The 55,541-nt window shown below is 69.7% G+C and carries 54 protein-coding genes (2 of these 54 cut by a window edge); 23 read left to right on the plus strand and 31 right to left on the minus strand.

From position 1 onward, the window contains the following. Positions 1-259, plus strand: the end of a protein-coding gene (locus ACFQS9_RS19730) for a DUF4192 domain-containing protein (protein WP_378407770.1). 821 nt of this gene lie to the left of the window's left edge; the window shows 259 of its 1,080 coding nt (coding positions 822-1,080); the start codon falls outside the window, past its left edge; it ends in the stop codon at positions 257-259. Between the two features lie 13 nt (positions 260-272). Here the strand turns inward: ACFQS9_RS19730 and ACFQS9_RS19735 are convergent, their stop codons facing one another. The 3 genes from ACFQS9_RS19735 to ACFQS9_RS19745 form a co-directional block, all read right to left on the minus strand. Then, positions 273-1,283, minus strand: a complete 1,011-nt coding sequence (locus tag ACFQS9_RS19735; protein WP_378407772.1) for a phosphatidylinositol-specific phospholipase C — start codon at positions 1,281-1,283, stop codon at positions 273-275. Positions 1,284-1,350: 67 nt separating this feature from the next. Further along, on the minus strand, positions 1,351-2,349 hold the full coding sequence (gene galE / locus ACFQS9_RS19740) for a UDP-glucose 4-epimerase GalE (RefSeq protein ID WP_378407774.1): 999 nt from the start codon (positions 2,347-2,349) through the stop codon (positions 1,351-1,353). A gap of 4 nt (positions 2,350-2,353) precedes the next feature. Further along, positions 2,354-3,040 carry a metal-dependent transcriptional regulator gene (locus tag ACFQS9_RS19745; protein WP_378407776.1) on the minus strand — a complete coding sequence of 229 codons (687 nt, stop codon included), beginning with the start codon at positions 3,038-3,040 and terminating at the stop codon, positions 2,354-2,356. 124 nt (positions 3,041-3,164) lie between these two features. On the opposite strand from ACFQS9_RS19745, the gene ACFQS9_RS19750 reads away from it, so the two are divergent. Genes ACFQS9_RS19750 through ACFQS9_RS19765 form a run of 4 tightly spaced genes read left to right on the plus strand, consistent with a single transcriptional unit; the run spans position 3,165 to position 8,586 of the window. Then, a complete protein-coding gene (locus tag ACFQS9_RS19750; RefSeq protein WP_378407778.1) occupies positions 3,165-4,451 on the plus strand; it encodes an acetoin utilization protein AcuC in 1,287 nt (428 codons plus the stop codon). Further along, entirely contained in the window at positions 4,444-7,125 is a 2,682-nt protein-coding gene (locus ACFQS9_RS19755) for a bifunctional acetate--CoA ligase family protein/GNAT family N-acetyltransferase (RefSeq protein ID WP_378407780.1), read from the plus strand. The genes ACFQS9_RS19750 and ACFQS9_RS19755 overlap by 8 nt, the downstream gene beginning before the upstream one ends. 55 nt (positions 7,126-7,180) lie before the next feature. After that, a complete protein-coding gene (locus ACFQS9_RS19760; RefSeq protein ID WP_378407782.1) occupies positions 7,181-7,585 on the plus strand; it encodes a MerR family transcriptional regulator in 405 nt (134 codons plus the stop codon). Beyond that, entirely contained in the window at positions 7,582-8,586 is a 1,005-nt protein-coding gene (locus tag ACFQS9_RS19765) for an alkylmercury lyase family protein (protein WP_378407783.1), read from the plus strand. The genes ACFQS9_RS19760 and ACFQS9_RS19765 overlap by 4 nt, the downstream gene beginning before the upstream one ends. Positions 8,587-8,714: 128 nt before the next feature. Here the strand turns inward: ACFQS9_RS19765 and ACFQS9_RS19770 are convergent, their stop codons facing one another. The 3 genes from ACFQS9_RS19770 to ACFQS9_RS19780 all read right to left on the minus strand — a co-directional run bounded on the left by ACFQS9_RS19770 (position 8,715) and on the right by ACFQS9_RS19780 (position 11,743). Continuing rightward, on the minus strand, positions 8,715-9,683 hold the full coding sequence (locus ACFQS9_RS19770; protein ID WP_378407784.1) for a sigma-70 family RNA polymerase sigma factor: 969 nt from the start codon (positions 9,681-9,683) through the stop codon (positions 8,715-8,717). Positions 9,684-9,840: 157 nt separating this feature from the next. Continuing rightward, complete coding sequence (locus ACFQS9_RS19775; protein ID WP_378407786.1) at positions 9,841-11,328, minus strand: DUF7782 domain-containing protein; 1,488 nt, start codon at positions 11,326-11,328, stop codon at positions 9,841-9,843. A gap of 52 nt (positions 11,329-11,380) precedes the next feature. Then, positions 11,381-11,743, minus strand: coding sequence for a DUF3099 domain-containing protein (locus ACFQS9_RS19780; protein ID WP_378407788.1), 363 nt, complete (start codon positions 11,741-11,743; stop codon positions 11,381-11,383). An 80-nt stretch (positions 11,744-11,823) separates the two neighbouring features. Between ACFQS9_RS19780 and ACFQS9_RS19785 the strand changes: the two genes are divergently transcribed. Further along, complete coding sequence (locus ACFQS9_RS19785; protein ID WP_378407789.1) at positions 11,824-12,060, plus strand: DUF3039 domain-containing protein; 237 nt, start codon at positions 11,824-11,826, stop codon at positions 12,058-12,060. On the opposite strand, the gene ACFQS9_RS19790 is transcribed toward ACFQS9_RS19785, so the two are convergent. Continuing rightward, a complete protein-coding gene (locus ACFQS9_RS19790; protein ID WP_378407791.1) occupies positions 12,033-13,202 on the minus strand; it encodes a YihY/virulence factor BrkB family protein in 1,170 nt (389 codons plus the stop codon). The genes ACFQS9_RS19785 and ACFQS9_RS19790 overlap by 28 nt on opposite strands. Positions 13,203-13,437: 235 nt before the next feature. On the opposite strand from ACFQS9_RS19790, the gene ACFQS9_RS19795 reads away from it, so the two are divergent. Next, a complete protein-coding gene (locus ACFQS9_RS19795; RefSeq protein WP_378407793.1) occupies positions 13,438-15,156 on the plus strand; it encodes a DEAD/DEAH box helicase in 1,719 nt (572 codons plus the stop codon). Positions 15,157-15,238: 82 nt separating this feature from the next. Here the strand turns inward: ACFQS9_RS19795 and ACFQS9_RS19800 are convergent, their stop codons facing one another. Next, a complete protein-coding gene (locus ACFQS9_RS19800; protein ID WP_378407795.1) occupies positions 15,239-15,442 on the minus strand; it encodes a DUF7455 domain-containing protein in 204 nt (67 codons plus the stop codon). A 205-nt stretch (positions 15,443-15,647) separates the two neighbouring features. Here ACFQS9_RS19800 and ACFQS9_RS19805 point away from each other — a divergent pair, with 205 nt between their 5' ends. Continuing rightward, positions 15,648-16,010 carry a DUF952 domain-containing protein gene (locus ACFQS9_RS19805; protein WP_378407797.1) on the plus strand — a complete coding sequence of 121 codons (363 nt, stop codon included), beginning with the start codon at positions 15,648-15,650 and terminating at the stop codon, positions 16,008-16,010. Here ACFQS9_RS19805 and ACFQS9_RS19810 read toward each other — a convergent pair. Continuing rightward, positions 16,005-16,646: a response regulator gene (locus tag ACFQS9_RS19810; protein ID WP_378407799.1), complete on the minus strand. Its 642-nt coding sequence runs from the start codon at positions 16,644-16,646 to the stop codon at positions 16,005-16,007. The two genes, ACFQS9_RS19805 and ACFQS9_RS19810, sit on opposite strands and share 6 nt — an antisense overlap. Then, positions 16,643-17,830, minus strand: a complete 1,188-nt coding sequence (locus ACFQS9_RS19815; protein WP_378407801.1) for a sensor histidine kinase — start codon at positions 17,828-17,830, stop codon at positions 16,643-16,645. Before ACFQS9_RS19815 ends, ACFQS9_RS19810 begins: the two co-directional genes overlap by 4 nt. A 110-nt stretch (positions 17,831-17,940) precedes the next feature. Between ACFQS9_RS19815 and ACFQS9_RS19820 the strand changes: the two genes are divergently transcribed. From ACFQS9_RS19820 to ACFQS9_RS19830, 3 genes are all read left to right on the plus strand, one after another. Further along, complete coding sequence (locus ACFQS9_RS19820) at positions 17,941-18,639, plus strand: GAP family protein (RefSeq protein WP_378407803.1); 699 nt, start codon at positions 17,941-17,943, stop codon at positions 18,637-18,639. A 59-nt stretch (positions 18,640-18,698) separates the two neighbouring features. Beyond that, positions 18,699-19,181: a cation:proton antiporter regulatory subunit gene (locus ACFQS9_RS19825; RefSeq protein WP_077041413.1), complete on the plus strand. Its 483-nt coding sequence runs from the start codon at positions 18,699-18,701 to the stop codon at positions 19,179-19,181. Between the two features lie 144 nt (positions 19,182-19,325). Further along, on the plus strand, positions 19,326-20,537 hold the full coding sequence (locus tag ACFQS9_RS19830; RefSeq protein WP_378407805.1) for a cation:proton antiporter: 1,212 nt from the start codon (positions 19,326-19,328) through the stop codon (positions 20,535-20,537). Between the two features lie 15 nt (positions 20,538-20,552). On the opposite strand, the gene ACFQS9_RS19835 is transcribed toward ACFQS9_RS19830, so the two are convergent. The 3 genes from ACFQS9_RS19835 to ppgK all read right to left on the minus strand — a co-directional run bounded on the left by ACFQS9_RS19835 (position 20,553) and on the right by ppgK (position 23,244). Next, positions 20,553-20,906: a hypothetical protein gene (locus tag ACFQS9_RS19835; RefSeq protein WP_378407807.1), complete on the minus strand. Its 354-nt coding sequence runs from the start codon at positions 20,904-20,906 to the stop codon at positions 20,553-20,555. Between the two features lie 85 nt (positions 20,907-20,991). Further along, a complete protein-coding gene (locus ACFQS9_RS19840) occupies positions 20,992-22,362 on the minus strand; it encodes an RNA polymerase sigma factor (protein WP_378407809.1) in 1,371 nt (456 codons plus the stop codon). Positions 22,363-22,482: 120 nt separating this feature from the next. Next, a complete protein-coding gene (gene ppgK / locus ACFQS9_RS19845) occupies positions 22,483-23,244 on the minus strand; it encodes a polyphosphate--glucose phosphotransferase (RefSeq protein ID WP_378407811.1) in 762 nt (253 codons plus the stop codon). Positions 23,245-23,317: 73 nt separating this feature from the next. Here ppgK and ACFQS9_RS19850 point away from each other — a divergent pair, with 73 nt between their 5' ends. After that, positions 23,318-24,226, plus strand: a complete 909-nt coding sequence (locus ACFQS9_RS19850; protein WP_378407813.1) for an inositol monophosphatase family protein — start codon at positions 23,318-23,320, stop codon at positions 24,224-24,226. Positions 24,227-24,230: 4 nt separating this feature from the next. Here the strand turns inward: ACFQS9_RS19850 and cei are convergent, their stop codons facing one another. Next, positions 24,231-24,923: an envelope integrity protein Cei gene (cei, locus tag ACFQS9_RS19855; RefSeq protein ID WP_378407815.1), complete on the minus strand. Its 693-nt coding sequence runs from the start codon at positions 24,921-24,923 to the stop codon at positions 24,231-24,233. Positions 24,924-25,342: 419 nt separating this feature from the next. Between cei and ACFQS9_RS19860 the strand changes: the two genes are divergently transcribed. After that, positions 25,343-25,645, plus strand: a complete 303-nt coding sequence (locus tag ACFQS9_RS19860) for a DUF4193 domain-containing protein (RefSeq protein WP_027499550.1) — start codon at positions 25,343-25,345, stop codon at positions 25,643-25,645. Between the two features lie 118 nt (positions 25,646-25,763). Here the strand turns inward: ACFQS9_RS19860 and ACFQS9_RS19865 are convergent, their stop codons facing one another. After that, positions 25,764-26,192, minus strand: coding sequence for a DUF3093 domain-containing protein (locus ACFQS9_RS19865; RefSeq protein ID WP_378408285.1), 429 nt, complete (start codon positions 26,190-26,192; stop codon positions 25,764-25,766). Between the two features lie 150 nt (positions 26,193-26,342). Here ACFQS9_RS19865 and dut point away from each other — a divergent pair, with 150 nt between their 5' ends. After that, positions 26,343-26,789 carry a dUTP diphosphatase gene (dut, locus tag ACFQS9_RS19870; protein ID WP_378408287.1) on the plus strand — a complete coding sequence of 149 codons (447 nt, stop codon included), beginning with the start codon at positions 26,343-26,345 and terminating at the stop codon, positions 26,787-26,789. After that, entirely contained in the window at positions 26,789-27,643 is an 855-nt protein-coding gene (locus tag ACFQS9_RS19875) for a DUF3710 domain-containing protein (protein WP_378408289.1), read from the plus strand. Before dut ends, ACFQS9_RS19875 begins: the two co-directional genes overlap by 1 nt. A 17-nt stretch (positions 27,644-27,660) precedes the next feature. Here the strand turns inward: ACFQS9_RS19875 and ACFQS9_RS19880 are convergent, their stop codons facing one another. Continuing rightward, positions 27,661-28,362 (minus strand): alpha/beta fold hydrolase, encoded by a 702-nt coding sequence (locus ACFQS9_RS19880; protein ID WP_378407818.1) that lies wholly within the window; start codon positions 28,360-28,362, stop codon positions 27,661-27,663. A gap of 196 nt (positions 28,363-28,558) precedes the next feature. Between ACFQS9_RS19880 and ACFQS9_RS19885 the strand changes: the two genes are divergently transcribed. Further along, a complete protein-coding gene (locus ACFQS9_RS19885) occupies positions 28,559-28,936 on the plus strand; it encodes an OB-fold nucleic acid binding domain-containing protein (protein ID WP_378407820.1) in 378 nt (125 codons plus the stop codon). Between the two features lie 13 nt (positions 28,937-28,949). Further along, positions 28,950-29,657, plus strand: coding sequence for a DUF3159 domain-containing protein (locus ACFQS9_RS19890; protein ID WP_378407822.1), 708 nt, complete (start codon positions 28,950-28,952; stop codon positions 29,655-29,657). 228 nt (positions 29,658-29,885) lie between these two features. Here the strand turns inward: ACFQS9_RS19890 and ACFQS9_RS19895 are convergent, their stop codons facing one another. Both ACFQS9_RS19895 and ACFQS9_RS19900 read right to left on the minus strand, forming a co-directional pair. Beyond that, the gene (locus ACFQS9_RS19895) at positions 29,886-30,548 is read right to left on the minus strand and encodes a potassium channel family protein (protein WP_378407824.1); all 663 of its coding nucleotides are present in this window, start codon (positions 30,546-30,548) and stop codon (positions 29,886-29,888) included. Between the two features lie 97 nt (positions 30,549-30,645). Then, positions 30,646-31,311 (minus strand): potassium channel family protein, encoded by a 666-nt coding sequence (locus ACFQS9_RS19900; protein WP_378407825.1) that lies wholly within the window; start codon positions 31,309-31,311, stop codon positions 30,646-30,648. A 172-nt stretch (positions 31,312-31,483) separates the two neighbouring features. Here ACFQS9_RS19900 and ACFQS9_RS19905 point away from each other — a divergent pair, with 172 nt between their 5' ends. From ACFQS9_RS19905 to ACFQS9_RS19920, 4 genes are all read left to right on the plus strand, one after another. Then, positions 31,484-33,487: an APC family permease gene (locus tag ACFQS9_RS19905; RefSeq protein WP_378407827.1), complete on the plus strand. Its 2,004-nt coding sequence runs from the start codon at positions 31,484-31,486 to the stop codon at positions 33,485-33,487. Further along, positions 33,484-34,752: a class I SAM-dependent RNA methyltransferase gene (locus ACFQS9_RS19910; protein WP_378407829.1), complete on the plus strand. Its 1,269-nt coding sequence runs from the start codon at positions 33,484-33,486 to the stop codon at positions 34,750-34,752. The genes ACFQS9_RS19905 and ACFQS9_RS19910 overlap by 4 nt, the downstream gene beginning before the upstream one ends. A 322-nt stretch (positions 34,753-35,074) precedes the next feature. Continuing rightward, positions 35,075-35,566: a MarR family winged helix-turn-helix transcriptional regulator gene (locus ACFQS9_RS19915; protein WP_378407832.1), complete on the plus strand. Its 492-nt coding sequence runs from the start codon at positions 35,075-35,077 to the stop codon at positions 35,564-35,566. Beyond that, positions 35,563-37,152, plus strand: a complete 1,590-nt coding sequence (locus ACFQS9_RS19920) for an MDR family MFS transporter (protein WP_378407834.1) — start codon at positions 35,563-35,565, stop codon at positions 37,150-37,152. Before ACFQS9_RS19915 ends, ACFQS9_RS19920 begins: the two co-directional genes overlap by 4 nt. Positions 37,153-37,231: 79 nt before the next feature. Here ACFQS9_RS19920 and ACFQS9_RS19925 read toward each other — a convergent pair whose 3' ends face one another. The 5 genes from ACFQS9_RS19925 to glsA all read right to left on the minus strand — a co-directional run bounded on the left by ACFQS9_RS19925 (position 37,232) and on the right by glsA (position 41,925). Further along, a complete protein-coding gene (locus ACFQS9_RS19925; protein ID WP_378407836.1) occupies positions 37,232-37,477 on the minus strand; it encodes a hypothetical protein in 246 nt (81 codons plus the stop codon). A 63-nt stretch (positions 37,478-37,540) separates the two neighbouring features. After that, positions 37,541-38,179 carry an SIMPL domain-containing protein gene (locus ACFQS9_RS19930; RefSeq protein WP_378407838.1) on the minus strand — a complete coding sequence of 213 codons (639 nt, stop codon included), beginning with the start codon at positions 38,177-38,179 and terminating at the stop codon, positions 37,541-37,543. After that, positions 38,176-39,015 (minus strand): ABC transporter permease, encoded by an 840-nt coding sequence (locus tag ACFQS9_RS19935; protein WP_378407840.1) that lies wholly within the window; start codon positions 39,013-39,015, stop codon positions 38,176-38,178. Before ACFQS9_RS19935 ends, ACFQS9_RS19930 begins: the two co-directional genes overlap by 4 nt. After that, entirely contained in the window at positions 39,012-40,001 is a 990-nt protein-coding gene (locus tag ACFQS9_RS19940) for an ATP-binding cassette domain-containing protein (protein ID WP_378407842.1), read from the minus strand. Before ACFQS9_RS19940 ends, ACFQS9_RS19935 begins: the two co-directional genes overlap by 4 nt. Positions 40,002-40,101: 100 nt before the next feature. After that, a complete protein-coding gene (gene glsA, locus ACFQS9_RS19945; protein ID WP_378407844.1) occupies positions 40,102-41,925 on the minus strand; it encodes a glutaminase A in 1,824 nt (607 codons plus the stop codon). A 200-nt stretch (positions 41,926-42,125) separates the two neighbouring features. On the opposite strand from glsA, the gene dxs reads away from it, so the two are divergent. Then, positions 42,126-44,057 (plus strand): 1-deoxy-D-xylulose-5-phosphate synthase, encoded by a 1,932-nt coding sequence (gene dxs / locus ACFQS9_RS19950; protein ID WP_378408290.1) that lies wholly within the window; start codon positions 42,126-42,128, stop codon positions 44,055-44,057. Between the two features lie 10 nt (positions 44,058-44,067). On the opposite strand, the gene ACFQS9_RS19955 is transcribed toward dxs, so the two are convergent. The 7 genes from ACFQS9_RS19955 to ACFQS9_RS19985 form a co-directional block, all read right to left on the minus strand. Then, a complete protein-coding gene (locus ACFQS9_RS19955) occupies positions 44,068-45,513 on the minus strand; it encodes a sugar porter family MFS transporter (protein WP_378407846.1) in 1,446 nt (481 codons plus the stop codon). 136 nt (positions 45,514-45,649) lie between these two features. After that, positions 45,650-46,654, minus strand: coding sequence for an iron-siderophore ABC transporter substrate-binding protein (locus ACFQS9_RS19960; protein WP_378407848.1), 1,005 nt, complete (start codon positions 46,652-46,654; stop codon positions 45,650-45,652). Between the two features lie 100 nt (positions 46,655-46,754). After that, a complete protein-coding gene (locus ACFQS9_RS19965; protein ID WP_378407850.1) occupies positions 46,755-47,819 on the minus strand; it encodes an alpha/beta hydrolase in 1,065 nt (354 codons plus the stop codon). 183 nt (positions 47,820-48,002) lie between these two features. Further along, positions 48,003-50,108, minus strand: a complete 2,106-nt coding sequence (locus ACFQS9_RS19970; protein ID WP_378407852.1) for a 3-hydroxyacyl-CoA dehydrogenase NAD-binding domain-containing protein — start codon at positions 50,106-50,108, stop codon at positions 48,003-48,005. Between the two features lie 2 nt (positions 50,109-50,110). Then, the gene (locus ACFQS9_RS19975; RefSeq protein ID WP_378407854.1) at positions 50,111-51,316 is read right to left on the minus strand and encodes a thiolase family protein; all 1,206 of its coding nucleotides are present in this window, start codon (positions 51,314-51,316) and stop codon (positions 50,111-50,113) included. A 71-nt stretch (positions 51,317-51,387) separates the two neighbouring features. Continuing rightward, positions 51,388-52,659 carry an HRDC domain-containing protein gene (locus tag ACFQS9_RS19980; protein WP_378407856.1) on the minus strand — a complete coding sequence of 424 codons (1,272 nt, stop codon included), beginning with the start codon at positions 52,657-52,659 and terminating at the stop codon, positions 51,388-51,390. 62 nt (positions 52,660-52,721) lie between these two features. Further along, positions 52,722-54,140 carry a WS/DGAT/MGAT family O-acyltransferase gene (locus ACFQS9_RS19985; RefSeq protein WP_378407858.1) on the minus strand — a complete coding sequence of 473 codons (1,419 nt, stop codon included), beginning with the start codon at positions 54,138-54,140 and terminating at the stop codon, positions 52,722-52,724. An 81-nt stretch (positions 54,141-54,221) separates the two neighbouring features. On the opposite strand from ACFQS9_RS19985, the gene ACFQS9_RS19990 reads away from it, so the two are divergent. Further along, the gene (locus tag ACFQS9_RS19990) at positions 54,222-55,454 is read left to right on the plus strand and encodes an alpha/beta hydrolase (protein ID WP_378407860.1); all 1,233 of its coding nucleotides are present in this window, start codon (positions 54,222-54,224) and stop codon (positions 55,452-55,454) included. Here the strand turns inward: ACFQS9_RS19990 and ACFQS9_RS19995 are convergent. Further along, on the minus strand, positions 55,423-55,541 hold the end of the coding sequence (locus ACFQS9_RS19995; protein WP_378407862.1) for a DUF3000 domain-containing protein. The gene runs 475 nt beyond the window's last position; 119 of the gene's 594 nt are visible here — the last part of the coding sequence; the start codon falls outside the window, past its right edge; the stop codon is at positions 55,423-55,425. The genes ACFQS9_RS19990 and ACFQS9_RS19995 overlap by 32 nt on opposite strands.

The following is a 55,541-nucleotide window of genomic DNA, read 5'->3' on the forward strand; positions in this document are numbered from 1 at the left end:
GGCCCTGCCCGACCCGGAGCGAGCCGAGCCCGCGACCCTGCTCGGGTACAGCGCCTACGCGCGCGGCGACGGTCCGCTGGCGGGCGTCGCGCTCGTCGCGGCGCTGGAGTCGAACCCGCGGCACCGGCTGGCCGGCATGCTCGACGCCGCGCTGCAGTCCGGCATCCGGCCCGACGCGGTCTCGGAGCTCGCGTTCACCGGGTTCGAGGAGTCCGCGAAACTCGGGGTGCGGATGCCGCCGCCGGTCGGTGGCGGTTGAGCGTCGTGCCAGGTCAGCCGAAGTTGCGTGCGATGATCTCAATCACGAGGTCCGCCGTCGGGAAGTCGGCCATCACCACGCCCAGCCGGCCGGTGCCGCCGGCCTCCAGGTACGCCTGGGCGCGGGGGAGGATCCCGACGACCCCGGGGGCGCCGCGCGCGACGGTGACCGGGACCGTGCCGGTGACGAGAGCGGCGGGGTTCCCGGTGGCGCTGAGATGGTTGACGTACAGCGTCTGCGGCCCACCGCTACGGGCCTGTTCGAACTGGGCGCGGACGAGGTCCCACTTGCGCGCGACGTCGCCGAGGCCGGACAGCTCGAAGTCGTCCTGGATGTCCATCGCCGGGCCCGCCCAGCGCGGGCCGAACGGCGTGGTGGCGCCGAAATCGGCCAGGACGACGATCTTGCCCCGGACCTCACCGAGGCTCGGAATCCGTCCGTCGTACCCGGTGGGTGGCCGCCACAGGTGCTGTCGGAGGCGGTCCCGGGTGGCGGGGTTGTCGTTGATGTACCAGTTCAGCGTGTCCTCGTAGCTGCGCGTGTTCTCGGCCGGGGTGGTCTCCTCCTTGAGCCGCATGAGGATCGTCTCGCCGGGGTTCGCCCGTAGGAAGTCGGTCAGCGCCGTGGTGACGTCCGTGAAATTGGTGTGCAGGTACTCGATCCCGTGATGAATCGGGAACGCGTCCCGGAAATGCCGGGTGCGGATGTCGACGGCGCGGACCCCGGCTCTCAGTTGGGTCGGCAGGTCGGTGTCCTGGGTGAGGGCGAACACGGAGGCACCCGAGGCCATCGTGTCGTGGGTGCCGGGCAGCGACAGCTCCGTGAGCCCGGTCCCGTCGGGCAGTCCGGCCATCCAGTCGGGGTTGACTGCGTCGGCCAGTCCACTCGATTGCAGCGACCCGGAGGTCGACCCGGCATCGGACCCGGTCGTTGCGGACGCGAGCGGGGCCGGCAGCACCACGGTCGCGATCGCGAGACCCATCAGGGCGCGCGCGAACCCGCGCCTGCGGACGGAGAACATCATCGTGGCAGCGTGCCACGCCGATACCGCCCGTGGGGCGGTATCGGCGATCGGAGGTCGACCGAGTGGGTCAGCCGCCGTGCGCGGCGTGCGACCGTTCGCCCAACTGCTGCAAGAACTCCCACGCGTCCGCGACGATCTCGTCGAGGTCGGTGTGCTGCGGCCGCCACCCGAGTTCGGCGATGGCCCGCTCACTGGACGCGATGAGGACCGCCGGGTCACCCGCGCGGCGCGGGGCATCCACCACCGTGATCGGGAGTCCGGTGACGCGCCGGCATGCCGAGATCACCTCGCGGACACTGAATCCGGCCCCGCTGCCGAGGTTGTAGATGCTGTGGGTGCCCGCGGTCGCGGCTTCCAGTGCCAGCAGGTGGGCTTCCGCCAGATCGAGTACGTGGATGTAGTCGCGCACCGCGGTGCCATCCGAGGTGGGCCAATCGGTGCCGAAGACCGAGATCTTGTCTCGCTGCCCGAGGGCGACCTGCAACACGAGTGGAATGAGATGTGTTTCCACAACCCGGTTCTCGCCCGCCCCGCGATATGCGCCTGCCACGTTGAAGTAGCGCAGACTGGTCGCCGCCAGCCCGTGCGCCACCGCGTAGGAGGTGATCGCATGGTCGATGGCGAGCTTGGTCGCGCCGTACGGATTCGTCGGCCTGGTCGGATCGGCCTCCGTGATCGGCGACCGCTCGGGCTCCCCGTAGGTCGCCGCGGTCGAGGAGAAGACCAGCCTCGGTGTCCGGGAGACCCGGATCGCCTCGAGGAGCTCGATCGTGGTGACCACGTTTCCGCGCCAGTACTTTTCGGGTGCGACGACTGATTCGCCGACAAGCGACTGCGCCGCGAAATGCAGCACGCCGTCGAAGCGGGGCTCGCCCGACCCGTCGCCGAGCACGGAGGTCGCGACCTCGGCGATGTCGCCCTCGACGAACTCGGCGCCCGCCGGCACCGCATCCGCGTTTCCGGTGGACAGATCGTCGACGACGACCACCTCGTGGCCGCGTTCGAGCAGCACGGTGGCGCACACGCTGCCGACATAGCCGGCACCGCCTGTTACCAGGAGTCGCACGCCGCTAGACCTGCTTGACCTGGACGGCGTGTGCCATCTCCTCGGACAGGTCGAAACCCTCGTGGCCGGGCACGGTGATCGTCACCGAACCGGGCTTGGTCTCGACCGTCACGCGCGCGTCGGGGACGACGCCCGCCTCGCGGAGACGGCCGATCACCTCCGGATCGGACTGCACGTGCTCGGCGAGCCGGCGCACCACCACGGCGGTGGGCTGTCCGGACGGCACATCGGTGAGGCGGATCAGGGTTTCACCGTTGTCCACCGGCCGGTTCAGGCCGAGCTCGTCCAGGCCCGGGATCGGGTTGCCATAGGGCGAGGTGGTGGGGTTGTTGAGCACCTCGACGAGACGGCGCTCGACCTCCTCGCTCATCACGTGCTCCCAGCGGCACGCCTCGGCGTGCACCTGGTCCCAGTCGAGTCCGATCACATCGACCAGCAGCCGCTCGGCGAGCCGGTGCTTGCGCATCACCGCGATCGCGAGTCCGCGGCCCTTGTCCGTGAGCTCGAGGTGACGGTCACCGGCGACGAGCAGCAGCCCGTCGCGTTCCATCCTGGCGACCGTCTGGCTCACCGTGGGACCACTCTGCTCGAGCCGCTCGGCAATCCGCGCCCGCAGCGGCACCACGCCTTCTTCTTCAAGGTCGTAGATCGTACGGAGGTACATCTCCGTCGTGTCGACAAGATCCTTCACCTGCACGCCCCTTCGTCTACGCCGATTCTACCGGCACGCATGCGGGAATCGGTGTTGCACTCTCTCCGAGGCAACGCCACCCACCGCTCGCCTCTTCCCCCGGCGCGCAAGTAGCGTGGATCGCATGGCCGCGATCTCCAGCCCCGCAGTGGGGCATGCGCACCCGAATTCGGACCGGGCCGTCGTCTGGAGCCCGGACTACCTCAGCTACCGGTGGAGTGCGGACCACCCGATGAACCCGACGCGACTCGAGCTGACGATGAACCTCGCGCGGAGCATCGGGCTGATCGAGGGGGCCGAGGTGGTCCGTCCGGAGGCGGCGACCGACGCGGATCTCCTCCGGATCCACACCCCCGGCTACATCGCGGCGGTGAAGGCGGCGGGCACCGGGCCGCTGCAGGGGCTCGCCGACGCCCGCGCGGACGGCGAGGCGGCCCCACACGGACTCGGTACCGAGGACAACCCGATCTTTCCCCGGATGCACGAGGCCAGCGCGATTCTCGCCGGCGGCACGCTCACCGCGGCGAAGGAGATCGCGGCGGGCCGGGCTCGCCGGGCCGTGAGCATCGGCGGTGGGATGCATCACGCGATGTCCGACTGGGCCTCGGGATTCTGTGTCTACAACGACGCGGCGATCGCGATCTCGTGGCTGCTCGACCACGGTTTCGACCGCATCGCGTACATCGACGTCGACGCCCATCACGGCGACGGCGTCCAGCACGCGTTCCTGGGCGACCCCAGGGTCCTGACGGTCTCCATCCATCAGCATCCGGCGACGCTGTGGCCCAACACCGGATGGTCGAGCGAGGTCGGATCGGGCGCGGCCGAGGGCGCGACGATCAATCTGCCGGTCCTGCCCGGCACCGTGGACTCGGTGTGGCTGAGGGGCTTTCATGCGGTGGTCCCCGCGGCGCTGGCGGCGTTCAAGCCGCAGATCGTCATCAGCCAGTGCGGGGTAGACAGCCACCGGGAGGACCCGCTCGCGGACCTCTCGCTCACGGTGGACGGACAGCGCGCGGCCTTCTTGGCGATGCGGCAGCTCGCGGATCGGTACGCGGAGGGGCGTTGGCTCGCGGTCGGCGGCGGCGGCTACGGACTGGTGCGGGTGGTCCCGCGGGCGTGGACGCACCTGATCGCCGCCGCTCTCGACCGGGACGTCGATCCCGCTCTGGCGGTGCCGCAGTCCTGGCGTGACCGGGCAGCGGCACTGGCGCCGAGCGTCGAACTGCCCGAGACGATGGGCGACGGCGGCGAGGTGTCCTACCTGCCGTGGGACGGCCCGGGGGGTACCCCCGAGACCGGGGTCGAATCGATGGATCGCGCGCTGATCCGGGTGGATTCGGCGATCGCAGCCACCCGCCGCGCGGCCTTCCCGCTGCTCGGCCTCGACCCGGAGGATCCCCGTGACTGATGCCGACACCGGGGGCGCCGAGGCCGACCCGCAGACGCCGTTCCCGAAGCACTGGCTGGCGGACGTGCTGCTCACCGACGGCGGTGTCGCGGCGCTGCGGCCGATCCTGCCCGACGATGCCGAACGGCTGATCGCCTTCCACGCCAAGCTGTCCGAGCGCACCCGCTACCTGCGCTACTTCGGTCCGTACCCGACGATGTCGGCGCGCGATCTGAAGCGGTTCACCACCGTCGACCACAAGGACCGGGTCGCCTTCGTGGCCGTGCTCGGCGACGAGATCATCGCGGTCGGCCGGTACGAGCGCCTGCTCGACGTGGGCGACGGCAGGTCCGCCGAGGTCGCGTTCGTGGTCGCCGACGCGCACCAGGGGCGCGGCCTCGGGCCGATCCTGCTCGAGCACCTGGCCGCGGCCGCCGCGGAGAACGGCCTGACCATGTTCGTGGCGGAGGTGCTCGCCGAGAACAGGAACATGGTCACCGTGTTCCGGGAGGCCGGGTACCAGGTCAGTCGCACCTACGACGGGGGAGTGCTGCGGCTCGAGTTCGCCATCGATCCCACCGAAACTCTTGTCGCGGTTCGTAATTCTCGCGAGCGCGCCACCGAGGCCAGGAGCGTGCGCAACCTGCTCAGCCCGCAGTCGGTCGCCCTGATCGGCGCGTCCACCGACGCCGCGAAGGTGGGCAACGCGGTGCTGCGCAATCTGCTCGGCGCCGGGTTCACCGGCCCGGTCTACCCGGTGAACGCCGAGAACCGATCGGTGCGCGGGGTCCGGGCCTACCCGACCGTGCACGACATCCCCGACGACGTGGACCTCGCGGTGGTGGCGGTCCCGGCCGAGGCCATCGACTCGGTCCTCGACGACTGCCTCGCGAAGGGCGTCAAGGCGCTGGTCGTGGTGTCCGGCGGGTTCAGTGACGCGGGTCCCGACGGGCGTCAGTCCGAGCGGAGGCTGGTGCACGCCGCGCGGGCGCACGGGATGCGACTGGTCGGTCCCAACGCGCTCGGCGTCGCGAACACCAGCGCGGCGGTTCGGCTCAACGCGACCCTCGCGCCCGAGCTGCCGCCGCCGGGCCGGGTCGGCTTCTTCTGTCAGTCCGGTGCACTCGGCATCGCGATCCTCGACGAGGCGGCGCGGCGCCAGCTCGGGCTCTCCACCTTCGTCTCGGCGGGCAACCGCGCCGACGTCTCCGGAAACGACCTGTTGCAGTACTGGGACTCGGACCCCGAGACCGAGGTGGTGCTGCTGTACCTGGAGAGCTTCGGCAATCCGCGTAAGTTCTCCCGGATCGCGCGCCGGGTCGGCAGGAACAAGCCCATCGTGGCGGTGAAGTCCGGCAGGCACGCCGTGCCCGAGGCGCTGGCCGCGAACGGGGTGGAGATCGACGACTCCATCGTCTCGGCCCTGTTCGAGCAGGCGGGGGTCGTCCAGGTCGGCTCGATCGCCCAGCTCTTCGACTGCGCGGTGCTGTTCGGCTACCAACCGCTGCCCGCGGGGCCCAGGGTCGCGGTGGTCGGTAACTCGTCGGCCCTCGGTGTGCTGGCCGCGGGGGCCGCCCGCAGCGAGGGGCTCGAACCCGCGAAGCCCGTCGACCTGGCCGCGCAGTCCACGCCTGCGCAATTCGCGGGCGCGGTGACCGCCGCGCTGGAGTCGGCGGAGGTGGACGCGGTCTTCGCGGTGTTCGTGCCGCCGGTGAGCGTGGACGTCGAACCGTACGCGAAGGCGTTGCGCGATGCCGCCCGCGACACCAGCAAACCGATCGTGACGACATTCCTTGCCGCGGAGGGTATTCCCGACGTGCTCGCGGTCCGCGGCGAGGACGGTCATCCGATCAGGGGATCGGTGCCCTCTTACCCGGGGCCGGAGCGCGCGGCCCTGGCGCTGTCACGGGCGTGGCGGTACGCCCAATGGAAGTCCCGGCCCGCTTCGAAGGTGGTGCGCCCCAGCGGTATCGACTCCGAGCGCGCGGCCGCGCTGGTCCAGTCGTGGCTCGGTGAGGGCGAGGGGCGCTGGTTGACGGACTTCGAGGCGGCGGAGCTGCTGGCCTGTTACGGCCTGCGCGTGGTGGAGTTCACGCCCGCGCGCACCGAGGACGAGGCCGTGGCGGCGGCGCAGGCACTGGGATACCCGGTCGCCATCAAGGCGACCCGCGAGGGGTGGCGGCATCGCCCGGACCTGAGCGGTGTGCGACTCGACGTGAGTACCCCCGACGCGGTCCGCGACGCCTACCGCGCGCTCGCGGCGGCGTCCGCGGAACCGCTTCTGCACGTACAGAAGATGGCGAACAAGGGCATCGGCTGCGTCGTGGGTGTGCAGGACGATCCGTCCTTCGGATCGCTGATCTCGTTCGGGCTGGCGGGGGTGATCTCGGATCTGCTCGGCGACCGTGCCTACCGGGTGCTGCCGCTGACCGAGGACGAGGCGACCGAGCTGATCGACGCCCCGAAGGCCGCCCCGCTGCTGTCCGGTTACCGGAATGCGGTTCCGGTCGACAGGGGCGCCCTGGTGGAACTGGTGCAGCGGGTCTCCGCGCTCGCCGACGACCTGCCCGAGGTGCGGGAGCTCGTTTGTGAGCCGGTGCTGGCCAGTGCGATGGGGGCCGAGATCACCGACACCCGGGTCCGTATCGGCCCCGAACCGAGCCGGGCCGACCTGGGACCGCGCCGGCTGCGGTAGCGCGGACAACTCGGCTCTTGACCCGGTACCCCGGTACCGGGTCGAGAATGTTGGCATGCGTAGCAGCGAGGTCGCCGCCAGGGCCGGAGTCAATGTCCAGACCCTGCGGTACTACGAGCGGCGGGGTCTGTTGGACGAACCACCCAGGTCCGCCGCGGGGTACCGCGCGTATCCGGCAGATGCGGTCGCGGTGGTCCGGTTCGTCAAGCGAGCGCAGGAGCATGGGTTCAGCCTCGACGAGATCGAGGAACTGCTGCATCTGGCAGAGGGCGGCCCCGACGACTGCCAGGCCGCTCGCGAGCTGGCCCAGGCAAAGGTGGCGCAGCTCGCCGACCGGATCGCCGACCTGCAGCGGATGCAGCGATCGCTCACCGAACTCGTGTCCACCTGCGAGCTGCCCCGCACCGACCGGAGCTGTCCCCTGATCCAGACCCTCCATGACAGAGGAGATACTCGATGAAGCTCGAGATCCTGCAGGTCCCCGACTGCCCCAACGTTGCGCTTCTCGAACGCCGGATCGCGGAGTCCGTCGCAGGCAGTGAGGTCGACGTGACGATCGTCCACCGCGTGCTCGACGGCCAGGCCGAGGCCGCCGAGGCCGGCATGACGGGATCGCCGACCCTGCTGGTCGACGGCACAGATCCCTTCGTCGAGCCCGGTTCGGCGCCGAGCGTGTCGTGCCGCCTCTACCGGGCCGACGGTGGCGGCATCGACGGTGCACCGTCGGTCGCCGCGCTGCGCGCCGCGCTGCACCTCGCCCCCGCCACGATCGGTGCCGAGGTGTCCGCGGGCCCGGTGGACTGTTGCGCAACCGCGGCGGGAGAGGGGTCCCCGATCGAGGCGCTGGGCGCGTGGCGCGGCGCGGCGCAGCCCGATGGCCCTGCCGGACGGGCCGTCCACCACACCATCTTGCGGGCGTTCGCGACCCGCGGCGGCCCGCCGCCCCGCACCGAGCTCGACGCGGTCGCCGCCGAGTTCGGCACGTCCCGACAGCAGATCCTGGCCCAGTTGCACGACTCGGACGTGATCCGCCTCGATCCGTCGGGAGAAATCGACTCGGTGTATCCGTTCTCCGCCACACCCACCCCGCACAGCGTTCAGATCGCCGACGGCGCACGGGTGTACGCGATGTGTGCGATCGACGCGCTCGGCATGTCCGCGATGCTCTCCGCCGAGGTCGTCATCACCTCCGCCGATGCATCCACGGGCGAGCCCATCTGCGTGACCGTCCGCGGCGAGGAGGTGACCGCGGAGCCCGCGACGACCGTCGTGTTCGTGGGGGCACGGTCGGCGCAGGGACCATCAGCCGAGACCTGCTGCAACTACCTCAACTTCTTCACCGACCGCCCGTCCGCAGACGCGTGGGCCACCGCCAACCCAGATGTCGGCGGGGTCGTCGTCGGCCTCGCGGACGCGACCCGATGCGGTGCCGCGATCTTCGGCCCGCTGCTCGACACCTGACCGAACGCAGACGCGCCGGCCGATCCTTGCGCTCCGAGGGGGAGGAGCGGGTCGGATCGACCGGCGCGCGGTGCACTGACACTCAGGGGGGGTGGTCAGCGCACCGGACTGTGCGAGTCGGGAGGCGGTCAGCTCGCGTAGGAGCGCAACCGCTCGGCGCGGTCGCCCTCGCGGAGCTTGCCCATCACCTCACGCTCGATCTGGCGCACGCGCTCACGGGAGAGCCCGAAGATCTTGCCGATCTGGTCGAGCGTGCGGGGCTGGCCGTCGTCGAGGCCGTACCGCAACCGGATCACCTGCTGCTCGCGCTCGTCCAGGGTACCGAGGACGGATCGGATGTCGCTGTGCAGCAGGCCCGCGATCACCGCGTTCTCGGCCGAGGTCGCCTCGGCGTCCTCGATGAAATCGCCCAGCGGCGCCTCCTCGTCGCTGCCGACCGGCATGTCGAGGCTGACCGGGTCGCGGCTGTGGTCGAGCAGGTCGGCGATCTTCGCGACCGGGATGCCGGATTCGCTCGAGAGCTCCTCGTCGGTGGCCTCGCGGCCCAGCTGCTGATGCAGTTCGCGCTTGATCCTGGCCAGCTTGTTGACCTGCTCCACGAGGTGCACGGGCAGCCGGATCGTGCGGCTCTGATCGGCCATGCCACGGGTGATGGCCTGACGGATCCACCACGTCGCGTAGGTGGAGAACTTGAAGCCCTTGGCGTAGTCGAACTTCTCCATCGCACGGATCAGGCCCAGGTTGCCCTCCTGGATCAGGTCCAGCAGCGGCATCCCGCGCCCGGTGTACCGCTTGGCCAGCGACACCACGAGCCGCAGGTTCGCCTCGAGCAGGTGGCTGCGCGCCGACTGGCCCTCGCGGACGAGGGTGGCGAGGTCGCGCTTCTTGGTCGCGGTCAGCCGCTTGCCGGTCTCGAGCACATGTGCGGCGTACAGGCCCGCCTCGATCCGCTTGGCCAATTCGACCTCATCCGCGGCGGTCAGCAGCGCGGTGCGGCCGATCCCGTTCAGATAGACGCGAACCAAGTCCGCAGCGGGGCTCTGGGCGTCCAGATCCTCGGCGCTCGGCCGCAAGCGGGTGGTGGTGGGGCTCGTCATGACCTGCCTCCTCATCGGTGGTCTCTCATAAGGCTCAACGCCGCGACACCGTGCAAAGTTCCCGGGTGTGATCCACGGAATCGCATCTGACCTGCGCTTTCGCGGCGTCGGTCCTGAGAAGTTGCTGAGAAGACGGCCCCGGCGGAACCGACGGGAACTACCCCGGGAACACCGCCGGCAGCACCAGTCCGTGCCGCACCAGCGAATGCACCAGGGGGATGGCGGCGGCGGCGAGTTCGTCGGGATCCTCGCCGTTCGCGGCCGCCAGCAGCTCGAGCAGCTCGTTCAACGCCAGCGAGTCCGGCCGCATTCCCCCGAGCAGCGCGGCGGTCAGGTCGTCCACCTCGTGCTGCCAGTTCGGTCCGCTGCCGCGGTGCACCCGGGCCACCACCTGCTGCCAGCCCTCGTCGCCGGGCAGCGAGACCCGCTCGAGGGCGGTCGTGGGCTCGAGCCTGAAGCGCTGCTCGAGCACGTCCCGCTCGCGCAGCCAGGCCAGCCGGTCGAAATAGCCGAGCGCCTCGCCGCCGAGCGGATCGGTGAAGCCGTGCCGCAGGTCCTCGGCCAGGACGTCGCTCGGCTCGTCCGTGCGCCGCAGGTAGACGAAGCCGAAGCCGACACCCTCGACATCGGCGGCCTCGAAGTGCGACAACCAGGCCTCGGCCTGCGCCGCGGTCGCGGGGTCGCGCGGGTCGAGGCCGCCGTCGCGCATCCACGTGCCCACGTACAGGGCGGGATCGGCCACGTCACGTTGCACGACCCAGGCGTCGACGCCGTGCGCGGGCAACCAGGACGCGATCCGGGACCGCCAGTCCTCGCCGCGCACGTGCACCCAGGACGCCAACATCGATGCGGTGCCGCCCGGCTCGAGATGGTCGAGCACGTTCGAGATCATCAACTCGCTGGCGCCGTCGAGGTCGAGGCCGGAGTCCCGGTAGGTGAGCTCGACCTCGCCGCGGCCGACCACGAACGGCGGGTTCGCGACGACCCGGTCGAAGCGGCGGCCGTCGACCGGCTCGAACCACGGGCCGCCGAGCAGTTCGACATCGATCTCGTTGAGTGCGAACGTCGCGGCCGACAGGTCGAGAGCGCGCAGGTTGATGTCGGTGGCCGTGACCGACCGCGCGTACCCCGCGGCGTGCAGCGCCTGGATGCCGCACCCGGTGCCCAGGTCCAGGACCGACCCCGTCGGGGTGGTCGGGGTGGCGCGCAGCAGCGACAGGGAGGCGTGGCCGACGCCGAGCACGTGCTCGGGTGCCGTGGTCCGCGGTCCCATGCTGCCGTCCAGGTCGGAGAGCACCCATCGATTGCCCGCGCCGAGGTCGAGCGGCCGCAGATCGAGTGCCGCGCGGACCTCGTCGCCGGCCCGCTCGAGGAGCCCGGCGGCGACGGCCTGGTCGAGGTCGAGTGGGCGCAGCGCCCGCGCGACCTCCGCCGCGGAACACGGGTCGCACAGGAGGAACAGCCTGGTCAGGATCCCGAGATCGCCGGCGTCCCGGGTGGCCAGCCGAACCGGGACGGGCTCGCTGCGGCCGAGCGCATCGTGGGCGTCGGCGCCCAGCATCGCCAAAAGGGCGTCGGCGGTGTACTCGGTGCGGTGCAGCGCCTCGCGGAGCGGGTCGCAGGCGGAGAGCAGTTCACGGTTCACGGGGACAGTGTGTCAGCCCGCGGCGGCACGGCCCGTGCTCGGCGCCGGTACCTCAGCCCTCGATCGTCGGGTGCGGCCGGGATTCGATCGCAGGCGGCGTCGGGGTCTGGTGGTCGTAGCGGCGCGGCTCGTCGGCCTTGCGCGGCGGGCGGTCGTTCGCGACCAGCACCGCGATCCACGGCAGCGGTACGGAGACGCCGATGATCGCCAGGCTGATCCAGGGGTTGGCCCATGCGCTGTAGGCCAGGGCGGCCAGTACCAGCGCCGGGATCCGGATCGCCATCAGGATCGTGTACTTGCGGACACGGGCGTGCTGCTCGTCGTAGAAGGACTGGGCCGCATCGGTGATGAGAACCGGGTTGCCCGACGCGTCGTCGTCGCCCTTCTCGCGGTCGAAACCCGAACTCGATGCCATGTATCCACCTTCCCACTCTCGACCGCCGAATGCATTACCGGGGGCTCGCCCGGTTCGCGGGAGTGCGTCATCATGGACGGGTGAGCACTCAGACCAAGGAACGTCCCGACACCACCACCGACGAGTCCACCGACGACGACAGCCCCAAGTTCTTCCACTACGTGAAGAAGAACAAGATCGCCGAGAGCGCCGTGATGGGCACGCACGTCGTCGCGTTGTGCGGCGAGGTCTTCCCGGTGACCAAATCGGCGAAGCCCGGTTCGCCGGTGTGTCCGGAATGCAAGAAGATCTACGACGGGTTGCGCGCGGGCGACTGAGCCGCGGTGACGGGCCGCAGGCCCACCCCGGCGTCGTCGGCGACATCGTCGGGAGCCTCCTCGGCGGCCTCGTGTCGGCCCCGGTCCGGTCCGGTGATCCGGATCGGACCGGTGGCCAGGCGCCTGGTGAGGTTCGTGACCTGCCCCACCGGAGCGCCGGCGGCCGCCGCCGCCTGTGCGGCGAGCCATTCCCGCATCTGTTCCATCCGGGTCGCCCGGGCGGGCCAGAACTCCTGGATCGTCGCGTTGAACTCGGCGCCGAGCACCACCGCGAAGCCGAGGAAGAACGTGAACAGCAGGAAGGCGATCGGTGCCGCCAGCGCGCCGTAGGTGTAGCCGGTCTCGGTGATCCAGGAGAGGTACCACCGCAGGACGGTGCTCGCTCCCATGAAGAAGACGCCCGCCAGCAGCGATCCGCCGAGCAGTCGGTGCCAGGGCAGCGATTTGGCGAGCGCCACCTTGTACAGGGTCGTCAGGCCGATGATCAGGAGCAGGCCCACGGCCGGGTAGTAGAAGGTGTCGACCGCCTGCGAGCCGAACGCATACCAGGACTGCGGTAACGCCCGCCCGATCAGAGTCGGTCCGAGTGCGACCAGTGGCAGCACGAACACCGCGACGATGAGAAACATCACATAGAGCAGCAGCGCGAAGATCCGTTGCCAGACGGGATGCCGGACATCCTTCTGGCCGTGCGCCTCGACGATGGAATCGACGAAGGTCGAGATCGCGGACGACCCCGCCCACAGCGACAACAGGAAACCCGCCGAGACGATCTCGGGTCGGCCGCGGCCGAGGACGTCGTTCACCGTCGGGCTGATGATCTGGTCGACGACGCTCTCGCTGAACGCCGTGCGGCTGAACGTGATGATCTTCGACTCGATGATCTGGACGGTGTCGGGGCCGAACCATCCGCCCACGTAGCCGATGCTGCCGAGCAGTCCGAGCAGCAGGGGAGGCAACGAGAGGGTCTGCCAGAACGCGGCGGTCGCGGCCTTGCCGAAGATCGAGTCACCCCACGCCTTCGTCGCGGTCCTCGCGATGACCTGCCAGGTGCGGTGGAGCGGATGGAATCCCGAGCGCGGGGCAACGGCCGGCTCGGCAGGCTGTTCGCCGTCCGGTTCTCCGTTGATCGGCTCGTCCATGATGGATCCAGCATTCCTGACGAGGCGGGGTCGCCGCGCATCGAGTCCCCCCGTGTCGGGTGAATTTCTGCCGATATCAGAGTTCGAGGTGTCCCCGCGACCGCGCCGCGCCGGCACGCGACGCGCGGCCGTCGGTGATGCGGGGAACGTCGGTGGTCGGGGTTAGGCTCCTCCAGGATCGAATCACCGCGAACGATCGCATCACGAACGCAGCACAGAAGGAGCGGCAGCGACAGTGCTCACGGGTAGTACCGAATCGACACCACCCGCCCCCGTCGCCACCCTCCGAGCGTGGCAGCGTCGCGCGCTGACGAAGTACCTCGCGACCGGCCCCCGCGACTTCCTCGCGGTGGCGACCCCGGGCGCAGGCAAGACAACATTTGCCCTCCGGGTCGCCTCGGAACTGCTGCGTGACCGCACCATCGACCAGGTGACCGTCGTCGCCCCGACCGAACACCTCAAGCACCAGTGGTCGGGCGCCGCCGCCCGGATGGGCATCGCGCTGGACTCGAACTTCACGAACTCGACCGGGCAGACGTCCGCCGAGTACCACGGTGTCGTGGTCACCTACGCCCAGGTGGCATCGCATCCGACCAAGCACCGGGTGCGCACCGAGAACCGGCGGACCCTGGTGATCCTCGACGAGATCCATCACGGCGGCGACGCGAAGAGCTGGGGCGACGCCATCCGGGAGGCGTACGAGCCGGCCACCCGGCGGCTGGCCCTGACCGGGACCCCGTTCCGCAGTGACGACAGTGCGATCCCCTTCGTGCAGTACGAGCCCGACCGCGAGGGCCTGCTGCGGTCGAAGGCCGACCATTCCTACGGTTACTCAGACGCCCTCGCCGACGGCGTGGTGCGCCCGGTGGTGTTCCTCGCGTACTCGGGGGAGGCGCGCTGGCGCAACAACGCCGGTGAGGAGTTCGCGGCGCGGCTCGGTGAGCCGCTGTCCGCCGAGCAGACCGCGCGCGCGTGGCGGACCGCGCTCGACCCGAACGGCGACTGGATCCCGTCGGTGCTCACCGCCGCGAACACGCGGCTGCAGCAGCTGCGCGCCGGTGGCATGCCCGACGCGGGCGGGTTGGTCATCGCGACGGACCAGACTGTCGCGCGGGCGTACGCGAAGATCCTCGAGGCCGGCACCGGTCGGGCGCCGACCGTCGTGTTGTCCGACGACCCGACCGCCTCGAAGAAGATCGCCGAGTTCAGCGACAGCTCCGAGCCGTGGATGGTGGCGGTGCGGATGGTGTCCGAGGGAGTCGACGTGCCGCGCCTGGCCGTCGGCGTCTACGCCACCAGCTCCTCGACACCGCTGTTCTTCGCGCAGGCCATCGGCCGGTTCGTGCGGTCGCGGGCGAAGGGTGAGACCGCGAGCGTCTTCGTGCCCTCGGTGCCGGTGCTGCTCGACCTCGCCAGCCAGCTCGAGCTGCAGCGCGACCACGTGCTCGGCAAGCCGCACCGGGAGAAGGACGGCCTCGACGACGACCTGCTCGTCGACGCCAACAAGCAGAAGGACGAGCCCGGCGAGGAGGAGAAGGCGTTCACCTCGCTCGGCGCCGACGCCGAACTCGACCAGGTGATCTACGACGGCTCCTCGTTCGGCACCGCGACCTTCGCGGGCAGCGACGAGGAGGCCGACTACCTGGGGCTGCCGGGGCTGCTCGATGCGGACCAGATGCGTGCCCTGCTGCGCGAACGCCAGGCGACCCAGCTGGAGAAGCCGCGTGAGCCGGTGCCCGCGCCCGCCGCGGTCGCGGACCGGGTGTCGTCCGCGAACAAGCTGGCCGAACTGCGCAAGGAACTCAACGGGCTGGTCGCGATGCAACATCACCGAACCGGCAAGCCACACGGGTGGATCCACGGCGAGCTGCGCCGGGTCTGTGGCGGTCCGCCGACCGCGATCGCCACGGTGGAGCAGCTCACCGAGCGGATCGCGATGCTCCGGCAGTGGTGAGAAGCGCACAGAGCCCGCACCGGGAGGTGCGGGCTCTGTGTTGGTTCGGGTGCCCGACCGGGGCGCCCGGATTGCTGACGGCCTAGATCGTCGCCTCGTCGAGAGCGGTCTCGGAGACGATGGTGGCGTTCATCGCGCGGAGTCGATCCTCGTGCTCATTGGCGTGGTGCTGGCAGAAGAGAAGCTCTCCGCCGGTCGAGAGGACCGCGCGCACGCGGGCTCCCGCACCACACCGGTCGCACCGGTCGGCAGCGGTCAATGGGGGGCTGGTCAGTGTTCCGGGCATGACTCCTCCGTACTGGCGTTCGGCCGAAGCCGGTTGCCTGGGGCCTGGTCCGCCGCACCGGGGTGGCGCGGTGAATCCACTCTGTCAGACGTTTGGGCTTCAGGAGTTGTTCCCGTCGGCGTTTCTTTGTGGTTTCACTAACAGGGAACATGGCCGCCGCGCGTGACGAAGATCACCCGCGAGGCGGCCCGGATAGCCTGCGGGGGTGACGAGTCCGGACATCCCCTTGGTACACATCTGCACCGCCGAACAGTGGCGGCAGGCGCAGCGCGCGGGGGAGCGGCTGCCGGAGACCTACGACGCGGACGGGTTCGTGCACCTGTCGACCACCGAACAGGTGCACCTGCCGGCGAACCGGCTCTTCGCCGGCCGCACCGACCTCGTGCTGCTGTATCTGGATCGGGAGCGGCTCGGCGCCGAGGTCCGCTGGGAGCCCGGCGTGCCGACGGACCCCGAGTCGATGCGGTTCCCGCACCTGTACGGGCCGCTGCCCACCGCGGCGGTCACCGGGGTGTGCGCCTACCTGCCCGGCCCGGACGGCGTGTTCGGGCGCCCGCAGCGATCATGACCCGGCCAGTTCCCTGGCGATGATCGCGGCCTGAACCCGCGAGCTGACACCGAGTTTGGTGAGGACCCGGGACACATGGGTCTTGACCGTGGTCTCCCCGATGAACAGGCGTCCGGCGATCTGCTGGTTCGTCAGGCCGTCACCGAGACAGTCGAGCACCTCCCGCTCGCGGTCGGTGAGTTCGCTGACCCCGGTGGGCTGCGGCGGTGGGGTCGGGCGTCCCGCCGCGAAGGCATCGATCAGCGTGCGGGTGACCTGGGGGGCGAGCACACCGTCCCCCGCGGCGACCGCGCGCACGGCCGCCGTCAGCTCCGCGGCCGTCGCCGACTTCAGCAGGAACCCGGCGGCGCCCGCCTGCAGCGCGCCGAAGACGTACTCGTCGATGTCGAACGTGGTCAGCACCAGCACGTGGGCCAGGCCGGCGGCGGTGATCTCCCGGGTGGCGGCGATGCCGTCCGTGCCGGGCATCCGGATGTCCATCAACACCACATCGGGACGCAACGCGCGGGCCTGGCGGAGCGCGACCTCGCCGTCGGCGGCCTCGCCGACGACCTCGATGTCGTCCGCCGACCCGAGGATCAGCGCCAGCCCGGATCGGATCGCGGCGTGGTCGTCGGCGACCACCACCCGGATCATGCGCCCGCCGGCGGACCGTCGACGGGCAGGGAGACCGCCACCCGCCAACCGTTCGGGGACGGTCCGGCGCTGAAATGCCCGCCGAGCAGTTCGGTGCGTTCGCGCATGTTCGTCAGCCCCGTCCGTTCACGAGGTGGATCCGATGGGAATCCTTGCGGCGGAAGCGGATTGCACACGGTCATCAGCAATCGGCCGGACCGGGCACGCAGGGTGAGCTCGACCGGACGTCCCGGTGCGTGCTTGATGGCATTGGTGAGGGCCTCCTGGGCGATCCGATAGGCGGTGTGGTCCACCGTGGTGGGGAGTTGGCCGGGCGGGAGGTCGTCGTGCACGGCGACCTCGGTGCCCGCGGCGTGCGCCGAGTCGATCAACTTGCCGAGCTGGCGGAGTCGGCCCGGTGCCGCGGCCTCGTCGGCGACCTCCGTGCGGAGCAGGCCGATCATCGAACGCATCTCCTCCAGCGCGTCGATACTGTTGCCGCGCACAGACTTCAGGATCCGGTACAGGGGATCGTCCGTCGCCGCGCCGGTGATGCCCAGAGCGGCCTCGGACTGGATGGCGATCGCGGACAGGTGGCCCGCGATGACGTCGTGCAGATCCCGGGCCATCCGGTTCCGCTCGTCCGCGACCGCGGCCTGCCGGTCCAGCGCGGCGATGGTGGTCAGCGCCTCGGCGCGGGCACGCTCGGCGTCGGCGACGTCCTTGTGCAGCCGCACCGCGCGACCCCACCAGAGCGGGGTCCCGACGAAGGCGAAGGCCGCGATCGTCCCGATGACCAGCGGCTGCCAACTCCTGGTGAGGATCAGCACCAGCGCCAGGCACCCGGTGGTGCCCACCGCCGCCACCGCGACCATGGCGCGGGACTGTCTGGCCGTGCCGTACAACGCGACCGCATAGACGAGGTCGGAGAAGACGAGCCAGATCGGCAGGGTGGGGCCGAGCGCGAAATCGATACCGAAGGGAATCGTGGCGAGCCAGATCGCCGCCACGGGACGGTCCCGCCGGAACACGGCGGCGCAGCAGATCGCGGCGAGGAGCGCGATTCGGATCGTGACCGGGGCCTCGCCGGACATCGGGGCGAGCGAGTACAGGCCGGTCGAGTAGAGCACCGCGCCGACGGCGAAGGCCGCGAGCGCGATCAGCGCACTCTGGGCGAGCGAGGGCAGGGCGGACCAGCGTTGCACGCCATCATCACAACACACCGGACGGGCCGGGCACGTCGTCCTAAAGGAGGACGTGCGGTCGAGCGGATGGGCGATGCGGCGCACCCGCAGCGGCGGTGACGATCGTCGGCATGGACATGGCACTCGTACTCGGGCTCGTCGCGCTGGCCCTGGTGGACAGCACCAGCCTGGGAACGCTCGTGATACCGCTGTGGCTGTTGCTGTCCCCCGAGCGGCCGCCGGTGCGCCGGATGGCCGCGTACCTGGGCGCGATCGCGGGCTTCTACCTGGCGGCCGGGGTGCTCGTGCTGCTGGCGGCGTCGACGGGGATCGCGGCGGCAGGGGCTGCGCTGCGCGGACCCGTCGCGCTGGGCCTGCAAATGGCGCTCGGCCTCGGGCTGTTCGCGGTCAGCTGGCGGTTCGACTCCAGGGTGAAGAGCGGCGGTGGGGGTGGACGGGTGACCCGATGGCGGACGAAGGTCCTGGGTGCGCAGGCGTCCGGTTCCGGGGTCGCGGTGCTGGCGGTGAGTGCGGGCGCCCTCGAGCTGGTCACGATGCTCCCGTACCTTGCGGCGATCGGGCTGATGGTCTCGAGCGGTCTGTCCCCGGCGGTGTCGGTGCCGCTGCTGGCCGGCTACTGCATCGTGATGGTGCTCCCCGCCGCCCTCCTGATCCTGGCCAGGACGGTGGCGCACGCGCGGATGGAGCCGTGGCTGGCGCGTGCGGACGGGTTCCTGTCCCGGCATGCCGACAGCGCACTGGGCTGGGTCCTCGGCATCGCCGGATTCCTGCTGGCCCGGGATGCCGCCGTGGAGCTCTTCTTCCGCTGAGCACGCGCCAATATCGTGTGGAACGGGACCGATGCCGCGCGCGGCGCTACCGTTGAGTCATGAACGTGGAAGTGACTCCCCTTCCCGGGATCGGCATCCGGAAGGATTTCGAGCTGTCGACCGGTAGGCGCATCGGCGTGGTCACCCATCGGGACGGCGGGACGGACCTGATCGTCTCGAAGAAGGACGACCCCGACGCCTGTGCCGCCTCGGTGCCGCTCACCGACGAGGAGGCCGCGGTGCTGGGCAATCTGCTCGGCGCGCCGCAGCTGGTGTCGCAGTTGCGTGAGGAACACCGCGACCTCCCGGGGATCAACACCAGGCAACTCCCGATCACCGAGGACTCGCCGTTCGACGGCCGGACCCTGGGTGAGACCGCGATGCGGACGCGCACCGGTGTCTCCGTGGTGGCGGTGATGCGGGCCGGCCAGGTGTACCCGTCGCCGAATCCGGACTTCAATCTCACCGAAGGCGACCTGCTGGTCGCGGTGGGGACCTCGGACGGGCTCGATGGTGCGGCCAAGATCCTGCACCACGGATGAGCTCCGGCGAAGACCATGACTCAGGGACGAGCAGCGGCGAAGACCATGACGCAGGGACGAGCAGCGGCGAAGACCATGACCCAGGGGCGAGCTCCGGCGACGACCGGGAGGTAGGGATGAGCTCCGGCAAGGAACCGGGGCGCCATGACTAGCACCGCGCTGGCGCTGATCCAGCTCGGCGCGGTCTTCTTCGCGTTGGGGGTCCTCGGCCGCCTCGCGGGCCGGATCGGGATGTCCCCGATCCCGCTGTATCTGGTCGGAGGCCTGTGCTTCGGCGAGGGTGGGTTCTTCACGCTCGACGGTATCGGCGACTTCGGGCACCTGGCCGGCGAGATCGGGGTGGTGCTGCTGCTCCTGCTGCTCGGCCTCGAATACACGGCGGACGAGCTGGTCACCGGTCTGCGCAAGTCGTGGATGGCGGGCGCGATGGACATCGTGCTCAACGCGGCGCCCGGCGCGATCGTCGCGTTCATGCTCGGGTGGGGTCCGGTCGGCGCTCTCGTGATGGGCGGAGTCACGTACATCTCGTCCTCCGGCATCATCGCGAAGGTGCTGAGCGACCTCGGGCGCCTCGGTAACCGCGAAACCCCGGTCGTGCTGTCGATCCTGGTGTTCGAGGACCTGACCATGGCGATCTACCTGCCGATCCTGACGGCGATCCTGGCAGGCGTCGGGTTCTTCGGGGGCCTGCAGGCCCTCGCGATCTCGCTGTGCGTGGTGACCCTGGTGCTGGTGATCGCCCTGCGGTACGGCCACTACGTGTCGGCGATCGTCGACAGCAAGGACAAGGAGGTGTTCCTCCTCAAGCTGCTGGGGGCCGCGCTCCTGGTCGCCGGGATCGCCTCGGCGATGCAGGTGTCGGCGGCGGTGGGGGCGTTCCTCCTCGGTATCGCGATCTCCGGGTCGACCGCCCGCAACGCCGCGAAGGTGCTCGAGCCGCTGCGGGACCTGTTCGCGGCCACCTTCTTCGTGGTGTTCGGCTTGAACACCGATCCGGGCACCATTCCTCCGGTCCTCGGCTGGGCGGTCCTGCTGGCCCTGGCGACGACCGCGACGAAGGTCGTCACGGGATGGTGGGCCGCCCGCAGGCAGGGCGTCGCGGTGATGGGCCGGGCGCGGGCAGGCGCCGCGCTCGTCGCCCGCGGCGAGTTCTCGATCGTCATCGCCGGTCTCGCTGTGGCGGCCGGCGCGGTCGAGGGCGAGCTCGCGGCGCTGGCCACGGCCTACGTGCTGTTGATGGCGATCCTCGGCCCGGTGGCGGCTCGGGTGGTCGAGCCGCTGGTCGGTGCCCTGCGGCGCCCGCAGAAGCCGTCAGGGGGGCAGGCGCAGGCGAGCGATCCCTACCTCACGACGTGACGGGGTCGGCCGCGGTCACCGCTTGTGCCGCGCGCTGCGGAACCTCTCGACGACATCGGACACGTTCGCGACCTCGTCCGCGCAGCACGGGCAGCGCAGCGTCACCGTGCCGTCGAGCGTCTCGACCCAGTGCGGCTCGGTCCCGTCGCCGGGTACGAACAGATACCGGCCGATGCCGAGTTCGGGGTTGTAGAGGTTGTGGAAGATCTGCAGCCGCAGTGTGCCCTGCGCGCAGCGATCCTTGGCCACCGTGAGCGCACGCAGCACCCGATCGGGCAGTGCCATGATGCGGTCGGCGATCTCCCGCGTGTCGCCGAACACCACCGTGTGCTCGTGGTCGTGCCGCCGGTCGCGCTGTTCGGTCGTCATCTCGGATCACCTCCGGATAAGGCAACGACCCCCCGTCGCCGTACGCCGGCGATGGGGGGTCGTCATTGCTCTCATGTCGGAGCTTCTAGTCCAGGTAGTCGCGCAGCACCTGGGAGCGGGACGGGTGGCGCAGCTTCGACATCGTCTTCGATTCGATCTGACGGATCCGCTCACGCGTGACGCCGTACACCTGCCCGATCTCGTCGAGGGTGCGCGGCTGGCCGTCGGTCAGGCCGAAGCGCAGCCGAACCACGCCCGCCTCGCGCTCGGACAGCGTCTCCAGCACGGACTGCAGCTGGTCCTGCAGCAGGGTGAACGACACCGCGTCCACGGCCACCACGGCCTCGGAGTCCTCGATGAAGTCGCCGAGCTGGCTGTCGCCCTCGTCGCCGATCGTCTGGTCGAGCGAGATGGGCTCACGCGCGTACTGCTGGATCTCCAGCACCTTCTCCGGCGTGATGTCCATCTCCTTGGCGAGCTCTTCCGGGGTGGGCTCGCGGCCCAGGTCCTGGAGCAGCTCACGCTGGATGCGGCCGAGCTTGTTGATGACCTCGACCATGTGCACGGGGATACGGATGGTGCGGGCCTGGTCGGCCATCGCGCGGGTGATGGCCTGGCGGATCCACCAGGTGGCGTAGGTGGAGAACTTGTAGCCCTTGGTGTAGTCGAACTTCTCGACGGCGCGGATCAGGCCGAGGTTGCCCTCCTGGATCAGGTCCAGGAACGCCATGCCGCGACCGGTGTAACGCTTGGCCAGCGAGACGACCAGTCGGAGGTTGGCCTCGAGGAGGTGGTTCTTCGCCCGGTTGCCGTCCCGGCAGATCCAGTTCATGTCGCGGCGCTGCGCGACGGGGAGCTTCTCGCCCTTCTCGGCGTGCTCGGCCATCAGCTGGGTGGCGTACAGGCCCGCCTCGATGCGCTTGGCCAGCTCGACCTCTTCCTCGGCGTTGAGGAGGGCGACCTTGCCGATCTGCTTGAGGTAGGCGCGGACCGAGTCCGCGGAGGCGGTGAGCTCGGCGTCCTTGCGGGCCTGTCGGAGCGCCTCGGACTCTTCCTCGTCCCAGACGAAGTCCCCGGAGGCCTTGTCCTTGTCGGACGGCTCGGCGGTCTCTTCCTCGTCCTCGCCGACGGCGACGACCTCGACCACCTCGTCGACGGCCAGGTCACCCTCGGGTACCTCGAGATCGGCCATGTCGGCGTCGTCGGGTGCGTCCTCGAGGTCGACGCCGGGATCGGCCTTGCTGGTCGCCTTCTTGGCAGGCGACTTCTTCGCTGCGGCCTTCTTGGCGGGAGCCTTGGCGGCGGCCTTCTTGGCAGGGGCCTTCTTCGCTGCGGCCTTCTTGGCGGGAGCCTTCTTTGCCGCGGCCTTCTTCGCGGGGGCGGTGCCGTTGGTCGCCGCGGCGGACGCCGATTCGGTGCTCGGTTCGGCGGTCTGACTTGTATCGGAGGCGGCCACGTACGCCCTTTCGTGACGGTGTCGTGCGGCGTCACGCCAGAGGGGATTTCCGGCGGAGAGGTCAGTTGGGTTCGGCCGGCTTCGAGCCGGACGTCTCCATTGTAACTATCGCCACGGGTGTTACGACGCGATGCTGGTCTGCGCGGCGAGTGCGGCGCCCACGATGCCCGCTGTGTTCAGCAGTGCGGCGGGTACGACGGGGGTGCGATTGGTCAGCAGCGGGATCCATTTCTCGCTCTTGCGGCTGATGCCCCCGCCCGCGATGAACAGGTCGGGCCACAGCAGGTCCTCGAACCTGGTCAACACCCGCGAGACCTCCGCCGACCAGTGCTTGTAGGACAGGCCCTTGTTCTCCTTCACCGAGGATGCGGCTCGGTGTTCGGCCTCCTTGCCGTCGACCTCCATGTGCCCGAACTCGGTGTTGGGCAGCAGCACGCCCCGGTGCAGGATCGCGGACCCGATCCCGGTGCCGAACGTCAGCAGGATGACCACGCCGTCGACATCTTTGCCCGCGCCGTAGGTGTCCTCCGCGATGCCCGCCGCGTCGGCGTCGTTGAGCACCGTCACGGGGCGTCCGCCGAGCGCCTGGCCGAACAGGGCCGCCGCGTCGGTGCCGATCCAGGACTTGTCGATGTTGGCCGCCGTCCTGGCGACCCCGCCGGTGACCACGGCGGGCAGCGTGAGGCCGACCGCGCCGTCCCACCCGGCCCGCGCGACGATCTCCGCCACGGTGCCCGCGATGGCCTCGGGAGTGGACGGCCGCGGGGTCTCGATCTTGATCCGGTCACCGATGAGTGCACCGGAGTCCAGATCGACCAGACCGCCCTTGACGCCGCTCCCGCCGACGTCGATGCCGAACCCTCGCCTGGTCGATTCAGTCATGCGGCAACCCTAATCGGCTCGGCGAACTCCGGCGCGGAAGTCGGGTGATGAGGCACCATGGGGCGTGCCTTCTATGCAGTCCCATGCTCCTGTCCCGACAAGGTCCGATTCCGGCTCAGCCGGTGGTCCGGACGATCCGCGCGCGCTGCGCGACGTGGCGGTCCGGGTGGCCGTCACCGCCGCCAGGCACGTGCGTGCCCGCCGTCCCGAGGTGTTCGCGGTGACCGGCGTCCTCGCAGAGGACAGCTCGGTCGCCACCAAGAGCCACCCCACCGATCCCGTGACCGTCGTGGACACCGAGACCGAGGAACTGATCCGCGGACTGCTGGCCGGCCTGCGACCGGACGACGCCATTCTCGGCGAGGAGGGCGGGGGAGAGGCGGAGGAGATCAAGGGCGTGCGCTGGGTGCTCGACCCCATCGACGGCACGGTGAACTTCCTCTACGGCATCCCGGCCTTCGCGGTGTCGGTCGCCGCACAGGTCGACGGTGTCTCGGTGGCGGGGGCGGTGGTGGACGTGCCTGCGGACGCGGTGTACTCCGCGGCGCTGGGGCACGGTGCGACCCTGGTCGAGGCCGACGGCACCGAGCACACGTTGCGGTGCAACCCGGTGACCGAGGTCTCGGTGGCGCTGCTCGCGACGGGGTTCGGCTACGGACGGGCCCGCAGGCAGGCGCAGGGCGCGCTGATCGGTCGGGTGCTGCCGCAGGTCCGCGACATCCGCCGGGTCGGCTCCGCGGCCCTCGACCTGTGCATGGTCGCCTCGGGGCGCGTCGACGCACATTTCGAGCACGGGCTCAGCCCGTGGGACTGGGCGGCGGGATCGCTGATCGCCAGCGAGGCGGGTGCCCGGGTCCGCACCCCCGCGCCGCACACGATGAGCGCAGCGGGCGAGGTCGTGGTCGCGGCGGCGCCCGGGATCGCGGCCGAACTGGACGCGGTGTTCGCGGAGGCCGGGGTGTTCGACCCGATTCCGGACTGAAGGGTCAGCAGCGAGCGGTACGTGCGGCCTTGAGGAGGCTGATGTCCACCGGTGCGGCCGCCGCGCCACCCGGTGCGGGCTCCTTGAGTGCGGCCAGCACCTCCTCGGCGTCGGTGTTGGGTCGGAGTTCGCTGAAGTAGGTGCCCAACGCGAGGTCGACGGTGTCGTCCGGCCGTCCGTCTTCGATCAGCTCCGCGCACGGCGAGACCAGCCAGAGAGCGCTGGCGGCGGCGAGACCGTTGGAGCCGAACCGGATCTGGCCGTGGCACTGCATGTTCTGGTCGATGTAGACCGGGTCGTTGCCGACCTGGACGTCGGGCGCGCTGGCGTAGCCGTACTCGCTGAGTTGGGCCGCCACCTGCGCGGCCTGCCCCCGTTCGCCATTGGCATTGAAGACGCGAACCCGGGTCGCCGCGAGGGTGGCCGGTTCCACGTCCAGCAGCGTGGTCGGATCCATCTTGTCGCCGAGGGGCTGCGGGGCGGGGGCGTTCGGGTCGACGGGCTGGGCGGCGGTTTGCGGGAGGTTGCACGTCACCGCGGCGGAGACGTCCTCGTCCTTGGTGAGGATGCGAACCCACAGCACGGCGCCGAGCAGGGCGAGGATGCTGATCATCACGACGACGGGCATGATCCGCCGCTTGCGGAACGGACGGCCCTGCTCGTCGGTGGAGTGACCCTGTGTGATCAGTGAAACCACGATTCGTCCCGACCTCTCCGGTGCGCCCGCTGATCGGCGCCACAGTGGCGCCGGTGCGCACTCACTCTAGAGTGCGGCGCCCGGAGAGTCGTCGACGCGGTCGCGGCTCGGAATGTCGCGGAAATGTCACGGTCTGTCGACTGTTTGTGTCGATTCTCAGACAGTTTCCGACCCGTGGTGAATGGCGGGCGACATTTCCCCGGAGTTCGGCTATTGTCTGGCGGCCGCAGTCGTACACGACGGGGGTTTCGAGGACCGGACGGAAGGGCCAAATGTGGTGCAGATCATATTTCCTGCGCTAACTTCCGGGCACTATTCGGCGCCCCCGAGCGTTATGCAGCCACACGGGTGATTCGTGTTTTCGGCTGTGGTGTGTGGCCGGGGGAATCGATGACGAGAGAAGACGAGGGGAAGACGAGATGGCAACCGATTACGACGCACCGAGGCGTTCGGAATCCGACGAGGTGTCGGAGGATTCGCTCGAAGAGTTGAAGGCCCGGCGTAACGAGGCGCAGTCCGCGGTCGTCGATGTCGACGAGTCGGACACCGCGGAGTCGTTCGAGCTGCCCGGTGCCGATCTGTCCGGTGAGGAACTGTCGGTCCGGGTCGTGCCGAAGCAGGCCGATGAGTTCACGTGTTCGAGCTGCTTCCTGGTGCATCACCGGAGCAGGCTCGCGAGCGACGCCGGCGGCGTGCTGATCTGCATGGACTGTGCAGCCTGACGCTACTTCGGTAGCAGTCCGACCGGGACACCTGGTGTCCCGGCCTGGAGATGGGAAGTCGTGCCCGGCCTGTTCGCAGGCCGGGCACAGTGGTGTCCGGGGGTGGTCGGGCGGCGCGCTAGGGCGTGAGCAGGGCCGCCAGCTCGGCGGGCCTGCGGGTGCTGACCAGCCAGTACGGCGTCGGGTCCTCCGGGTCGTCGAGAACGATCAGGACCATCGTCTTGATCCAGGTGCGGTGCTGTACGAACGCGGCCGGGTCGAGCTGGCGGCCGAGCGCCGCCGACTTGGCGGTGGCGGGCACCACCGCGACGCGGGAGATCACGTCCAGCGGCAGCTTCGCCCGGCCGACGCGCAGCTCGCCGCGGCCGACCCCGCCCACGACCTCGACCCGCAGTCGGCTCAGCCACATCAGCACCCACACCGGGAACGGCAGCAGCAGCACGTACGGCAGCCAGGCCAGCAGGCCCGGGTTCCCCATGTGCACCTCTGCGGCGAGCAGACCGGCGACGGCCAGGCCGGCGGCCCACCACCACAGCGGTACCCACAGGCGTTCGGTGTAGAACGGCGCGGCGTGGTCGGTCTTGCCGCCGGTGCCGGCGGTCGGGGCAGGTTGAGGGTTCTCGGGCACGCATCCAGAGTAGTCTCGGTGCGCGTGAGCGATCTTCCAGCCATCGAGCTGCTGCGCCTTGATCCCGACATGCCGGTCCCGCGGCGAGCCCACGAGGGCGACGCGGGCGTCGATCTCTGTTCCACGGTCGACGTCACCATCGAGCCAGGGGAACGGACCCTGGTGGGTACCGGAATCGCCGTTGCGCTCCCGGTCGGCACCGTGGGGCTGATCCACCCGAGGTCCGGTCTGGCGGCGAAAGCCGGCCTGTCCGTGGTGAACACGCCCGGGACGGTCGATGCGGGCTACCGAGGTGAGATCAAGGTCTGCCTGATCAATCACGATCCGCGCACACCGATCGCGATCAGCCGCGGTGACCGGATCGCTCAGCTGTTGGTGCAGCGGGTGGAGTTGGTGTCCTTCGTGGAGGTCGACTCGCTCGACGAGACGGCGCGCGGCGCGGGTGGATACGGATCCAGTGGTGGTCATGCCAGCCTGCATGCGGTGCCGGCACTGCCCGAGGAAGGGGCACGATGATTTTCGGACGTAAGAAGAAGGCCGCCGACGAGGACCTCGACCAGTTCGAGGAATTCCACGACGACGTCGACGCACAGGCCGAGGTCGACGAGTTCGAGGTCGAGGTGCGGCCCGAGGGCGGGCCGTACGACCTGGCCGAACTCGACGACCCCGAGGGGGCGGCGCAATCCCGGCTGGACCTCGGATCGGTGCAGGTCCCGTTGCCCGAGGGCGGTCAGATCCAGGTGGAGATGGCCCCGGACGGCACCCCGCAGGCGGTGCACCTGGTCACCGAGCACGGGCGGATCACGATCGCGGCGTATGCCGCGCCGAAGTCGCCCGGGCAGTGGCGCGAGGTCGCGGGAGACCTGGCCGAGTCGCTGCGCGCCGACGCGGCGGAGATCAGCGTGCAGAGCGGTCCGTGGGGTCGGGAGCTGCACGCCGTCACCCCGAACGCCGACCTGCGCTTCATCGGCGTCGACGGACCGCGCTGGATGATCCGGTGTGTGGTGGCCGGACCGGTCGGTTCGGCAGGACTAGGGGAGCCACTGACCGCGATCGCCAGGGAGATCCTCGCCGGCACCGTGGTCAACCGCGGCGCCGAGCCGTATCCCGTCCGGACCCCGCTCCCGGTGGTGCTCCCGCAGATGCTCGCCGAGCAGCTGATCGCTGCCCAGCAGCAGCAGATGCAGGCCCAGCAGCAGGCCACGCAGGCCCAGCAGGCGGTCGAGATCCAGGAGGCGGCAGCCGCTCAGGCCGCCGCTCAGGCCGCTGCCGCCGCCGAGGCGGCCGCGGCCGAGGCCCAGAACCACGCCGTGCCGCCGGAGGAGCGTCCGGGTGGATCCGGGTCGGCGATGCAGCAGTTGCGGCGCTGACCCGGTCACGCGGCTGATCAGGGAGACGTCAGGGCGGTCAGACACGACCGGCCGAGGATTCCCGGGTCGGCCCCGATCTCGTCGAGGGTGACGGTGCTCAACGTGGCCGACGGGAGCACCGCCACCCATCGCCGGGCGACGGCGATCGGGTGCACCGGGTCGTCCGTGGCCGCACAGATACCCACGGGCACCGTGATCCGGGCGAGATGTTCCTCGACGAGGCCGTGGTAGGCGGCGGCCTCTTCCAGGGCCTCGGGCAGGTGCGGCCACTGCGATCGCCAGGACCGCTCGAGCTCACCGCCGAGCCACGCCGGGCTGGTCTCGATCATCGCGCTGGTCACCGCGTCGAGGCCGTCCGCGCGGAGCATGCGTGCGGTCAACGTGGCGCTCAGCGCGGCGGGGGCGTCCGCGGGATCGCCGATCCAGGCGGGTAGCGCCGCGAGCACCCCCGCGGCGCGGAACTCGTTGCGAGCGGCCCACTGCGCCGCCACCGCGGCACCGATCGACACGCCGCCGACGAGGATCCGTCCGTGCCGGTCCGCCGCCGCGTCGAGCGCCTCGTGGTAGCTCTCGACCACTCGCCGGGGATCCGGTTCGACGGCGATGGTCTCCACTCCGACCTGCGTCAACGCACCGGAGAACGCCCGCTCGGCGAAGTGGGCGTCGGATCCGGTTCCCGGCAGTACCACCGCCGCTGTCGGCCATGTGAACTCGTGCATCGGTCGATGGTCGCACCGAGGGTGAGTGCGGGTGCCGTGCGGGTGCCGTCGGGGCCCGGATCGGGGGATTCGCCCGGTGGCCGGGACACTCCTCACGGTGGTGTGGTTACCGGTTGTCGATGGGTCTACAGTGGCGGTCACACCAGACCTACAAGCGGGGCGAACAGACGCACCGCACCTGCTCCAGGAGCGCGCTATGGCACTCGCGGCCACAGGCTATTTCCGCCGGCTCACCCGCCGGCTCACCGAGGACCTCGATCAACTCGATGCCGAGGCAATGGTGGAATCGTCGCAGGCGTCGGGCGCGCAGCGCGCCTGCGACTGCAGCCGCGGCGAGGAGGTCACCATGCTCGGGCGGCTTCGCAGCGTCGAGGCGTGTCCCAAGGCCTCGACCGCAAGCATGGAGGCCGAGTTCTTCGACGGAACCGAGGCAGTGACCCTGGTATGGATCGGCAGGCGCCGCATCGCGGGGATCGAACCGGGCAAGACATTGCTCGTGCGCGGACGCGTCGGCGAACGCAACGGCCAGAAGGTGATCTACAACCCGTACTACGAGCTACGAGGCGATTCGTAGTCATCGCACCCACATGTGGCAGTCTCGTCGGGTGACCGACAGGCAGCAGCAGCAGTCCATCCTCGAACAGCTCGGCGGCGTCAGTGGGCTGGTCTATTCGACCCTGCCGATCCTGGTCTTCGTCCCGATCAACAGCCTCTGGGGCCTGACGGCAGCCATCTGGGCGGCGCTCGGTGTCGCGGCCGCGGTCCTGGTGTGGCGGGTGATCGCCAAGGGGGCGATCCAACCCGCGATCTCGGGCTTCCTGGGTGTCGGGGTGTGCGCGTTCATCGCCTACCGGACCGGAGACGCCAAGGGCTACTTCCTGTTCGGGATCTACACGAGTCTCGCCTACGCCGCGGTGTTCCTGCTCTCGATCGTGGTCCGGTGGCCGCTGGTCGGCGTCCTGTGGGGCTTCCTCAACGGCCACGGCAACTCGTGGCGGGGCAGCCGGGCCGCAGTCCGCGCGTACGACCTCGCCACCGCGGCGTGGGCACTGGTCTTCGGCGCCCGGTACCTGGTCCAGTCGCAGCTCTACGACACCGACCACACCGGGTGGCTCGCGGTCTCGCGCGTCGCGATGGGCTGGCCGCTGACCGCGCTCGTCCTGGTTGCGACGGTCTGGTTGGTACGGCGTGCCGACCGGGCGGCCGAGGCCGAGGTCGAGGCAGAAATCGAGACCCCGGTGGAGGCGGACGACCAGGGCGCCGAGCCGAATGGTGCGGGGGACGAGCGTTCCTAGCGAACGCCCCCCGGCGTCCACGCAATGGATGCGGCAATTGTCGTGTTCGCGGCGTGCCGACTGTGACGTTCCGCACGCGCCCGAATTCGCCTCAGCCGAATTCGGGGGAGTCTGGATTGGGCGTGCGACCAATTGTCCGGAATCGGACAATTGGTCTCCACATTCAGTTACGTGACAATTCGGAATGGCGACGGTGGCGTGCCGTAGCGGTCCGCCACCGTCTCCGCGTCAGCGTTTGACGCCGACGGCCGTTCGGAGTTCGTCCTCGACCTCGACGGAGGCGACGAAGAGCAGCTCGTCGCCGGCCTCGATCGGGTCGTCCTGCTGCGGGACGATCACACGACCGCCGCGCAGGATGGTCACCAGGGCGGCGTCGCGCGGGAGCTGGATCTTGCGGACCGGCTTCCCGGCCAGCTCGGTGTCCGCGGGCAGGGTGATCTCCACCAGGTTCGCCTGACCCTGCCGGAAGGTCATCAGGCGGACGAGATCGCCCACCGAGACCGCCTCCTCGACGAGCGAGGCGAGCATGCGGGGGGTGGACACGGCGACGTCCACGCCCCAGGAGTCGTCGAAGAGCCACTCGTTGCGGGGGTCGTTCACGCGGGCGACCACGCGCCGGACGCCGAACTCAGTCTTGGCCAGGAGGCTGACCACGATGTTGACCTTGTCATCGCCGGTGGCGGCGATGACGACGTCGTAGGACTCGAGCTCAGCGGACTCCAGCAGGGCCAGCTCGCAGGCATCGGCGTGCACCCACACCGCATCGGGGATCGCCTCGGGGTCGACGTGCTCGAGGTTTCGCTCGAGCAGCATCACGTGGTGGTCGCCCCGGATCAGCTCGCGGGCGATCGATCGGCCGACCGCGCCTGCTCCTGCGATTGCGACTCTCATCGGGTCCATCCGTTCGGGTCAGTGATCGATTCGTGCGCCGCGGTCGGCGACACCTGCGGGAAAGGGCTCATCCGGAGTCCGTGCGGGACGGGACTCATCAGGAGTCCGCGGGCGGCGGCGTGGCGGCCAGTGCCACCGCCTCGGCGACCGTCCCGGAGACCGCGGCGACGTACACCTGGTCGTCGGCCTGGATGACCGTGCGGCGGTCGGGGAGCACCCCGGTGCCGAACCGGATGAGGAACGCGACCCTGGAGCCGGTGTGCTCCTCGAGCTCGGTGACCTGGTGACCGACCCAGTCCTCGTGCAGATCGAGCTCCGCGACCGCGACGGTGCCGGAGGGATCGCGCCACTTGGTGGTGTGGCTCTCGCGCGTGAGGTGGTGCAGGAATCGGTCGGTGGTCCACGGCACGGTGGCGACGGTCGGAATGCCGAGGCGTTCGTACACGGCCGCGCGCTTGGCATCGTAGATCCGGGCGACGACCCGGCTCACGCCGAAGTTCTCCCTGGCCACCCGGGCGGAGATGATGTTCGAGTTGTCGCCGGACGAGACCGCGGCGAATGCCTCGGCCCGTTCGATGCCCGCCTTGAGCAGGACATCGCGGTCGAAACCCATTCCCACCACGCGATGTCCGGTGAATCCGGGGTCGAGGCGGCGGAACGCGTCGGGATCCCGGTCGATGATCGCGACCTCGTGGCCGATCCGGTTCAGCCCGGCCGCAAGGGCCGATCCGACCCGGCCGCACCCCATCACGACTACATACACCGTTGGCCTCCGCTCGTCGGCTTTCCGACGCTCTGCTGCGGTCGCCGCGGCGGCGGCAACCATCCGATTCGAACGGTACCGTCCCCGGTTCGGTGGCGTCCGCGCACATCGAGTTTTGGCGAAGTGGGTAGCGGATGGCACTGGATCGGTTCGGACGGATTACGCTTTGCCGGTGTCAAAGCTCTCGACCGCTGCGAAGCGGCTGCTGGTGGGTAGACCGTTCCGTAGCGACAAGCTGGGCCACACGCTGCTCCCCAAGCGAATCGCGCTGCCGGTCTTCGCCTCCGATGCGATGTCCTCGGTCGCCTATGCGCCGGAGGAGATCTTCCTCGTCCTGTCCGTCGCGGGCATCTCGGCGTACATGTACACGCCCTGGATCGGGCTGGCCGTCTGCGCGGTGATGGCCGTGGTGGTGGCCAGCTACCGCCAGAACGTGCACGCGTACCCCTCGGGCGGCGGCGACTACGAGGTGGCCACCACCAACCTCGGTCCGACGGCCGGGCTGACGGTCGGCAGCGCGCTGATGGTCGACTACGTGCTCACCGTGGCCGTCTCGATCTCGTCGGCCGCATCGAACATCGGTTCCGCGGTGCCGTTCGTCGCCACCCACAAGGTGCTCTTCGCCGTCGCGGCCATCGTGCTCCTCACCGCGATCAACCTCCGTGGCATCCGAGAGTCCGGGACCGCGTTCGCCGTTCCCACCTACGCATTCATCGTCGGCATGTTCCTGATGCTCGGGTGGGGCCTGTTCCGGATCTACGTGCTCGGCGACGACGTCCGGGCCGAGTCGGCGGGCTTCGACCTGCACGCGGAGGACACTCAGCTCTACGGGATCGCCTTCGCCTTCCTGATCGCCCGCGCATTCTCGTCGGGTTGCGCGGCGCTGACCGGTGTCGAGGCGATCAGCAACGGGGTGCCCGCGTTCCAGAAGCCCAAGTCCCGCAACGCGGCCACCACGCTGTTCCTGCTCGGCGCGATTGCGATCGTGCTCCTGATGGGCATCATCACCCTGGCCCAGAAGATCGGGATCGTATACGCGCACAACCCGGCCGAGCAGATCACCGGAGCGCCGGAGGGCTACCAGCAGAAGACACTGATCGCGCAGATCGCCGAGGCGGTGTTCTCGGGGTTCCCGATCGGCTTCTACTTCATCGCCGCCGTCACGGCGCTGATCCTGGTGCTCGCGGCGAACACCGCCTTCAACGGATTCCCGGTGCTCGGCTCGATCCTCGCGCAGGACCGCTACCTGCCCCGTCAGCTGCACACGCGCGGAGACCGGTTGGCCTTCAGCAACGGCATCCTGTTCCTGTCCGGCGCCGCGATCGCCTTTGTCGTCTTCTTCGGGGCCGAGGTCACCAAGCTGATCCAGCTCTACATCGTCGGGGTGTTCGTCTCGTTCGTGCTGAGCCAGACGGGCATGATCAAGCACTGGACCCGGCACCTGAAGTCGGAGCGGGATCCGGCGGCTCGGCGGCGCATGCAACGCTCGCGCGTCATCAACTCGATCGGTCTCGCCATGACCGCGACGGTTCTGATCATCGTGTTGATCACCAAGTTCGCGGCGGGCGCCTGGATCGCGATCGTCGCCATGGTCGCCATCTTCGCCGTGATGAAGTCGATCCGCAGGCACTACGACAGCGTCGCGGCCGAGCTGGACGAGCAGGAATGGGATGGGGTGCTGCCCAGCCGGACCCACTCGATCGTGCTGGTGTCGAAGCTGCACATGCCGACGATGCGCGCGATCGCCTATGCCCGTGCCACCCGGCCCGACACCCTCGAGGCCGTGACGGTGAACGTCGACGACGCCGACACCCGATCGCTGGTGCGTGAATGGCAGAACAGCGATATCACCGTGCCGCTCAAGGTGATCGAATCGCCCTACCGTGAGATCACCAAGCCCGTCCTCGATTACGTCAAGCGGGTGCGGCGTGATTCGCCTCGTGAGGTCGTGACCGTGTTCATCCCCGAGTACGTGGTCGGGCACTGGTGGGAGCAGATCCTGCACAACCAGAGCGCTCTGCGCCTGAAGAGCCGCCTGCTGTTCCAGCCCGGGGTGATGGTCACCAGCGTGCCGTGGCAGCTCAGTTCCTCGGAGCGGGCCAAGCGCGATCGGGTCCAGGCCGTGCCCGGTGGCACCCGGCGTGGATTCGACGCCGCGGAGGACAACGGTCGGTGAGCGAGAGCTGGGTCGGCCGCAGCGTCGAGGTTCGGCTCGGTAATCCGGGCCACGGTGGCTTCTGCGTCGCCAGGCACGAGGGCCGGGTCGTGTTCGTCCGGCACGGGCTGCCGGGTGAGCTGGTGCGGGCGGAGATCACCGAGGACCGCGGCGGCTCGTTCTGCCGCGCCGATGCCGTGGAGATCGTGGAGGCGTCCCCCGGACGGGTGGCGGCGCGGTGCCCGATCTCCGGGCCCGGCGGGGCGGGGTGCTGCGACTTCTCGCACGCCACTGCGGATCTCCAGCGGGAGATGAAGGCGTCGGTGGTCGCCGAGCAACTCCGCAGGCTCGCCGGCGTCGACCGCGAGGTCGAGGTCGAGGAGCTGCCCGGCACCGGCGACGGCGCCGGCTGGCGAACCAGGCTCCGGCTTGCGGTCGACGGCCACGGCCGGGCCGGCTTCCACGGCTATCGCAGTTCGCGCGTGATCACCGAGCTGCTGTGCCCGCAGCCGGTGCTCGGCACCTACCAAGGACTCGACGAGCGGGACTGGCGGCCCGGCGGCGAGATCCAGGTGACGGTGGACGGCAACGGGGCCAGGCACGTGGTGGAGATCGAGCCCGCGAAGGTCTCGAGGACCGGACGCCGCAGTCCGGGCCGACGCGGCGCCACCGCCCGCCGTGCGGCCCAGGCCGGTCCGCGTCGCGAGCACGTGGTGGAGGGCAACGGGCGCGCCGTCGAGCGGGTCGGTGGACGCGAATGGGAACTCTCTGCGACCGGCTTCTGGCAGGCGCATCGCGGTGCGGCACAGACCTATTCGACGGTGGTCGGCGCGTGGGCGGAGGCCGCTCCCGGCTCGATCGCCTGGGATCTCTACGGCGGGGTCGGCGTGTTCGCCGCCGAGCTGGCCGGCCAGGTGGGGTCGCATGGCGAGGTGGTGTCGGTCGAGTCCGGCCGCGGCGCTGTCGAGGACGGCAGGCACGCGCTGGCCGATCTCGGGCAGGTGCACTTGCGTGCGGCCCGGGTGGAGAAGGTGGTGGGGGAGCTGCCGGTGCCGGTGGGCACGGTGGTGCTCGATCCGCCGCGGTCCGGTGCTGGGCGTGAGGTCATCGAGGCGCTCGCGCATGCGGCGCCGAACAGGATTGTCCACATCGGTTGCGATCCGGCGGCGTTCGGGCGCGATGTCGGTCTGTACCTCGCGCAGGGATACCGGCTCGAGCAGGTGCGCGCCTTCGACGCGTTCCCGATGACCCATCACACGGAGTGCCTCGCACTGCTGGTGCGCTAGCGGGTTCGGCGCTGTCGCCCCCGGTGGGCTCGTCGCCAGGGCGCCGTCACCTCATGGGCATCATGGGGATCGTGGGCAACTGCCAGCCCATCTGCTGTATCCAGGCCATGAACATGTTCATCATTTCCTGCCACATCATGTGTTCTCACCTCCGCTCCCGGTGGTGATGGCGATCCATTCGCACATGATCGTGTGCGCTACCGATCTTACGAGGGTCACCGCTGCCCGAACGGGCACCATCCCCGGCAATAAGTTGCATGGGTAATGCAATCAATATATAGTTGCGTACCGCAAGCATCAATCATGCCGTTCAGGGGAGCCCATGGCCGTCCAGACCGCTACCGCGGAGGAGCTCGTCGAGGAGGTCTTTCTCTTCGGCAGGGCGTTGCGCCACATCCTCGGCGGCGCCGACACCAGCGGACTTCCGCCCGCACTCCTGGGGGTGCTGCACGTGCTCGCCACCGTCGGCCAATGCCGACAGATGGAGCTCGCCTCCCACCTGTGCGTCAGTCAGTCGTCGTTGAGCCGGCAGATCGCGGATCTGGTCGATGCCGGGTTCGTCGAGCGGCACGCCGACCCGGAAGACGGTCGCGTCTCGCTGGTGCGGCTGTCGGAGTCCGGTACGGAGCTACTGCGGGCGAACAGAGAACGCCGAGCCGATCGCCTGCGCACCATGCTGAGCGAATGGAGCGAGGAGGAAGCCAGCGAGGCCGTGATCTCGCTTCGTCGACTCAAGCACACCTTCATGACTCCGCCGGTACGGAGAACCGTGTCCGACGCAGATTCTCAGAACCAGGGGAGAACACACACATGACCGACACCGAGTACCAGCCGCGTCACGCCGCTCCGCCGGGTGATGAGGTGATGATGACGCACCGCGAGATCCTCGAGGTTCTCGCCGGATTGCTCGCGGCGCTGTTCACCGCGCTGCTCAGTTCGACCATCGTCTCGACGGCCCTGCCCACGATCATCGGCGACCTGGGCGGCAGCCAGACCCAGTTCGCCTGGGTGATCACCACCGCGCTGCTGGCCACGGCGGCGTCGACGCCGATCTGGGGAAAGCTCGCCGACCTCTACAACAAGAAGGTCCTCGTCCAGTCGGCGATCGTGATCTTCGTGATCGGCTCGGTCATCGCCGGGTTCGCGTCGAACGTGCCGATCCTGTTGGGCGCCCGCGTGATCCAGGGCATCGGAATGGGCGGGCTGACCGCGCTAGTCGTCGCCATCATCGGCAGCATCATCCCGCCGCGTGATCGTGGCCGGTACTCGGGATACATGGGTGGGGTCATGGCGGTGTCCATGGCCGGTGGCCCGGTCCTCGGCGGCGTCATCGCCGACGGGCTCGGCTGGCGCTGGTGCTTCTTCGTGTGTGTCCCGCTCGCCGTGATCGCGCTCGTCCTGTTGCAGAAGACGCTGCACATCGAGACCGACCGCAAGGACGGGGTGTCCATCGACTGGCTCGGTGCGACCCTGCTCACCGCGGGCGTCTCGGTGCTCCTGATCTGGGTGTCGTTCGCGGGCAAGGCCACCTACTACGACTGGGTCTCCACCGAGTCCGCGGTGCTGGTCGGCGCCGGATTGCTGCTGCTGATCGCCACCGTCTTCGTCGAGAGCAAGGCCAGCTCGCCGATCATCCCGCTCAAGATCGTCACCGAGCGGACCACGGCGCTCGCCATCATCTCCTCGGTCGCGGTCGGTGTCGGACTCTTCGGTGCCACCACCTTCCTCGGCCAGTACTTCCAGACCGCGCGCGGGCACACCCCGACCGAGGCCGGTCTGCTGACCATCCCGATGGTGTTCGGCATGCTGGTCGGCACCGTCGGCTCGGGTCAGCTCATCACCAAGTTCGGCAAGTGGAAGGGCTTCGTCGTGGCCGGCTCGGTCCTGCAGCTCATCGGCTTCCTGCTGCTGAGCACCATCGATCACGAGACGCACATGTGGCAGATCGGGCTGATGATCGCGCTGCTCGGCCTCGGCACCGGCATGCTGATGCAGAACGTCGTCCTGGCCGTGCAGAACACGGTGAGCGTCCACAACATCGGTGCCGCCAGCAGCCTGGTCGCCTTCTTCCGAACCTTCGGTGGGGCCATCGGCGTCTCGGTGCTGGGTTCGGTGCTGGCCACTCGGGTCACCGACCTCACCGCGGAGGGATTCGCGAAGCTCGGCATCGACACGCACACGCCCGGTGGCGGGGGCAACCTGAACCTGAAGGTGCTGCCTGCCCCCGTGCAGGACGTGATCCGGGTGGCCTACGGCGACGCGACCGGTCGGATCTTCCTGATCGCGGCGGCCGTCGCGGTGATCACGGTCATCGCGGTGATCTTCCTGCCGAACAAGCCGCTGCGGACCACGATCGACCTCGAGCCGTCCGAGGCGGACATGGAGTACGCGAAGGTCTGAGCGGGCGCGTTCCGGACAGCAGTGCGGCCCACCCCGATCGGGGTGGGCCGCACTGGTCTCCGGCGTGGACGGACCAGGCTCAGGCGGCCCGGTACACGTCGGCGTTGATGTATGCCGCCACCAGATCGTGGTATTCGCGGCGCGGGCCGTGGTCTGCGGGCAGGACCCCCGCCAGCGGGGCCTGCGAGCGGAACTGTTCGAGATGGAAGGCCCGACCGCCATTGGTCCGGCGGCCGATGACGACCACGCCGAAGAGCGCGAACAGGACCGAGGCGAGAACGAGGTAGGGGATCACCTGCCCAGTGTCGCCCAGTCGACGGCCCATTCCCAAACTCTGGGAATGAGAGCTTGGGCACAGGTGATGCAGGTCACGGGCCCTTTCTGGCGGTCAGATCAGGGTCCAGCGCACCCGTGCCGTCGCCGACAGCTCGGTCTCGCCGCGTTCGATCGGCATGCCATCGGCGGACGCCTTCATCGCCCGAACCATCGGCCGGGGCATCGGTGGCGAGTCGACGTCCTCGGAGAGTTCGACCACCTTGCCGAGTTCGCGCCCCGACAGCCCCGCGTACTGCCGCGCCTTGGCGAGGGCGTCGGCGAAGGCCGCATCCCTGGCCTGAGCGAGCAGTCCGGTCTGGTCCGCGATCCCCAGCTCGAGGCCGCCGAGGCGGACGTCGTCGCCCCCGGCACCGACGCAGTCCGCGATGACCTGGCCCGGTGCCGAGAGATCGCGCAGCGTGACCGATAGCGACGTGCTCGCGATGTACCCGACCACCTTCTGGCCCTGGTTCTCCTGCCACACGGTGTCCGCGTGCACGGACAGCCCGGTGGTGGAGACGTCGGCTGGGGCGACCCCGGCGGCGCGGAGCGCCTCGGACACCGCCTGGGCCGCGTGCCCCGCCTGTTCGAACGCACTGGTCACGTCGGGCCTGCGGACCTCCACCGACACCGTGATCCGCATGATGTCGGGAGCGGCCGCCGCGGAACCGTGACCGACGACGGTGACGGACGACTTCATCTGTGCAGTCACGACTTCCGGTTGTACAGGCGCATCGTGATGGGCCCGAAGATCAGGATGAACCCGGCGCACCAGCCGAGCACGATGGCCAGATCGCCGAGCTCGAGGGTGCCCGCCATCAACCCGCGAATGGCGGTCACCAGCTTGCTGATCGGATTGACGTTCACGAATGCCTGCAGCCAGCTGGGCATGGTCGACGGGTCGACGAAGATGTTGCTCGCGAAGGTGAGCGGAAACAGGATGAACATCGACACGCCCATCACCGCCTGCTCGGTGCGCATCATCATCGCGAACATCGTCCAGACCCAGGACATGCTGAACGAGAACAACAGCAACAGGGCGATCGAGGCCACCACGCCGATGAACCCGCCCTGCGGCCGGAAGCCGAGGATCAGCCCGAGGACCATCACGATCACCGAGGCGATCGTGTAACGGACCACGTCGCCGAAGAGGGCGCCGACCAGCGGTGCAGGCCGCCAGATCGGGAGGGACCGGAATCGGTCGAAGACGCCCTTCTCGATGTCCTTGTTCAGGGTCAGGCCGGTGTACATCGTGATCATGACGACCGTCTGGACCAGGATTCCCGGGATCAGGAACTGCACGTACGCCTCGGTGGACCCGGCCAGCGCGCCGCCGAACAGGTAGGTGAACATGAGCGTGAACATGATCGGGAACATGGTCACGTCGAACAACTGCTCGGGCACGTGCTTGATCTTGAGCAGCGCCCGCCACCCGAAGGACAGTGACGTCGACAGCGCATTCGGGCGTGCCGGGCGCGGCCCCGAGAGCTGCAGCACGTCGCTCACCGCCGGCGCAACCGACGGGGATTGCACGGAGGTCGATGTCATGATGCCGTCTCCTTCACGAATTCCTGGTCGTCTTCTGATTCGGCCGGCCGGCCGGTGAGCGCGAGGAACACCTCGTCGAGACTGGGCTGACCGAGCGCGAAGGTGGTCACCGCGATGCCCGCATCGTCGAGGGCGGGCAGTGCGCGCGCGACCCGTTGCGGGTCGTCGATTCGCGCGGTCAGGGCCGCCGGATCGGACTCCCGGCTGATCTCGACGCCGAGGACGTCGCCGAGCAGGACTGCCGCGGCGTCCCGCCTCGACTGATCGGCGACCCGCACGTGCAGGGCGCCGGACCCCACCGAGGCCTTGAGCTCGCCCGTGGTGCCCTCGGCGATGACCTTGCCGTGGTCGATCACCGCGACCCGGTCGGCGAGTTGGTCGGCCTCGTCGAGGTACTGCGTGGTGAGCAGCACGGTGGTGCCGCCCGCGACCAGCGCCCGGACGATCTCCCAGACCTGGTTGCGACTGCGCGGATCGAGGCCGGTGGTGGGTTCGTCGAGGAAGATCAGCTCCGGCGTGACGATGATGCTGGCCGCGATGTCCAGGCGCCTGCGCATCCCGCCGGAGAACGTCTTCACCTGGCGCGGCCCCGCCTCGACGAGGTCGAAGGCCGTGAGCAGCTGTTCGGACCTGGCCTTGGCTGCGGACCTCGAGAAGCCGAACAGCCGGGCCAGCAGCACCAGGTTCTCGGTTCCGGACAGGTCCTCGTCCAGCGAGGCGAACTGGCCGGTCAAGGCGACCTTGCTGCGTACCGTGTCCGCTTCCTTGGCGACGTCGTGTCCGAGCACCCTGGCGCTGCCGCCGTCGATCTCGAGCAGGGTCGCGAGCATCCGGATCGTGGTGGTCTTGCCCGCCCCGTTGGGACCGAGGACGCCGTACACGCCGCCGGAGGGAACCGCGAGGTCGACACCGTCGACCGCGACGTTGGATCCGAACCGTTTGACCAGCCCCTGGGTTTCGATCGCGAGTCCTGCGTTCAAGGTCATTTGAGTACCTTCTCCGATCCTGCGGTCGACGGCAACGTAGTTTCCGAGCCTAGGCGCGGGGTACGACAACGTGGGCGGGATCGGCCCGGTGGCGCGCGGCTCAGCCCAGTCGGCCGCGCGGCGCCAGCGACCGGATCGCGGCCTCCATCTGGGCATATGCGCCCGCCGCCAACTGTTCGAGGAGCGCCACCGTGAGGCCGGGTGCCTCGGCGCTGAGACGGGCGAACCGGTCCGGCGGCAACACCGCCAAACGCACATCGGTGTCGGCGTGCACGTCGCCGAGGAACCGCTCCCCGATCAGCATCGGCATCTCGCCGAACGTCATGCCCGGCGCGAGTGTGGTGATCCGGTGGGGGACCCCGTCCGCGCCCTGCAGGGTGTTGCTCACCCGTCCGGCGAGGATCAGGAAGATGCCCGCGGCCGGATCGCCTCGGTGCACGATCAGCTGGCCCTGGGCAACGGTCCGGGTCTCCAGCTCGCCCGCGAACCTGTCGAACTGCTCGGCGCTGAGCGCCGACACCAGGGGGTGCTCGGCGAGCGTGATCGACTCCGGCAGCCTGGCACCGGCGCAGTGCCGATCCAGGAGGGTGTCCTCGCACCACTCGAGGGCCGAATCGAGATCGACGAATACCCGGCCGCCCGCGGCGGGAACCAACCCCGAGGTGGTGTGCCCCAGCAGGCCCTCGGGATCGACCAGCGCGAGCTGGCAGCCCCTGACGCCGAGGTCGTCATACAGGTCCGACAGCATCCTGCTCGCGACCCCGCTGACGTCGTCGACCCGCCGGATGTCCACGACGACCGCCTCGAGTTCGTCGCTCTGCGCGGTGATCTCACGAACCGCGGTCTCGGTGCCCGCGAACAGCAGGTCGCCGTGCAGTTCGTAGATCCGTGCGCGCCGCCCGAACTTCTCGAGCGAGTCGCGTTCGGCGGGCCCGCGGCGCTGCCTCGACGGTGCCTCGGCGACCGAGTAGCTGGACCTGACCGCGGACCTGGCCGCGCGGGTCACGTGCAGGAAGTGCAACTCGAGTTCCTTCGAGAGCTCCCGGCAGGCCTGGACCCCGCGGACGCTGTTGCCGTGTGCGTCCAGGCGCGGGGAGTACACCGCGATCCCGATCTGGCCGGGCAGCACCGCGAGCACGCCGCCGCCGACGCCGCTCTTGGCGGGCAGGCCCACCTGCGTCACCCAGTCGCCCGCGGCGTCGTACATCCCGCAGGTGGTCATCACGCTCAGCACCCGTTCGACCAGGTCGGGCGCCAGTGCCCGCTCGTGGGTGACGGGGTTGACCCCGTTGTTCGCCAGCGTCGCCCCCATCAGCGCGAGGTCGCGGCAGGTGACGTCGATCGAGCATTGCCTGAAGTACAGGTCGACGGCCGCCTCGGGGTCGTCGGCGATGATGCCGAACGAGCGCAGCATGTGGCCGATCGCACGGTTGCGGTGACCGGTTCGTGCTTCCGACCGGTAGACCGCATCGTTGAGAGAGAGCTCTCGGCCCGCGTACCGCGAGTAGCACCGGCGCAGCCGCTCGAACCGAGCCTCCGGATCGTCCCCGTCGATCAGCGAGGCGGCCGCGATCGCGCCGGCGTTGATCATCGGGTTGCGGGGTCGTTCGGTGACGGGGTCGAGGCTGATCTCGTTGAACGGCTCCCCGGACGGTTCGACGTCGATCTTCTCGGCGACGGCGCTCAGTCCGCGATCGGCGAGTGCCAGCCCGTAGGTGAGGGGCTTCGAGATCGATTGGATGGTGAACTCGGTGTGCGCGTCGCCCGACTCGTAGACGTAGCCGTCGGAGGTGGCGATGCACAGCGAGAAGGAGTCCGGCGCGACGGCGGCGAGCTCCGGGATGTAGTCGGCGAGTTCCCCGGCGCGGTTCTCCTGACAGAGTGCGAACACTTCCCCGATGAGGCCGTCCACGACGTTGCGCATGGGCGCCAGCCTAGGGCCTCGGGCGGTGACCTGGGTCACGGAAGGTCGGCATAATGGGCTGGCAGCCGCCCCGCGCCGCGCGGGAGGACGGGACGTCGGGCAGTTGTCGCGCGCGGACTCCGTAGACTGGGTCGGTCGGCACGGTGTCGACGCCGTGTACGCGCAGTGTTTTCGCTGTGTCATTGGAGGGAGCGATCTCGTTGGGTGTCCTTTCTCGAATCCAGGCGCCCATCGATCTGCGTGCGCTCAGCCCCGCCGAGATGCGGGAGCTCGCCGCGGAGATCCGTGAATTCCTCGTGCACAAGGTGTCCGCCACCGGTGGGCACCTCGGGCCGAACCTGGGCGTCGTCGAGCTGACCTTGGCGCTGCACCGCGTCTTCGACTCGCCGTCCGACCCGATCATCTTCGACACCGGTCACCAGGCCTACGTGCACAAGATGGTGACCGGCCGGATGGATCGGTTCGACTCGCTGCGCAAGCAGGGCGGCCTCTCGGGCTACCCGTGCCGGGCCGAGAGCGAGCACGACTGGGTCGAGTCCTCCCACGCCTCCGCCGCGCTGTCCTACGCCGATGGCCTGGCGAAGGCGTTCGAGCTGACGGGGCAGGACCGGCACGTGGTCGCCGTCGTCGGTGACGGCGCCCTGACCGGTGGAATGTGTTGGGAGGCACTCAACAACATCGCGGCGGGCCGCAACCGCTCGGTCGTCATCGTCGTCAACGACAACGGCCGCTCCTATGCTCCGACCATCGGCGGCCTCGCCGACCATCTCGCGGCGCTGCGCCTGCAGCCGGGCTACGAGAAGGTGCTCGACAACAGCAGGCGAATGGTCAAGAAGGTGCCGTGGGTCGGGCGCGCCGCGTACCAACTCCTGCACGGCATGAAGGCCGGCATCAAGGACATGGTGAGTCCCCAGGTCATGTTCACCGACCTGGGCATCAAGTACCTGGGGCCGGTGGACGGCCACGACGAGGCCGCGCTCGAGTCGGCGATGCGACGGGCGAAGTCCTTCGGTGGGCCCGTGATCGTGCACGCGGTGACGCGCAAGGGCATGGGCTATGCGCACGCGGAGAACCACGTGGCCGATCAGATGCACGCCACCGGCGTCATCGACCCGCTCACCGGTCGCTCGACCTCAGAGCCCGCCGCGGACTGGACCTCCGTGTTCTCGGACGAGCTCATCGCCCAGGCCGAGCGCCGCAAGGACATCGTCGCGATCACCGCGGCGATGCCGGGACCGACCGGCCTCGCGGCCTTCGGCGAACGGTTCCCGGACCGGATGTTCGATGTCGGTATCGCCGAGCAGCACGCGCTCACCTCGGCGGCGGGTCTCGCGCTCGGCGGGCTGCACCCGGTGGTCGCGGTGTACTCGACCTTCCTCAACCGCGCGTTCGACCAGTTGCTGATGGACGTGGCGCTCCTCGACCAGCCTGTGACGATCGTGCTCGACCGCGCCGGGATCACCGGTTCGGACGGGGCCAGTCACAACGGCATGTGGGACTTCTCGCTGCTCGGGATCGTGCCGGGCATCCGCGTTGCCGCGCCCCGGGATGCGGCCTCGTTGCGCGAGGAGCTCGCCGAGGCGCTCGCGGTCAGTGATGGCCCGACCGCACTGCGGTTCCCGAAGGGCGCTGTCGCCGAAGACATCCCGGCGATCGAGCGGCTCGGCGACACGGTCGACGTGCTGCGCATGCCGGAGGCGGGCACGGGCGATGTGCTGATCGTCGCGGTCGGTCCCTTTGCCGAGGTGGCGCTCGAGACGGCCGTCCGGCTCGAGCAGCAGGGGATCAGTGCCGCGGTCGTCGACCCGCGTTGGGTGCTGCCGGTGCCCGAGGCGCTGGTCACGCTCGCCGAGGACTTCCGCATGGTCGTCACCGTCGAGGACAGCGGACTGCACGGTGGCATCGGTTCCAGCGTGTCGGCGGCCCTGCGCGCCGCCGGAGTGGACACCCCGTCGAGGGATGTCGGTGTGCCGCAACGATTCCTGGACCATGCCTCGCGGGATCAGATCCTCAAGGAACTCGGCCTCACCGCCCAGGATCTCGCTCGTCAGATCACCGGCTGGGTGGTCGGCGTGCGTTCCGACGTGACCGAGAAGTCCGAACTGGAAGCCCGGAACCCCGGAATCGGTTGATCGGTGCGGGTCAGCCGGCGGCCTCGAGGGTGCGGCCCCTGGTCTCCTTCACGAACCGCAGGACGATGAAGAACGAGAGCACGGACATCGCGGCGTATCCGGCATAGGTGAACGAGAGGTTCCAGTCCGCCAGCGTCGGGAAGGTGGACGAGACCAGGAAGTTCGCCACCCAGTTGGCGGCGGTGGCGACACCGACCGCGGCGGCCCGGACCCGGTTCGGGAACAGTTCGCTGATCAGGACCCAGACGACGGGGCCCCAGGAGAACGCGAAGAAGAACACGAACGCGTTGGCGGCCAGCAGGGCGATCGTGCCGTTGGTGTCGCTGAGGGTCGCCACCGAGTCGCCGTCGGCGTCGGTGGTGATCGTGGCCGTGTGGAAGCACGCCGCCGTGATGGCCAGCGAGACGGCCATGCCGATCGAACCGATGAGCAGTAGTGGCCTGCGGCCGATCCGGTCGATGACCGCGATCGCGACGAAGGTGCCGAGGATGTTGACCAGCGCGCTGACGACGCTGATGAACAGGGACCGGTCCTCGCCGTATCCGACCGCCTGCCAGAGTGTGCTGGAGTAATAGAAGATCACGTTGATGCCGACGAACTGCTGGAGCGCGGCGAGGGCGATGCCGATCCAGACCAGCGGCGCCACCCCCAGTCGTGCGGAGAACAGTTCGCGGACCGTGGTCTTGGTCCGGTGTTCGCTCAGCGAGGCACGAATCTCGTTCATTCGCAGGGTGACCGCCTCATCGTCACCGCCCTCGAGCCTGGAGATGATCGCGCGGGCATCCTCCTCGCATGAGCGGGCGACGAGGAATCTCGGCGACTCGGGGATGGTGAAGGTCATGATCAGATAGAGCGCCGCCGGGACCGCCTCGAGCGCCAGCATCCACTGCCAGGCCTCGACCCCGGCCAGCTCGCCCCGCGCGCCGTCGGCCGCCTCGGACAGCGCGTAGTTGACGAGCTGGGAGATCGCGATGCCGAGGACGATGGCGAGCTGGTACATCGATCCGAGCCGACCCCGGATGGCGGCGGGGGAGATCTCCGCGATGTAGGCGGGCGCGATCACCGAGGCGAAGCCGACCGCCACACCGCCGAGCACGCGCCATGCCGTGAGGTCGTAGACGCCGAACGGGAAGGCGGACCCGAGGGCGCCGACGATGAAGAGCACCGCGGCGACCTGCATCACCCGGATGCGGCCGAGGCGGTCGGCGAATTCGCCCGCGATCCAGGCGCCGAGGGCCGCACCGAGCAGGGTGAGCGAGACGGTGAGTCCGGTTCCGGCGGCACCGATGTCGTAGCGATCGCGGATCGCTCCGACCGCGCCGTTGATGACCGCGGTGTCGTATCCGAAGAGGAAGCCACAGAGTGCGGCTGCCGCCGCGAACATCACGGCGTGCGCAACATCCGCCTTCGCCGCGCCCGGCCCGGTGCCGCCGAAGGCGGTGTCGCTCTGTGCCATCGCTGACCCCTAGCGCGTCCCGCGGTCGACGCCCCATTGCGTCGTGCAACACCCGGGACAGTGTGGACGCTACGCCGATGCGCGCACGATGATGCGGATACGGGACAGCCCGCGCGCCTCGCGGCCCTCGGTCAGATCAGCCGGCGCGCTTCGCTGCTTCCGAGAGCTGGGGGACGATCTTGTCGAGCACCCACGGGATGCTGAGCACATTGACATTGCTGAGCCCGGCGATGACCTGCTGGTCGGCGAAGAGGACCGCCGAGCCGCGCTGGACCGCACCCAGCGACGCGATGGCGGGGTTGCCGAGCGGGTCCGTCGCGCCGTCGGTGAAGGCCACGACGACGTCGGCGTCGATGTCGCGGACGTTCTCCAACGAGATGTCCCGGTAGAACTTTCCGCTCGGGTTGTCCGCGGCGAGCTTCTCGACCCCGGGGGCGTTGACGAAGCCGAGTTCGGTGAGCAGTTGGACCCGCGGGTCCGTCGGCAGGTAGACGTTCGCCTCACCCGCTCCGGTGTCGAAGTTGACCACCGCGAGGGTCTTCCCCGCGAACTCGGGGTGCTGGGCTGCGGTGTCGGCCAGGGTCTTTCCCAGACCGTCGATCAGACCCTTCGCCTCGTCCGGCTTGCCGACGGCCGCGCCGATGAGCCTGGTCTGGTCCTGCCAGGTGGTCTGCCAGGCCGCGCCCGGGTAGGCGACGGTGGGGGCGAGCCGAGTGAGCTTGTCGTAGTAGGCCTGGTCGAATCCCTCGTAGGGGGCCAGGATCGCATCCGGGGCCAGCGCGGCCAGTGCCTCGATGGAAGGCTCGCCGGCCTGCGGATCGTCGTAGAGGGTGGTCTTGTTCGCGTCGTAGTACTTCTCGGCCCAGGGCATGACGCCGTTCGGGTTCGCACCGTAGGTGTACTTCGGCTGGCCGACGGGGGTGAGTCCGAGTGCGTACAGGACATCCTGGGCGTTCCAGCCCATGGTGACGAGTCGGTCCGGCCGTGCCTCGATGGTGGTGGTGCCGAAGGTGTTGTCGATGCTGACCGGGTAGGCGCCGCCACCGGCCGCGGAGCCGTCGGAGTTCGCGGTGTCGGAGGCGCAGCCGACCAGGGTGGTGGCGGCGAGGGCGGCGATGCCGAGACGAAGAAGTGAACGCATGGAGGGGAGCCTAACCTAACTCGAACCTCCCCCGGAAGCGGGTCCGCGCCCCGGGCGAGACGCCTGGGGCGCGGACCTTCGGGAAACGCCTATCGACGACTCAACCGATGTTGGCCGACAGGTCGGGAATCATGCGATTGACCTGATCCTCCCAGTTCTTCCAGTTGTGGACTCCCGTGGCGGGGTAGTCGTAATGGACGTTGTGTGCGCCGATGGTGGCCATCCGGACCTCGAACGCGCGGGTGTTGGCCAGTGCCAACGCCTCCAGCGGCACGGCCTGCACGACTCCGAGCGCGTCGCTGACGTCGCCCGGGCCGGGGGCTCCGCTGCCGGAAGAGACCCACAGCCGGGTGTTGTTCGCCTTCAGCATCGGCGCGAAGACGAACGGGTCCATCCGCAGCCACTGCGGACCCCACGGCGGCGCCATCGCGTCGATGTTGAAGCCGCCGGCCGAGACCATCGCGACGCGAAGCGCCTCGCGCATGCCGGGCGCCGAGTTGTTGAGGAAGCCGGAGTACGACCCGGCGAAGCTGAACTGCTGCGGGTGGTAGGCGGCGAGAGTCAGTGCCGCGCTGCCGCCCATCGACAGCCCGAACACGCCATTGCGGGTAGAGCTGAACCCTTCCCGCCTGGCCAGCTCGCGCGGCAGCTGTCGGGACAGGAAGGTCTCCCACCTGTAGGTGTTGGCCTTGCCGTCGACGTCCGCCGCAGCATCCGAGCTGCCCAGCGCCGACGACCCGCCGGAGCTGCCGGTGGAGGACCCGAGGTCGCCCGGACCCCAGGTGCTCGGCGCGTTCCAGTCGGCGTAGAAGCTGGACTCGCCGCCGACCGGCATCACGACGTTGATGTTGGCGGCGGTCAGCGCGCGGGCGACGTTGGTCTCGATCTCCCAGCCGTTGAGGTCGTTGCGGGCGCGCATCCCGTCGAGCGCGTACACCACGCGGTTCTTGTTGCCGTTGGCCGCGCGGAAGATGCGGGACTTGATCGGACCCATGTCGGAGTCGACCCAGAAGTCGTATCCGAAGTTCGGGTCGAACGCCGCGTTCGCGGTGCCGACGGGACCTGCTACCGACACCCCGAGCGGTAGCACCATCGCCATTGACACCAGTATCGAGCGTTTGAACCTCGAGACGGCCCTCCCACCCCTGAGACGTCTGACTCGCATTCTGTTATGGCCTTTCGTCGGTGCGGCCGTGCACGGCCGCCGTTCACGGGCACAAGCACCATATCGCTGTATCGGTGCAGAAGTCGCCAGAAACGTCCTGTGCGGTGGCATGTGTCCACGCGAAACGGGCGCGGCACGGGGGAATCCCGTGCCGCGCCCGCCTCGTGATCTGTGCAGTCTGGGCTAGACGCTGGCGACGCCCTTGGCCAGGAACGGCTTGCCGTTCACCGCCTCCGAGGTGCCGGTCCGGTCCAGGTACGGGGTGATGCCGCCGTTCCAGAACCCGAAGCCGCCGCCCAGGATCAGGCAGAGATCGATGTCCTCGGGCGCCGCGACCACGCCCTCCTCGAGCATGATCCGGATCTCCTCGGCCATCGCGCGGCGGGTCCGCTCGAGCACCGCCTCGGCGGTCGACGGCTTGTCGCCCTGCGGCCACAGCGCGGCGACCTCGGGGTCGACGACCTGGCCCTCGGGACCGTAGGTCCAGACGCCGGGCTTGCGGGCCTCCACCAGCGCCTCGAGGCCGGGGGAGGAGGTGAAGCGGTCCGGGTACGCCGCCTGCAGGGTCTCCCCGGTGTGCAACGCGACCGCCGGGCCGACGAGGGCCAGTAGGGTGAACGGGCTCATCGGCATGCCCAGCTCGCCCACCGCGTTGTCCGCGACGTCGAACGGGGTGCCCTCGTCCACCGCGGTCATGACCTCACCGAGGGTGCGGGTGACGAGGCGGTTGAAGACGAACCCGGCCTTGTCGCCGCACAGCACGGCCGACTTCTTCAGCGACTTGGCGGTGGCGAAAGCCGTTGCCAGCGTTGCGTCGTCGGTCTTGGCGCCCTTGATGATCTCGAGCAGCGGAAGCACCGCGACGGGGTTGAAGAAGTGGAAGCCGACGACCCGCTCGGGGTGCTTGAGCTCGGCGGCCATGTCGGTGATCGACAGCGACGAGGTGTTGGTCGCGAGGATCGTCTCGGGGGCGATGAACTCCTCGAGCTCGGCGAAGATCTTCTTCTTCAGGTCGAGGTTCTCGAAGACGGCCTCGATGACGAAGTCGGTCTTGGCGAACGCCGACTTGTCCAGCGAGCCGGAGACGAGTGCCTTGAGGCGGTTGGCTGCGTCGGCCGACAGGCGGCCCTTGCCCTGCAGCTTGTCGATCTCGGTGTGGACGTAGCCGACGCCCTTGTCGATGCGCTCCTGGTCGATGTCGGTGAGGATCACCGGCACCTTGAGCTGACGCACGAAGAGCAGCGCGAGCTGGCTGGCCATCAGGCCCGCGCCGATGATGCCGACGCCGGTGACCTTGCGCGCCAACGACTTGTCCGGCGCGCCCGCGGGACGCTTCGCCCGCTTGTTCACCAGGTCGAAGGCGTAGAGGCCCGCGCGCAGCTCGTCGGTCATGAGCAGGTCCGCGAGGGCCTCGTCCTCGGCCGCGAAGCCGGCGTCGAGCGAGGCAGGGTCGCTGAGGTCGACGGTGCGGGCGGCCTCGAGCAGGGCCAGTGCCCGCTCGGCGGCCGGGGCGAAGCCACGGGTCTTACCCGCGACGAGGGCCTTGGCGCGGGCGAGCGCGGCATCCCAGCCTGCGCCGCGGTCGATCTCCGGGCGCGCCGGGACGATCTCGCCGGCGAGCACCTTCGCCGCCCAGGCGAGGGACTGCTCGAGGAAGTCCGCGGAGCCGAGGACGGCGTCGGCGAGGCCGAGCTTGGCGGCCTGCGCGGCGCGGATCACCTTGCCGTTGTTGAGCGGGTTCTCCACGACCAGCGTGACCGCGGCGTCGGGGCCGATCAGGTTCGGCAGCAACTGCGTGCCGCCCCAGCCGGGCACCAGTCCGAGCATGACCTCGGGCAGGCCGAGGGCGGGGACGTTGTCGGCGTAGGTGCGGTAGTGGCAGTGCATGCCGACCTCGAGGCCGCCACCGAGCGCGAGGCCGTTGACGAACGCAAACGTCGGGACGCTGGACTCGCGCAGCCGCCGGAACACCCTGTGTCCGAGCAGCCCGATCTGCAGGGCCTGCTCACGGTCGGTGATGTTCGGGACGCCCTTGAGGTCCGCGCCCGCGGCGAAGATGAACGGCTTGCCGGTGACGGCGATCGCGGCGGGATTCGCGGCGAACGCCTCGTCGAGGGCGGCGTCGAACGCGAGCAGACCCTTGGGGCCGAAGGAGTTCGGCTTGGTGTGGTCGAAGCCGTTGTCGAGGGTGACCAGGGCCACCGGGCCGTCGATCCCGGGGACGGATACGAGCTTGGTGTACGCGTTCGTCACGACCTCGTCGGCGAATGCGGTTGCGATATCAGACATGGTTACTTGGCTCCGTCGAAGTTCGGGTTCTCCCAGATCACGGTTCCGCCCATGCCCAGACCGATGCACATGCTGGTCAGGCCGTAGCGGACGTCGGGACGCTGGGCGAACTGGCGGGACAGCTGCGTCATCAGACGCACGCCCGAGGAGGCGAGGGGGTGACCGCAGGCGATGGCGCCGCCCCATGGGTTGACGCGCGGATCGTCGTCGGCGATGCCGTAGTGCTCGAGGAAGGCGATGACCTGGACGGCAAATGCCTCGTTGAGCTCGAAGAGCCCGATGTCCTCGATCTTCAGACCCGTACGGGCCAGCAGCTTCTCGGTCGCCGGGACCGGTCCGTAACCCATCACGGCCGGGTCGACGCCCTGGTAGGCGAAGCCGACCATGCGCATGCCGATCGGCAGGCCGAGCTCGATGGCGGTGTCCTCGCCGGCGAGGATCGCGGCGGTGGCGCCGTCGTTCAGGCCCGCGGCGTTACCGGCGGTGATCCGACCGGCGGGCCGGAACGGGGTCTTGAGGGTGGCGAGGTCCTCGATGGTGGTGCCGGGACGCGGCGGCTCGTCCTCGGTGGCCAGGCCCCAGCCCGCGGCGGAGCGGGTGGCGACGGGCACCAGGGTGTCGGCGATGTAGCCGGCCTTCCTGGCGGCCTCGTACTTGTTCTGGCTGTTCACGGCGTAGGCGTCCGTGCGTTCCTTGGTGATGCTCGGGAACCGGTCGTGCAGGTTCTCGGCGGTGTTGCCCATGACGAGTGCGCTCGGGTCGACCAGGCGGTCGGCCAGGAAGCGCGGGTTGGGGTCGGCACCCTCGCCCATCGGGTGGTGGCCCATGTGCTCGACGCCGCCGGCGATCACGACGTCGTACTGGCCGAAGCCGATGCCGGATGCGGTGGTGGTGACGGCGGTCATCGCGCCCGCGCACATGCGGTCGATCGCGAAGCCGGGCACGGTCTCCGGCAGGCCGGCAAGGATTCCGGAGGTGCGGCCGATGGTCAGGCCCTGATCCCCGGTCTGCGTGGTCGCGGCGATGGCGACCTCGTCGATGCGGGCGGGGTCGAGCTGCGGGTTGCGGCGAAGCAGTTCACGGATGGCCTTGACGACGAGGTCATCGGCCCGGGTCTCCGCGTACATGCCCTTCGGTCCGGCCTTGCCGAACGGGGTACGGATGCCGTCGACGAAGACGACGCTGCGCTGTGTTGCGGGAGCAGCCACGCTGGATTCCTCCTGGCTGGAGTGGACGAACGGCCGGACTGGGGCGCCCGGCCCGTCCACTCTAGCGCGTATTACTCACCAGTAACATGGGTGGGGGCCGCACGCAGTGCCTCCGCGAGCAGGGGCACGGTCAGCTCGCGCTGCCATCTCCTTGCGCCACCCGCCGCGAGCGTGCGGTCGATCTCGTCGGCGACCTGCGCGAGGTTGCCGGGGTGAACGGCGGGGTCGAAGTCCCAGCACAGGCGTCGCACGAGTTCGGGAGTGAGCAGGTTCTCCACCGGGATGTGCACCCGCTCGGAGAGTTCGGTGACGGCCGCGCGCGCGGCGGTGAGCCGGTCGGCCGCCTCGGGGTTGCGGCGGGACCAGCGGTTGATCGGCGGCGGGCCGGTGAACGGCTGTGTGACGGGCGGCAGGTCCTCGGGCGACAGGGCCCTGGCGCGCTCGATCGCCTGCATCCACAGCGCGGAGGACCGACGCTGACGCGGACCCCCGAACACGGGCAGCCGCCTGAGGGCGTCGACGCTCTTGGGGTCGGCCGATGCCGCCGCCACGATCGCGGAGTCGGGCAGTACCCGCCCGGGCGCGACGTCGCGCTTGCGCGCCAATTCGTCCCTGGCGGTCCACAGTTCGCGGACCGTGGCCAGCTGGCGCGACGACTTGAGCGAGTGGATCTGGGACGTGCGGCGCCAGCGGTCGGGCTTGGGCTTCGGCGGGCCCGCGAGCCGCACGTGCTCGAATTCCTCTGCGGCCCAGACGGTCTTGCCCTGGGACTCGAGGTCCGCGGCGACGGCCTCGCGCAGCTCCAGGAGCACCTCCACGTCGAGGGCCGCATAGTTCAGCCAGGTTTCGGGGAGCGGGCGGCTGGACCAGTCGTCCGCACCGTGCCCCTTCTTCAGTGCGAAGCCGAGCTTGCGCTCGACGATCGCGGCCAGCCCCACCCGCTCGTACCCGGCCAGCCGACCCGCGAGCTCGGTGTCGTAGAGGGCCGCGGGCCGCATCCCGAGCTCGTCGAGCCCGGGAAGGTCCTGATCGGCCGAGTGCAGGACCCACTCGAGGGGATTGATCAGCTCGGCGAGCGGGGCCAGCTCACCCGCGAGGGGGATGGGGTCGACCAGGACGGTGCCCGCCCCCGCCCGCCGGAACTGCAGGAGGTAGGCGCGGTTCGAGTACCGGAAGCCGGAGGCGCGCTCGGCGTCGACTGCGAGCGGGCCGGTGCCACCGGCGAGCCGGTCCACGGCACCGGCCAGCAACCGGGTCGAGTCGACGAGCTCGGGGAGCCCGCCGGCTGGGGTCAGGAGCGGCACAGCAGTGCGCTCGGGGGCCTGGTCGCTGACGTCGGACATGAACAATGACCTTACGGCGCACCCGGCCGCCGCCGCGGATACCGGGTGCGCCGCCGGCCGCGTCACCCCCGTGCGGGCGCAGCCTTGCGCTTGCGGTTCTTGGCGCGCGCGGCCTTGACCATCTCCTCGAGCGCAGGCGCGAAGGCGTCGGCCAGGTCCCACAGCTCGGGGGCGAGCTCCGGGCAGGACACCAGGCCGACGTTCAGCTTGCCGTCGAGTGACATCACCGTGGCGTTGAGGCCTGCGCCGTGGAAGATCGGGCCGAGCGGGAACATCGCCGCGATCCGCGCGCCGAGGAAGTACAGCGTGACCGGCGGACCCGGGACGTTCGAGACCACGAGGTTGTGCACCACGGGATGGCGTTCGGCCAGTTTCAGCGAGGAGTAGACCCGCATCGCCGGGCCGAAGGCGGCCGGGGCCGCGAACTGGGACCAGTCCTGGAGCAGGCTGGCGCCGAGCGAGGCGTTGTGCGACTTGACCATGGTGTTGTGCGAGTTGGCCTCGGTGAGTCGGGCGACCGGGTCGCCGATCTGGGTGCCGAGTTGGGTGAACATCCCCGAGATCTGGTTCGTCCCCGGCCGATCGGAGGTCTCGTGCACCGACACCGGCACCATCGCGACCAGCGAGGTCTCGGGCAGCTCGTTGCGGTCGGAGAGGTAGCGGCGCAGCGCGCCGCCCACCATCGCCAGCACCACATCGTTGACCTTGACGCCGAAGGCGTCCTTGACCAGCTTCACCTTCGCGAGGTCGAGCTGCGCGTAGGCGATGTTGCGGTGGCCCGTCAGCGCTCCGTTGAGGGAGGTCCGCGGTGCGGTGAACGGGGCGGGCATCGCCTCGCCGCGCCGGGCGCGGGTGATCCACTTCGGCAGCAGCGCGATGCCGCTGGGCAGCACCCGCGCGAGCTTGAGCGGACGGCTGACGAACCCGAGCAGGCCCCCGAGGGCGAGGTCGAAGGTGTCCGCGCCGCCGATCTCGTGTTGGTCGGGTTCGGGGCGTGGCGCATCGGGGGTCAGCCCGCACAGCTGCGCCATCATGCTCGCCCCGGTCACCCCGTCCACGTTCGCGTGATGCATCTTCGACATGATCGCGACGGTGCCGTCCTCGGTGCCCTCGATGACCCACATCTCCCACAGCGGGATCGTGCGATCCATCTGCAGGCCGGCGAGGTGGCCGCACAGGTCGGCGATCTCCTCGCGACCGCCGGGGGCGGGCACCGCGATCCGGTGCACGTGCCGGTCGATGTCGAATCCGGGGTCGTCGACCCAGACCGGGTGATCGAGGTTCAGCACGGAGTCGTGCAGCTTTCTGCGGAAGGCGGGTATGCCCGCGACGCGAGCCGCCAGCTCCGACTTGAGGGACTCGAAGTCGTACCCACCCGGAACCGTCGAGACGTCGAGGACGATCAGTCCGCAGACGTGTAGCAGCTGGGTGGGTGTTTCGAGATAGAGGAATGTTGAATCAAGACCGCTGAGTCTCTCCATGGAGCAACTTTAGGATGCGTTCTAATATCGGGCCGGGTGAACGGGAAAGCCCGCTCGGGTGCGACGGGTGAAAGAGGTCACATGACGCAAGGGTTCCTGCTCCGGCAGGCGATCAACGCGGCGCTGACGGCGAACGCGCTGCGGCCCGTTCCCGGCATGTGGGCGTCCGTGCCCGCCTTCTTCGCGGGCTGGCTGACGACGGAGCTCGCGCCCCAACAGCTCGGGGCGACCCTCGTCGACGCGGCCGTGCACGTGGCCCGGCACGGCGCGTCCACGCGCGCGGACCGGGCGGGCCTGGCCCTCGCGGCGCTGTCCGCGGCCGGCCTGACGGCGACGATGGTCTCCTCCCGTCGCGCGGGGCAGGAGATGGCGGACGCCCTGCGCGAGATCGGCGTGGACGATCCCGGTGCCGGCAGCCCCATCGACTGGCGCTCGAGCAGCAGGCCGTTCCGGATGCGCCGTGACGATGTCGCCCGGGTCGGCAACCTCGAGTACGCGCCGGGCGGGGTGCGGTTCCGGGTGGACGTGTACCACCACCGCGACACGCCGCCGAACGCGCCGATGCTGCTGCAGATCCACGGCGGCGGCTGGGTGATCGGCAGCAAGGACCACCAGGGTCTGCCGCTGATGGTGGAACTGGCCTCCCGCGGCTGGGTGTGCGCGGCCGTGAACTACCCGCTCTCGCCCCGCGCGAGCTGGCCGGCGCACCTGATCGCGCTCAAGCGGGCCATCGGCTGGCTGCGAGAGAACGGCGGACGGTTCGGCGGTGACCCGGATTTCCTCGCCGTCACCGGCGGTTCGGCGGGCGGGCACCTCGCCGCGATGGTCGCGCTCACCGCCAACGATCCCGAGTTCCAGCCGGGATTCGAGGACGTGGACACCTCCGTCGCCGCCTGCGTGCCGATGTACGGGGCGTACGACTTCGCCGCGGAGACGGGGATCAAGCAGGTGCGCGCCCGGGTCGAGTCCAGGATCAGCGAGATGGTGCTCGGCAAGGGCGCGCGGTTCCCCGAGGACTACCTGGCCGCGTCGCCGCTCGCGCGGCTGCGCGCCGACGCACCGCCGTTCCTCGTCGTGCACGGGACCCACGACTCCCTGCTGCCGGTGACCGAGGCCAGGGAGTTCGTGTCGAGGCTGCGGGCGATCTCGACGAGCCCGGTCGCCTACGCGGAACTGCGCGGCGCGCAGCACGCCTTCGACATCTTCCATTCGATCCGCAGCGATCAGGTGATCCGCGCGATCGCGGCCTTCCTCGAATCGGTTCGGGCCCGGCGGAGCGCGGTCAGCCCGGCGACGGATTCCCGAGCTGGGTGACACCCACGGGGGGCAGGCCCGCCGCGTAGGCGAGGACCTCGCAGAACGCCTCCACGTGGGCCCCGAGTTCGAGGGAGGTGGCGGTCC

It is taken from the genome of Rhodococcus daqingensis, from assembly GCF_042665615.1.
Lineage (GTDB): Bacteria > Actinomycetota > Actinomycetes > Mycobacteriales > Mycobacteriaceae > Rhodococcus_G > Rhodococcus_G daqingensis.

Bases quoted from the DNA above. Each gene is read 5' to 3' on its own strand.
- ACFQS9_RS19735 (WP_378407772.1), bottom strand. From the start codon at position 1,283: ATGATGTTCTCCGTCCGCAGGCGCGGGTTCGCGCGCGCCCTGATGGGT.
- ACFQS9_RS19750 (WP_378407778.1), top strand. From the start codon at position 3,165: ATGGCCGCGATCTCCAGCCCCGCAGTGGGGCATGCGCACCCGAATTCG.
- ACFQS9_RS19760 (WP_378407782.1), top strand. From the start codon at position 7,181: ATGCGTAGCAGCGAGGTCGCCGCCAGGGCCGGAGTCAATGTCCAGACC.
- ACFQS9_RS19765 (WP_378407783.1), top strand. From the start codon at position 7,582: ATGAAGCTCGAGATCCTGCAGGTCCCCGACTGCCCCAACGTTGCGCTT.
- ACFQS9_RS19770 (WP_378407784.1), bottom strand. From the start codon at position 9,683: ATGACGAGCCCCACCACCACCCGCTTGCGGCCGAGCGCCGAGGATCTG.
- ACFQS9_RS19780 (WP_378407788.1), bottom strand. From the start codon at position 11,743: ATGGCATCGAGTTCGGGTTTCGACCGCGAGAAGGGCGACGACGACGCG.
- ACFQS9_RS19790 (WP_378407791.1), bottom strand. From the start codon at position 13,202: ATGGACGAGCCGATCAACGGAGAACCGGACGGCGAACAGCCTGCCGAG.
- ACFQS9_RS19800 (WP_378407795.1), bottom strand. From the start codon at position 15,442: ATGCCCGGAACACTGACCAGCCCCCCATTGACCGCTGCCGACCGGTGC.
- ACFQS9_RS19810 (WP_378407799.1), bottom strand. From the start codon at position 16,646: ATGATCCGGGTGGTGGTCGCCGACGACCACGCCGCGATCCGATCCGGG.
- ACFQS9_RS19820 (WP_378407803.1), top strand. From the start codon at position 17,941: ATGGACATGGCACTCGTACTCGGGCTCGTCGCGCTGGCCCTGGTGGAC.
- ACFQS9_RS19825 (WP_077041413.1), top strand. From the start codon at position 18,699: ATGAACGTGGAAGTGACTCCCCTTCCCGGGATCGGCATCCGGAAGGAT.
- ACFQS9_RS19830 (WP_378407805.1), top strand. From the start codon at position 19,326: ATGACTAGCACCGCGCTGGCGCTGATCCAGCTCGGCGCGGTCTTCTTC.
- ACFQS9_RS19835 (WP_378407807.1), bottom strand. From the start codon at position 20,906: ATGACGACCGAACAGCGCGACCGGCGGCACGACCACGAGCACACGGTG.
- ppgK (WP_378407811.1), bottom strand. From the start codon at position 23,244: ATGACTGAATCGACCAGGCGAGGGTTCGGCATCGACGTCGGCGGGAGC.
- ACFQS9_RS19850 (WP_378407813.1), top strand. From the start codon at position 23,318: ATGCAGTCCCATGCTCCTGTCCCGACAAGGTCCGATTCCGGCTCAGCC.
- ACFQS9_RS19860 (WP_027499550.1), top strand. From the start codon at position 25,343: ATGGCAACCGATTACGACGCACCGAGGCGTTCGGAATCCGACGAGGTG.
- dut (WP_378408287.1), top strand. From the start codon at position 26,343: ATGCCGGTCCCGCGGCGAGCCCACGAGGGCGACGCGGGCGTCGATCTC.
- ACFQS9_RS19880 (WP_378407818.1), bottom strand. From the start codon at position 28,362: ATGCACGAGTTCACATGGCCGACAGCGGCGGTGGTACTGCCGGGAACC.
- ACFQS9_RS19885 (WP_378407820.1), top strand. From the start codon at position 28,559: ATGGCACTCGCGGCCACAGGCTATTTCCGCCGGCTCACCCGCCGGCTC.
- ACFQS9_RS19890 (WP_378407822.1), top strand. From the start codon at position 28,950: ATGTGGCAGTCTCGTCGGGTGACCGACAGGCAGCAGCAGCAGTCCATC.
- ACFQS9_RS19895 (WP_378407824.1), bottom strand. From the start codon at position 30,548: ATGAGAGTCGCAATCGCAGGAGCAGGCGCGGTCGGCCGATCGATCGCC.
- ACFQS9_RS19915 (WP_378407832.1), top strand. From the start codon at position 35,075: ATGGCCGTCCAGACCGCTACCGCGGAGGAGCTCGTCGAGGAGGTCTTT.
- ACFQS9_RS19920 (WP_378407834.1), top strand. From the start codon at position 35,563: ATGACCGACACCGAGTACCAGCCGCGTCACGCCGCTCCGCCGGGTGAT.
- ACFQS9_RS19925 (WP_378407836.1), bottom strand. From the start codon at position 37,477: ATGGGCCGTCGACTGGGCGACACTGGGCAGGTGATCCCCTACCTCGTT.
- ACFQS9_RS19935 (WP_378407840.1), bottom strand. From the start codon at position 39,015: ATGACATCGACCTCCGTGCAATCCCCGTCGGTTGCGCCGGCGGTGAGC.
- ACFQS9_RS19940 (WP_378407842.1), bottom strand. From the start codon at position 40,001: ATGACCTTGAACGCAGGACTCGCGATCGAAACCCAGGGGCTGGTCAAA.
- glsA (WP_378407844.1), bottom strand. From the start codon at position 41,925: ATGCGCAACGTCGTGGACGGCCTCATCGGGGAAGTGTTCGCACTCTGT.
- ACFQS9_RS19955 (WP_378407846.1), bottom strand. From the start codon at position 45,513: ATGGCACAGAGCGACACCGCCTTCGGCGGCACCGGGCCGGGCGCGGCG.
- ACFQS9_RS19960 (WP_378407848.1), bottom strand. From the start codon at position 46,654: ATGCGTTCACTTCTTCGTCTCGGCATCGCCGCCCTCGCCGCCACCACC.
- ACFQS9_RS19965 (WP_378407850.1), bottom strand. From the start codon at position 47,819: ATGCGAGTCAGACGTCTCAGGGGTGGGAGGGCCGTCTCGAGGTTCAAA.
- ACFQS9_RS19970 (WP_378407852.1), bottom strand. From the start codon at position 50,108: ATGTCTGATATCGCAACCGCATTCGCCGACGAGGTCGTGACGAACGCG.
- ACFQS9_RS19980 (WP_378407856.1), bottom strand. From the start codon at position 52,659: ATGTCCGACGTCAGCGACCAGGCCCCCGAGCGCACTGCTGTGCCGCTC.
- ACFQS9_RS19985 (WP_378407858.1), bottom strand. From the start codon at position 54,140: ATGGAGAGACTCAGCGGTCTTGATTCAACATTCCTCTATCTCGAAACA.
- ACFQS9_RS19990 (WP_378407860.1), top strand. From the start codon at position 54,222: ATGACGCAAGGGTTCCTGCTCCGGCAGGCGATCAACGCGGCGCTGACG.